This is a genomic window from Algibacter sp. L1A34 (assembly GCF_009796805.1).
Taxonomy (GTDB): domain Bacteria; phylum Bacteroidota; class Bacteroidia; order Flavobacteriales; family Flavobacteriaceae; genus Algibacter.
This window is the reverse complement of record NZ_CP047029.1, coordinates 2,105,515-2,163,185: the sequence shown is the minus strand read 5'-3', so window position 1 is coordinate 2,163,185 and position 57,671 is coordinate 2,105,515. Positions and strand designations below refer to the sequence as shown.

The 57,671-nt window shown below is 31.7% G+C and carries 60 protein-coding genes, 3 tRNA genes and 1 other RNA gene (2 of these 64 only partly in view); 23 read left to right on the top strand and 41 right to left on the bottom strand.

All coding sequences use genetic code 11. The annotated features are described in order from the left end of the window. The 12 genes from GQR97_RS09330 to GQR97_RS09275 form a co-directional block, all read right to left on the bottom strand. A tRNA-Gly gene (locus tag GQR97_RS09330) sits at positions 1 to 16 on the bottom strand; it reaches 57 nt to the left of the window's first position. A 138-nt stretch (positions 17 to 154) separates the two neighbouring features. After that, positions 155 to 236, bottom strand: a tRNA-Tyr gene (locus tag GQR97_RS09325). A 63-nt stretch (positions 237 to 299) separates the two neighbouring features. After that, positions 300 to 373, bottom strand: a tRNA-Thr gene (locus tag GQR97_RS09320). Between the two features lie 262 nt (positions 374 to 635). Then, on the bottom strand, positions 636 to 938 hold the full coding sequence (gene hpf / locus GQR97_RS09315; RefSeq protein WP_158847716.1) for a ribosome hibernation-promoting factor, HPF/YfiA family: 303 nt from the start codon (positions 936 to 938) through the stop codon (positions 636 to 638). A 62-nt stretch (positions 939 to 1,000) separates the two neighbouring features. Next, a complete protein-coding gene (locus GQR97_RS09310; RefSeq protein ID WP_158847714.1) occupies positions 1,001 to 1,891 on the bottom strand; it encodes a tyrosine-type recombinase/integrase in 891 nt (296 codons plus the stop codon). Positions 1,892 to 2,105: 214 nt separating this feature from the next. Then, complete coding sequence (gene rpsU, locus GQR97_RS09305; RefSeq protein WP_158847712.1) at positions 2,106 to 2,300, bottom strand: 30S ribosomal protein S21; 195 nt, start codon at positions 2,298 to 2,300, stop codon at positions 2,106 to 2,108. Positions 2,301 to 2,700: 400 nt separating this feature from the next. Next, positions 2,701 to 3,867: an acyl-CoA dehydrogenase family protein gene (locus GQR97_RS09300; RefSeq protein ID WP_158847710.1), complete on the bottom strand. Its 1,167-nt coding sequence runs from the start codon at positions 3,865 to 3,867 to the stop codon at positions 2,701 to 2,703. Next, positions 3,867 to 4,772, bottom strand: coding sequence for a ComEA family DNA-binding protein (locus tag GQR97_RS09295; RefSeq protein ID WP_158847708.1), 906 nt, complete (start codon positions 4,770 to 4,772; stop codon positions 3,867 to 3,869). Before GQR97_RS09295 ends, GQR97_RS09300 begins: the two co-directional genes overlap by 1 nt. Before the next feature lie 10 nt (positions 4,773 to 4,782). Then, positions 4,783 to 6,393 carry an alanine/glycine:cation symporter family protein gene (locus GQR97_RS09290; protein ID WP_158847706.1) on the bottom strand — a complete coding sequence of 537 codons (1,611 nt, stop codon included), beginning with the start codon at positions 6,391 to 6,393 and terminating at the stop codon, positions 4,783 to 4,785. A gap of 130 nt (positions 6,394 to 6,523) precedes the next feature. Then, positions 6,524 to 7,546 (bottom strand): potassium channel family protein, encoded by a 1,023-nt coding sequence (locus GQR97_RS09285; RefSeq protein ID WP_158847704.1) that lies wholly within the window; start codon positions 7,544 to 7,546, stop codon positions 6,524 to 6,526. Positions 7,547 to 7,549: 3 nt separating this feature from the next. Then, complete coding sequence (locus GQR97_RS09280; protein WP_158847702.1) at positions 7,550 to 7,777, bottom strand: PspC domain-containing protein; 228 nt, start codon at positions 7,775 to 7,777, stop codon at positions 7,550 to 7,552. Between the two features lie 118 nt (positions 7,778 to 7,895). Then, the gene (locus GQR97_RS09275) at positions 7,896 to 9,167 is read right to left on the bottom strand and encodes a DUF2851 family protein (protein ID WP_158847700.1); all 1,272 of its coding nucleotides are present in this window, start codon (positions 9,165 to 9,167) and stop codon (positions 7,896 to 7,898) included. Between the two features lie 138 nt (positions 9,168 to 9,305). Here GQR97_RS09275 and GQR97_RS09270 point away from each other — a divergent pair, with 138 nt between their 5' ends. Further along, the gene (locus tag GQR97_RS09270; RefSeq protein ID WP_158847698.1) at positions 9,306 to 9,704 is read left to right on the top strand and encodes a DUF2721 domain-containing protein; all 399 of its coding nucleotides are present in this window, start codon (positions 9,306 to 9,308) and stop codon (positions 9,702 to 9,704) included. A 165-nt stretch (positions 9,705 to 9,869) separates the two neighbouring features. On the opposite strand, the gene GQR97_RS09265 is transcribed toward GQR97_RS09270, so the two are convergent. Then, positions 9,870 to 11,105 (bottom strand): ABC transporter permease, encoded by a 1,236-nt coding sequence (locus tag GQR97_RS09265; protein ID WP_158847696.1) that lies wholly within the window; start codon positions 11,103 to 11,105, stop codon positions 9,870 to 9,872. A gap of 8 nt (positions 11,106 to 11,113) precedes the next feature. On the opposite strand from GQR97_RS09265, the gene GQR97_RS09260 reads away from it, so the two are divergent. Then, a complete protein-coding gene (locus tag GQR97_RS09260) occupies positions 11,114 to 12,361 on the top strand; it encodes an exo-beta-N-acetylmuramidase NamZ domain-containing protein (RefSeq protein WP_158847694.1) in 1,248 nt (415 codons plus the stop codon). 9 nt (positions 12,362 to 12,370) lie between these two features. Here the strand turns inward: GQR97_RS09260 and GQR97_RS09255 are convergent, their stop codons facing one another. The 3 genes from GQR97_RS09255 to GQR97_RS09245 form a co-directional block, all read right to left on the bottom strand. Beyond that, positions 12,371 to 13,189, bottom strand: a complete 819-nt coding sequence (locus GQR97_RS09255) for a glycerophosphodiester phosphodiesterase family protein (protein ID WP_233267635.1) — start codon at positions 13,187 to 13,189, stop codon at positions 12,371 to 12,373. A gap of 13 nt (positions 13,190 to 13,202) precedes the next feature. Beyond that, a complete protein-coding gene (locus GQR97_RS09250; RefSeq protein ID WP_158847692.1) occupies positions 13,203 to 14,042 on the bottom strand; it encodes a sterol desaturase family protein in 840 nt (279 codons plus the stop codon). Between the two features lie 90 nt (positions 14,043 to 14,132). Then, a complete protein-coding gene (locus GQR97_RS09245; RefSeq protein WP_158847690.1) occupies positions 14,133 to 14,627 on the bottom strand; it encodes a YkgJ family cysteine cluster protein in 495 nt (164 codons plus the stop codon). Positions 14,628 to 14,692: 65 nt separating this feature from the next. Here GQR97_RS09245 and GQR97_RS09240 point away from each other — a divergent pair, with 65 nt between their 5' ends. Continuing rightward, positions 14,693 to 15,394 (top strand): class I SAM-dependent methyltransferase, encoded by a 702-nt coding sequence (locus GQR97_RS09240; RefSeq protein WP_158847688.1) that lies wholly within the window; start codon positions 14,693 to 14,695, stop codon positions 15,392 to 15,394. Between the two features lie 226 nt (positions 15,395 to 15,620). Here GQR97_RS09240 and GQR97_RS09235 read toward each other — a convergent pair whose 3' ends face one another. Both GQR97_RS09235 and GQR97_RS09230 read right to left on the bottom strand, forming a co-directional pair. Continuing rightward, a complete protein-coding gene (locus GQR97_RS09235; protein WP_158847686.1) occupies positions 15,621 to 17,357 on the bottom strand; it encodes a TonB-dependent receptor in 1,737 nt (578 codons plus the stop codon). Between the two features lie 72 nt (positions 17,358 to 17,429). Beyond that, positions 17,430 to 20,468: a tetratricopeptide repeat protein gene (locus tag GQR97_RS09230; RefSeq protein WP_158847684.1), complete on the bottom strand. Its 3,039-nt coding sequence runs from the start codon at positions 20,466 to 20,468 to the stop codon at positions 17,430 to 17,432. A 234-nt stretch (positions 20,469 to 20,702) separates the two neighbouring features. Here GQR97_RS09230 and GQR97_RS09225 point away from each other — a divergent pair, with 234 nt between their 5' ends. From GQR97_RS09225 to GQR97_RS09215, 3 genes are all read left to right on the top strand, one after another. Next, complete coding sequence (locus GQR97_RS09225) at positions 20,703 to 21,386, top strand: cell division ATP-binding protein FtsE (RefSeq protein ID WP_158847682.1); 684 nt, start codon at positions 20,703 to 20,705, stop codon at positions 21,384 to 21,386. Between the two features lie 154 nt (positions 21,387 to 21,540). Next, positions 21,541 to 22,395, top strand: coding sequence for a glycosyltransferase (locus tag GQR97_RS09220; protein ID WP_158847680.1), 855 nt, complete (start codon positions 21,541 to 21,543; stop codon positions 22,393 to 22,395). Beyond that, positions 22,392 to 23,291 carry a glycosyltransferase family 2 protein gene (locus tag GQR97_RS09215; RefSeq protein WP_158847678.1) on the top strand — a complete coding sequence of 300 codons (900 nt, stop codon included), beginning with the start codon at positions 22,392 to 22,394 and terminating at the stop codon, positions 23,289 to 23,291. Before GQR97_RS09220 ends, GQR97_RS09215 begins: the two co-directional genes overlap by 4 nt. Here GQR97_RS09215 and GQR97_RS09210 read toward each other — a convergent pair. The 6 genes from GQR97_RS09210 to typA form a co-directional block, all read right to left on the bottom strand. After that, complete coding sequence (locus GQR97_RS09210) at positions 23,277 to 24,350, bottom strand: glycosyltransferase (protein WP_158847676.1); 1,074 nt, start codon at positions 24,348 to 24,350, stop codon at positions 23,277 to 23,279. The genes GQR97_RS09215 and GQR97_RS09210 overlap by 15 nt on opposite strands. Beyond that, on the bottom strand, positions 24,343 to 25,896 hold the full coding sequence (locus GQR97_RS09205; RefSeq protein ID WP_158847674.1) for a phosphoethanolamine transferase: 1,554 nt from the start codon (positions 25,894 to 25,896) through the stop codon (positions 24,343 to 24,345). Before GQR97_RS09205 ends, GQR97_RS09210 begins: the two co-directional genes overlap by 8 nt. Continuing rightward, positions 25,893 to 27,155, bottom strand: a complete 1,263-nt coding sequence (locus GQR97_RS09200) for an O-antigen translocase (protein WP_158847672.1) — start codon at positions 27,153 to 27,155, stop codon at positions 25,893 to 25,895. Before GQR97_RS09200 ends, GQR97_RS09205 begins: the two co-directional genes overlap by 4 nt. A gap of 30 nt (positions 27,156 to 27,185) precedes the next feature. Beyond that, on the bottom strand, positions 27,186 to 27,437 hold the full coding sequence (locus GQR97_RS09195) for a hypothetical protein (RefSeq protein WP_158847670.1): 252 nt from the start codon (positions 27,435 to 27,437) through the stop codon (positions 27,186 to 27,188). An 11-nt stretch (positions 27,438 to 27,448) separates the two neighbouring features. Continuing rightward, positions 27,449 to 28,765 carry an O-antigen translocase gene (locus GQR97_RS09190; protein WP_158847668.1) on the bottom strand — a complete coding sequence of 439 codons (1,317 nt, stop codon included), beginning with the start codon at positions 28,763 to 28,765 and terminating at the stop codon, positions 27,449 to 27,451. Between the two features lie 399 nt (positions 28,766 to 29,164). After that, positions 29,165 to 30,964 carry a translational GTPase TypA gene (gene typA / locus GQR97_RS09185; protein ID WP_158847666.1) on the bottom strand — a complete coding sequence of 600 codons (1,800 nt, stop codon included), beginning with the start codon at positions 30,962 to 30,964 and terminating at the stop codon, positions 29,165 to 29,167. Between the two features lie 155 nt (positions 30,965 to 31,119). On the opposite strand from typA, the gene GQR97_RS09180 reads away from it, so the two are divergent. The 3 genes from GQR97_RS09180 to GQR97_RS09170 are packed head-to-tail and all read left to right on the top strand — an operon-like array spanning position 31,120 to position 33,207. Then, positions 31,120 to 31,479 (top strand): hypothetical protein, encoded by a 360-nt coding sequence (locus GQR97_RS09180; RefSeq protein ID WP_158847664.1) that lies wholly within the window; start codon positions 31,120 to 31,122, stop codon positions 31,477 to 31,479. 32 nt (positions 31,480 to 31,511) lie between these two features. Next, positions 31,512 to 32,330: a 3-deoxy-8-phosphooctulonate synthase gene (gene kdsA, locus GQR97_RS09175; protein WP_158847662.1), complete on the top strand. Its 819-nt coding sequence runs from the start codon at positions 31,512 to 31,514 to the stop codon at positions 32,328 to 32,330. A gap of 22 nt (positions 32,331 to 32,352) precedes the next feature. After that, complete coding sequence (locus tag GQR97_RS09170) at positions 32,353 to 33,207, top strand: hypothetical protein (protein ID WP_158847660.1); 855 nt, start codon at positions 32,353 to 32,355, stop codon at positions 33,205 to 33,207. 277 nt (positions 33,208 to 33,484) lie between these two features. Here GQR97_RS09170 and GQR97_RS09165 read toward each other — a convergent pair whose 3' ends face one another. Then, positions 33,485 to 33,865: a DUF1801 domain-containing protein gene (locus GQR97_RS09165; protein WP_158847658.1), complete on the bottom strand. Its 381-nt coding sequence runs from the start codon at positions 33,863 to 33,865 to the stop codon at positions 33,485 to 33,487. A gap of 88 nt (positions 33,866 to 33,953) precedes the next feature. Here GQR97_RS09165 and GQR97_RS09160 point away from each other — a divergent pair, with 88 nt between their 5' ends. The 9 genes from GQR97_RS09160 to GQR97_RS09120 all read left to right on the top strand — a co-directional run bounded on the left by GQR97_RS09160 (position 33,954) and on the right by GQR97_RS09120 (position 39,211). Beyond that, on the top strand, positions 33,954 to 34,562 hold the full coding sequence (locus tag GQR97_RS09160) for a hypothetical protein (RefSeq protein WP_158847656.1): 609 nt from the start codon (positions 33,954 to 33,956) through the stop codon (positions 34,560 to 34,562). Next, a complete protein-coding gene (locus GQR97_RS09155; RefSeq protein ID WP_158847654.1) occupies positions 34,559 to 34,894 on the top strand; it encodes a hypothetical protein in 336 nt (111 codons plus the stop codon). Before GQR97_RS09160 ends, GQR97_RS09155 begins: the two co-directional genes overlap by 4 nt. Positions 34,895 to 34,898: 4 nt before the next feature. Continuing rightward, the gene (locus GQR97_RS09150) at positions 34,899 to 35,192 is read left to right on the top strand and encodes a winged helix-turn-helix domain-containing protein (RefSeq protein ID WP_158847652.1); all 294 of its coding nucleotides are present in this window, start codon (positions 34,899 to 34,901) and stop codon (positions 35,190 to 35,192) included. 70 nt (positions 35,193 to 35,262) lie between these two features. Continuing rightward, positions 35,263 to 35,748, top strand: coding sequence for a ubiquinone biosynthesis protein COQ4 (locus GQR97_RS09145; protein WP_233267634.1), 486 nt, complete (start codon positions 35,263 to 35,265; stop codon positions 35,746 to 35,748). A 17-nt stretch (positions 35,749 to 35,765) separates the two neighbouring features. Further along, positions 35,766 to 37,151 carry a DUF4153 domain-containing protein gene (locus GQR97_RS09140; RefSeq protein WP_158847648.1) on the top strand — a complete coding sequence of 462 codons (1,386 nt, stop codon included), beginning with the start codon at positions 35,766 to 35,768 and terminating at the stop codon, positions 37,149 to 37,151. Positions 37,152 to 37,157: 6 nt separating this feature from the next. Then, positions 37,158 to 37,547, top strand: coding sequence for a hypothetical protein (locus GQR97_RS09135; RefSeq protein WP_158847646.1), 390 nt, complete (start codon positions 37,158 to 37,160; stop codon positions 37,545 to 37,547). Then, positions 37,544 to 38,173 (top strand): vancomycin high temperature exclusion protein, encoded by a 630-nt coding sequence (locus GQR97_RS09130; RefSeq protein WP_233267633.1) that lies wholly within the window; start codon positions 37,544 to 37,546, stop codon positions 38,171 to 38,173. Before GQR97_RS09135 ends, GQR97_RS09130 begins: the two co-directional genes overlap by 4 nt. After that, positions 38,170 to 38,556: a DUF2809 domain-containing protein gene (locus GQR97_RS09125; RefSeq protein ID WP_158847644.1), complete on the top strand. Its 387-nt coding sequence runs from the start codon at positions 38,170 to 38,172 to the stop codon at positions 38,554 to 38,556. The genes GQR97_RS09130 and GQR97_RS09125 overlap by 4 nt, the downstream gene beginning before the upstream one ends. Next, positions 38,543 to 39,211, top strand: a complete 669-nt coding sequence (locus GQR97_RS09120) for a DUF1361 domain-containing protein (RefSeq protein WP_158847642.1) — start codon at positions 38,543 to 38,545, stop codon at positions 39,209 to 39,211. The genes GQR97_RS09125 and GQR97_RS09120 overlap by 14 nt, the downstream gene beginning before the upstream one ends. Positions 39,212 to 39,216: 5 nt before the next feature. On the opposite strand, the gene GQR97_RS09115 is transcribed toward GQR97_RS09120, so the two are convergent. Continuing rightward, positions 39,217 to 39,942, bottom strand: coding sequence for an SDR family NAD(P)-dependent oxidoreductase (locus GQR97_RS09115; protein WP_233267632.1), 726 nt, complete (start codon positions 39,940 to 39,942; stop codon positions 39,217 to 39,219). A gap of 86 nt (positions 39,943 to 40,028) precedes the next feature. After that, a complete protein-coding gene (locus GQR97_RS09110) occupies positions 40,029 to 41,231 on the bottom strand; it encodes an NAD(P)-dependent oxidoreductase (RefSeq protein ID WP_158847640.1) in 1,203 nt (400 codons plus the stop codon). 333 nt (positions 41,232 to 41,564) lie between these two features. On the opposite strand from GQR97_RS09110, the gene ssrA reads away from it, so the two are divergent. Next, positions 41,565 to 41,959, top strand: a transfer-messenger RNA (tmRNA) gene (gene ssrA, locus GQR97_RS09105). 31 nt (positions 41,960 to 41,990) lie between these two features. Here ssrA and GQR97_RS09100 read toward each other — a convergent pair. The 4 genes from GQR97_RS09100 to GQR97_RS09085 form a co-directional block, all read right to left on the bottom strand. Further along, positions 41,991 to 42,614 (bottom strand): class I SAM-dependent DNA methyltransferase, encoded by a 624-nt coding sequence (locus GQR97_RS09100; protein ID WP_158847638.1) that lies wholly within the window; start codon positions 42,612 to 42,614, stop codon positions 41,991 to 41,993. A 102-nt stretch (positions 42,615 to 42,716) separates the two neighbouring features. After that, positions 42,717 to 43,088 (bottom strand): hypothetical protein, encoded by a 372-nt coding sequence (locus GQR97_RS09095; protein WP_158847636.1) that lies wholly within the window; start codon positions 43,086 to 43,088, stop codon positions 42,717 to 42,719. 17 nt (positions 43,089 to 43,105) lie between these two features. Beyond that, positions 43,106 to 43,705, bottom strand: coding sequence for a WG repeat-containing protein (locus GQR97_RS09090; RefSeq protein ID WP_158847634.1), 600 nt, complete (start codon positions 43,703 to 43,705; stop codon positions 43,106 to 43,108). A 9-nt stretch (positions 43,706 to 43,714) separates the two neighbouring features. Continuing rightward, positions 43,715 to 44,374, bottom strand: coding sequence for a hypothetical protein (locus tag GQR97_RS09085; RefSeq protein ID WP_158847632.1), 660 nt, complete (start codon positions 44,372 to 44,374; stop codon positions 43,715 to 43,717). Positions 44,375 to 45,202: 828 nt separating this feature from the next. Between GQR97_RS09085 and GQR97_RS09080 the strand changes: the two genes are divergently transcribed. From GQR97_RS09080 to GQR97_RS09065, 4 genes are all read left to right on the top strand, one after another. Further along, positions 45,203 to 46,165 (top strand): endonuclease/exonuclease/phosphatase family protein, encoded by a 963-nt coding sequence (locus GQR97_RS09080; RefSeq protein ID WP_158847630.1) that lies wholly within the window; start codon positions 45,203 to 45,205, stop codon positions 46,163 to 46,165. A 358-nt stretch (positions 46,166 to 46,523) separates the two neighbouring features. After that, positions 46,524 to 47,660 (top strand): endo-1,4-beta-xylanase, encoded by a 1,137-nt coding sequence (locus GQR97_RS09075; protein WP_158847628.1) that lies wholly within the window; start codon positions 46,524 to 46,526, stop codon positions 47,658 to 47,660. 2 nt (positions 47,661 to 47,662) lie between these two features. Further along, the gene (locus GQR97_RS09070) at positions 47,663 to 49,099 is read left to right on the top strand and encodes an MFS transporter (protein ID WP_158847626.1); all 1,437 of its coding nucleotides are present in this window, start codon (positions 47,663 to 47,665) and stop codon (positions 49,097 to 49,099) included. Positions 49,100 to 49,110: 11 nt separating this feature from the next. Further along, complete coding sequence (locus GQR97_RS09065; protein WP_158847624.1) at positions 49,111 to 50,148, top strand: glycoside hydrolase family 43 protein; 1,038 nt, start codon at positions 49,111 to 49,113, stop codon at positions 50,146 to 50,148. Between the two features lie 78 nt (positions 50,149 to 50,226). Here GQR97_RS09065 and GQR97_RS19680 read toward each other — a convergent pair whose 3' ends face one another. From GQR97_RS19680 to GQR97_RS09025, 10 genes are all read right to left on the bottom strand, one after another. Further along, positions 50,227 to 50,490, bottom strand: coding sequence for a hypothetical protein (locus GQR97_RS19680; RefSeq protein ID WP_199269924.1), 264 nt, complete (start codon positions 50,488 to 50,490; stop codon positions 50,227 to 50,229). Further along, on the bottom strand, positions 50,491 to 50,946 hold the full coding sequence (locus GQR97_RS19675) for an SMP-30/gluconolactonase/LRE family protein (RefSeq protein ID WP_199269923.1): 456 nt from the start codon (positions 50,944 to 50,946) through the stop codon (positions 50,491 to 50,493). After that, positions 50,930 to 51,112 carry a hypothetical protein gene (locus GQR97_RS19670; protein WP_199269922.1) on the bottom strand — a complete coding sequence of 61 codons (183 nt, stop codon included), beginning with the start codon at positions 51,110 to 51,112 and terminating at the stop codon, positions 50,930 to 50,932. Before GQR97_RS19670 ends, GQR97_RS19675 begins: the two co-directional genes overlap by 17 nt. 376 nt (positions 51,113 to 51,488) lie before the next feature. Beyond that, a complete protein-coding gene (locus tag GQR97_RS09055) occupies positions 51,489 to 51,785 on the bottom strand; it encodes a hypothetical protein (RefSeq protein WP_158847622.1) in 297 nt (98 codons plus the stop codon). A 231-nt stretch (positions 51,786 to 52,016) separates the two neighbouring features. Next, positions 52,017 to 53,204: an endo-1,4-beta-xylanase gene (locus tag GQR97_RS09050; protein ID WP_233267631.1), complete on the bottom strand. Its 1,188-nt coding sequence runs from the start codon at positions 53,202 to 53,204 to the stop codon at positions 52,017 to 52,019. Between the two features lie 34 nt (positions 53,205 to 53,238). After that, positions 53,239 to 54,195, bottom strand: coding sequence for an SMP-30/gluconolactonase/LRE family protein (locus GQR97_RS09045; RefSeq protein ID WP_158847620.1), 957 nt, complete (start codon positions 54,193 to 54,195; stop codon positions 53,239 to 53,241). Next, positions 54,182 to 55,351, bottom strand: a complete 1,170-nt coding sequence (locus tag GQR97_RS09040; protein ID WP_158847618.1) for a hypothetical protein — start codon at positions 55,349 to 55,351, stop codon at positions 54,182 to 54,184. The genes GQR97_RS09045 and GQR97_RS09040 overlap by 14 nt, the downstream gene beginning before the upstream one ends. 71 nt (positions 55,352 to 55,422) lie before the next feature. After that, complete coding sequence (locus tag GQR97_RS09035) at positions 55,423 to 55,827, bottom strand: hypothetical protein (RefSeq protein ID WP_199269920.1); 405 nt, start codon at positions 55,825 to 55,827, stop codon at positions 55,423 to 55,425. 159 nt (positions 55,828 to 55,986) lie between these two features. Continuing rightward, a complete protein-coding gene (locus GQR97_RS09030) occupies positions 55,987 to 57,396 on the bottom strand; it encodes an alkaline phosphatase (protein ID WP_158847616.1) in 1,410 nt (469 codons plus the stop codon). A gap of 104 nt (positions 57,397 to 57,500) precedes the next feature. Then, positions 57,501 to 57,671, bottom strand: partial view of a ThuA domain-containing protein gene (locus GQR97_RS09025; RefSeq protein WP_158847614.1) — the end only. Its footprint extends 582 nt past the window's final position; only the last 171 of its 753 coding nucleotides appear in the window; its start codon lies off the right edge, out of view — the gene reads right to left on this strand; it ends in the stop codon at positions 57,501 to 57,503.

Genomic DNA, 57,671 nt, shown 5'->3' with positions numbered 1-57,671 from the left:
ACTGAGCTACTCTCGCATTTAATTAAAAACTTTAAATCTTAAAATTTAGAATTCTACAAAAGTAGAGCTCTTTTTCTTAGATTCAAAAATCTTTAAAAGGTATTATCAACATTTCAATAAACTTCTTAGATTAATCGCTTAATCTATAAAATTGTGGGGAGAGCAGGATTCGAACCTGCGAAGACGTAGTCAGCAGATTTACAGTCTGCCCTCGTTGGCCGCTTGAGTATCTCCCCAAAAATTCAATATTTCAATTTAAAACTCTTATTTCTAAACAATTAGAACTCAAATTTTAAAAGAGCCGATGGAGGGACTCGAACCCACGACCTGCTGATTACAAATCAGCTGCTCTAGCCAGCTGAGCTACATCGGCTTTTTTCTTTTTTTAAGCATAAAAAAAGTCCGCTATTTCTAACGGACTGCAAATGTATAGATTTATTTAAATATTCAAAACATTTTTTTAATAAATTTTACATAGAATTTCAAACTATTTTCAAATATCACTAAAAAACGTCTTGGTTTCGCACATATCATCTTCTGCTTTGGCTTACTTACTCTAGTGATAGCAAGGTAAACCATTCATTTTTATGAAAAAATCTCTAAATCAACTTCATTATATAAAAATATACTAAATATTATAAATGTGCTCTTAATTTTTCTTTTCGCTTTTTTAACTGGCGTTCTAAAGATGAAATTGCCATATCTGCCCCTTCCTCAAAACTTTTACATTGCTTTTTTACAACAATACTATCCCCTGGCACACTTACTCGTGCTTCAAATACTTTATTTTCTTTATCGCTGGTGTTTTCTAACTTTAAAAAAACATCCGATTTAATTACCTTGTCATAAAACAAATCTAACTTATCCATTCGTTTTTGAATAAAGTCTATCAACTTTTGATCTGCATTAAAATTTACGGATTGGGTGTTTACTTTCATACTTGTGTTTTTTTGGTTAAACAATTACTTAAGTTGAAATTAAAATTTCAGCTTAGTCTATCTTATTTTTTACTTCTAGGGTGCGCATTAACATGCACCTTTTTTAACTCGGCTATACTATTATGAGTATAAACCTGTGTTGCTGCTAAACTTGAATGACCAAGAAGCTCTTTAACAGCATTTAAGTCTGCACCTTGGTTTAACAAATGTGTTGCAAAAGAATGCCTTAGTATATGCGGGCTCTTTTTAACCTTTGAAGATGCTAAACTAAAATACTCATTAATTATTCTGTAAACAAGTGTTTCATATATTTTAACACCTTTTTGGGTTAAAAACAACTTGTTGGAATCTACAATATACTCCAATTTATTTCTCGCCTTTAAATAGCTTTTACAGGTTTCTATTACGGACGGCAATAAAGGGATTATACGCTCCTTATTTCGTTTACCCAGGACCTTTAATGATTTATTACCAATATCAAAACGAGATAACTCTAACTCTACCAATTCTATTCTTCGTATACCTGTGGAATAAAACAACTCTATAATAAGCTTGTTACGTAAGCTTTCAAAATCGTCACCAAAATTTAAATCGCTTAATACATTTGCGACTTCGGTTTCCGAAAATGGGACTTGTATTTTTTTACTTGTTTTTAAAGCGCGATGTTTTGCTAGCGGATTTAATTTAATATCACCAACTTTTAATAGAAACTTATAATAAGTATTTAATGATGAAATTTTACGGTTTATGCTTCGATTTGAAATACCGCTTTCTACTAGCGAAACAATCCAGTTCCGAATTTGCGCATAGTTTACATTGTTAACAGATTCATCATCAAACTCTACTTTTATAAATTTTGAAAAGGCTTTTAAATCTGAATTATAAGCATTTACGGTTAGTGCCGAATAGTTTTTTTCGAGAAGCAGATAATCGATAAATGATTGAAAGGGCATTTATGGGGATTTGAATTGATTTCTAAATATACAATGTTTTTTAATTGTTTCCCTGAGAAGTATGAAGAAAGCTCACAGATTTTTGCTCAAGTATTAAATACAATAACTTATTTATTGAATATTAGTTTTATCCTATAACAGATAAACTTAAACGGTTATAAACAAAAAAAGTTCCGCGAATTGCGGAACTTTTATTTTATAAACGACAGAAAAATTATACTTCCTCTGCATCTCTTAATCCTTGGATATATTGTGCTTTTTGAACCTGAGTTCTACGTACAACAGAAGGTTTGTTAAATTGTTTGCGTGACTGCAACTGGTTTTTTACCGTTGTTTTCACAAACTTACGTTTGTAACGCTTTAACGCTCTATCTATATTTTCTCCTTCTTTAATTGGTATTATTAACATAGTGTCTTAACCTCCTCTCTTTTAGAATTTTCAGGGTGCAAATATATAATAATTTCTAAATAATAATTAAAAATTAAAATATTTTTTTTTGAATTGTTTTTTAAGGATTAACTGCGACTTATTTTAATTACTATAATTAGCACGATTGACAGCAAAAACGATTGATGCGGCATCCTTTTTTGTACTTCCCAACTCTTGATTTTAAATAATAGACCTTTCGAAAAGGCCTTATTTTAATAAAATATTAAACAAATTCTGTACAAAAAAGATATAGCGGAAAGCGTGGTTGCGCCTATCTCCTTATTTAAAGACAAAGACCAAACTTTCTTTTAAGCTTTCTTTTTATGAAATAAAGAACTGCTTTTTATTAGCGCAATTTGCCCTAATACTAGATAGCGTTTTAAGTTGCTGGCTTGTATTCTTTTTTATCAATTATTATTTTGGCTAGAATTTCTCGCAATATTTCGGAAGTTCCTCCACCAATTGTACCTAGTCGGCTGTCTCGCATAAGTCTTGCCATTGGGTAATCTTCCATATAGCCGTAGCCGCCAAGAAATTGTAGACATTGATAGATAACCTCATCGGCCATTTTTGTCGACCTCAGTTTAGACATTGTAGCTTCTTTTACCACATATTCACCTTTATCTAATCGGTAAGCTATGGCGTAATTAAAGGTTTTACATATTTCCATATCGGTGTATAAATCGGCTATACTGTGTCGTAAAGCTTGAAATTTATCGATAGTTCTACCGAAAGCTTGGCGCTCGCTCATGTATTTTAAAGCATATTCTAAAGCGAATTCTGCACGCGCATGGGCATTTATCCCCATAATTAAACGCTCTGAAGCAAAATGCTGCATAATGTATGCAAAACCACTATTTTCCTTACCCATGAGTTGGCTTGCTGGTATTTCTACATTATCGAAGGCTATCTCCCCTGTATCGGAGGCTTTCCATCCTAATTTATCGAGTTTTGTTGCCGATACGCCAGCAGTTTCTCGATCGATTACAAAAATACTTATTCCTTTATTTCCTAATTCGGGATTCGTTTTTGCTGCTACCACTAAATAATCGCTATAAACACCATTGGTAATAAAGGTTTTTGAACCGTTTATTATATACGAATCTCCTTTTTTAACGGCCGTTGTACGCATACCTGCCACATCGCTTCCACCGAAAGGTTCACTAATACAAAGGCATCCCACTTTTTCACCTGCAATGCTTGGCACTAAATACTTTTGTTTTATAGCCTCATCCCCTTCTGCATTTAAATGCGTCATCGCTAAATATGCGTGCGCCCAAATAGCTGCTGCAAAACCACCAGAATTAATTTTTTGCAGTTCTTCTAGCAGAATTACAGTATAGAATAAATCTAAATCGAGACCGCCATAGGCTTCAGGATATTTAATTCCAAAGAATCCCATATCTCCAAATTTTCTCCAAATAAAACGGTCTATTTCACCAGCTTTTTCCCATTTTTCAATATGTGGTACAACTTCTTTTTGTAAAAAATCTTGAAGACTTGTTCTAAAAAGTTGGTGTTCTTCTGTGAAGTACATGCTATTCATTAGTTTGATTTGTCAATTCGCAAATATAATTCAATTATCTCGATTTTATTTACCGGAAAGTCTTTTACTTTAAGTAATTCGGTAAAGGATTTAAAACCCTCGTGCAATTGGCGTTGCTCAACAATATGGTGTGCCAAATCGTAATCGATATGCTGAATAGTAACCAATTGATCTACGGTTGCAGTGTTTAAATTTATTTTCTGAATGCTACGAGGTGTTTTTACGGTAAAATCGAGTTTTATTTTCTCGATAACTTCTGGTGTTAAACCATAAACATCTAGCAATTGTACATCTGCTATAAAACCTCCTTTAAATTTGTTTCGGAGTTTTATAATACGGTTTGAATATGCTTCGCCAATACCATTTACTTTTTGAAGTTGTTGAACCGTAGCCGTGTTTAAATCTTGCTTTTGCGCAAAAGTTTTCGGTTTTGTTTTATAAGAATTCTTAAAGGATGTTTTAGATGCTTTTGGGTTTGTAACCCATTCTGGAAATTTAAAATATGGAGAAATACTGTTTAACAATGAATCGGATACTTTAGTAACTTCCTGAAATTGTTTGATTGAATTTATCCATTGATCTTGTTTTCTAAAACTGAGAAGTCTATCAATTTCTTCATTACTCATACCTAATGAGGCACCTTTGTAATCCGTAATAAAATTGGGATTGAAAGGGAACACTTTTGGTTTCCGAGCTTTTAATTCTATTAATTTAAGCGAATCGATTTCTTTTGTAAACTTCGTTAATGCTTCATTATTAATTTGAACATCTTCTGATGAATTTTCTAAGACTTTCGGCAATACAAAAAAGTAAACACACTGCAGTAGAATAATAATGGTTAATAATAAAAAAATCCCACGTCGCTGCTCTTTAGAAAACGTGACGTGGGATTTAAATAAATTCATTTATAACTATTTATTTTTTCTTTTTATGACCTATTGCTACTAGATATCTATCTAGTTCGTCTCTAACTTTAGGCATCAATAAAAGAAGCCCAATAATATTAGGGAAAACCATTGCAAAAATCATGGCATCTGAAAATTCAACAACTGAATTAAGACTTGAAGAAGCACCTATTACCACAAAAAATAAAAACAATATTTTATATGTTATATCTGCAACTCTACCTTTTCCAAATAAATATTTCCAGCCTTGTATTCCATAATAAGACCAAGACAACATGGTTGAAAAAGCAAATAATATAACTGCTACCGTTAGTAATATAGAGAAATTAGGAATTGCCGAATCAAAAGCAACAGATGTTAAATCTACACCTCCTAAATGCTCTCCAGTACCATTCATAATAACATTATTACCCGCATCTAGATTCGCATATTCAAACAAGTTACTTTTTATATTTGTAATAACAATAACTAAAGCCGTCATTGTACAAATTATTACAGTATCAACAAAGGGCCCTATAGACGCCACAATACCTTCACTTGCAGGGAATCTAGTTTTTACAGCTGCATGGGCAATAGAAGCAGATCCAACACCAGCTTCGTTTGAGAAAGCTGCTCTTTGAAACCCAACAATCATTACACCAACAAAACCACCTAACAGTGAGTTATTTTCAAATACACCTGCCCAAACCTGACTTACAGCTTCTGGTACGGCCGTTATATTCATAACTATAATTATTAGAGCAGCACCAACGTACATAATTCCCATAAATGGAACTATCTTTTCTGTAACTTGCCCTATTCTTTTAATACCTCCAATAATAACAATAGCTACTAAAACAGCCATTATAACACCAAAAACAAAACCTGAATCTAAATCAAACAACAATTTAAATTGTGCAGCAGCTTGATTGGCTTGAAACATATTTCCACCACCAAAAGAGCCTCCTACAACAAAAACAGCAAATATAAAGGCTAATACTTTACCTAAACCTCCAAGGTTTTTTTCTTTTAGTCCTTTTCTTAAATAATACATTGGACCTCCATAAATCTTTCCATCTTCACCAACTTCTCTGTATTTCACACCTAAAGTAGCCTCGACTAACTTTGTAGACATTCCTAAGAAACCAGCTAAAATCATCCAGAAAGTTGCTCCAGGTCCACCGATAGCAATAGCTACAGCAACACCAGCAATATTACCTAAACCTACCGTAGCAGATAATGCCGCGGTTAAGGCTTGAAAATGGGTTACTTCTCCAACCACACCTTCTGCCTGAGGGCTTTCAAAAACATCTCCTCCTGGAGTAGGATCTCCTGCGGCCTCTTCTACACTATGGTGATCTATATGATCGTATTTTCCGTTGGTAGCACGAATAGCAACTCCTAGTAATCTTATATTAGCAAACTTAAAAGATAAAGTAAAAAATAAAGCCCCTAATAAAAGCACAATAATTACAATTGGCATGTCTTTACCAGCTATAGTAACAGGATAAAAAACCACGTGACTAACTGCAGAAGCGAAAGGTTTAAATTTAGCCTCTATAGCTTCATCCATTGACATCTCTTGTGCAAATGATAAAAAGGGGACTACTAAAGTAAATATTGAAAGAAGGTATTTCTTCATAAGATATTATATTGATTAATTAATTTTTTTCTAAAAAAACAGATCATTTCATTACAAAATGATACTAAAAGGCAGCAAGATGCTAAAAAAAAACGGCATTTTAAAAAAAAACACCACTAAAATCGCATTGTTACTGCTCTATATTATACGCAGAATTTAAAGCTTCAATTTGTTCTGGACGTCCTAAAACTATAATTTTCGAATTTTCGGCTAACTCAAGCTCTGCTTCTGGATTTACTATATATTCTCCGTTCTCATCTTTATAACCAATTACGGTACATCCCGTTTTTCGGCGTAAATCTAAATCACGAATAGTTTTAACCTTATTATTACTATGTAGTTTTTCTACAGCTACTTCTTCTATATTGATATCCGATTTACCAACAATAGATAGGTTATCAATAAACTCCATAAGACCTGGTACAACAACCAAAGAGGCCATGTGATCGCCACCAATTTTATCTGGTAAAATAACATTATTAGCACCTGCGAATTTTAATTTATTATAAGATGACTCTTGCGATGCACGACTTATAATATTAATCTTTGGATTAATTTGCCTAGCCGAAAGCACCACAAATAAATTATCTGCATCATTAGGTAACGCCGATATAAAACAACTAGCTCGATCTACACCTGCCAACACAAGGGTTTCATCTTCATTAGCATTCCCTATAACATAAGGTGCGTTATCCAACTCTAGCCGCTCAATCATTTCTTTGTTCTTTTCTATAATTACAAAAGAACGGTTGTGAGCTGCTAATTTTACGGCCGCTTGTTTCCCATTTCGACCATAACCACAAATAATAATATGGTTACTAAAGCTATCAATTTTCTTCTGCATCTTTTTCTGTTTTAATTCTTCAATATGGTCTTTACTTAAAATATACTCCGTTATAGTAGATAAGGCGTAACCAACGATTACAATACTAGTTAAAATTAAAAAAATGGTGAATATTTTGGAATTATTGTCTAACGGTACCACTTCCCCAAAACCAACTGTTGTAATAGTAATAACAGTCATATATAGGGCATCGATGGCGGTATAATCCGAAATCATCATGTAGCCAAAAACGCCAACTAGCAGAATAAGAACAAGCAAAAATACGGCAGTATAAATTTTAGTTCTAAAAATTCTTATTAATGGATTCATATATTATAGGTCGAAAACCGAAGAGCGTTTTGTGTAAATTAAATCTTTTATACGCATCCAAAAAGCAAGAAACAAATACAGAGCAAAACCAAAACCAACCGTTACAAAGGTGAGGTACATAAATGATGTACGTACTACTTTAGCACGAATACCAAAACGATCGGCAATACGTTGGCATACGTAGTAACCATGCTTCTGAAAAAACAATAAGGGTTTATAGATATTGTTCATGTCTGCAATTTAAGGATTACTTTTTTTGTTTAAAAGTTTATAGGTTGAAATATTTAACGCTTTCTTAATATTAATAACATTGCCCTTTGAAACATTAAAATCCTTAAAAAAACAACAATTATTTAGTTAAAAGTGAATTTCCAACCGCACATTGCAAACATTTATTTTTATCGCAATATTCTGTTTTTAGCTGAATAAGTGATTGCGACTGAAATGCAGATTTCGATACCTTTTTAAGCTGATTAAAAGCATCAACAATACTATTTTTTTCTGAATTAATTTTTGAAGCCATTTTTAAAATTGAAACATCAACATCTTGTCCTTTTTGTTTGGCATAGCAGAATTTTAATGGAAGAATAGTGTTTATTAATAATAAATCTGTGAATGATTTAGTTATCACTTTTACTGAAGCTTTAGATACTTTTTTAAAAGTATAATGTGTTTTCCAAAAATCGGAAGTTGAGACATTGAATAGTTTATAGAAATCCTCTAATTTATCTAACTCAATGACTTTTGAAAATAAATTTTGATGCTCATAATACAAGTTTGCCAATTGTGATAATCGAATAGTTGGGAAATTTGGTGGCCGTAATCTAAAAAACTGTAATGGCAATACTTGATTTTCTTTTAGTTGAAACTTCTGTTTTAGAAACTCATGCTCTTTATATAGACTAATAAAATAAGCGTCTTCCACAGATTCCGACAATAAATTGGCTTGCCCGAACAACAACGCTTCTAAACTTTGTAAATTAGATTGCGTTTTTCTTACTACCGAAAAATCAATTGATTGTGCCAAACTCAAAAACGCATCGCCATTTACTTTCAATCCGAAGTTTTTAGCAAGCATTTTAAAAAGTACTGCTTCCCAATCGTTTTTAGATTCTTGCAAAAGTGCATCAATAGTTTCTGCTTTACGTTCTAAGCGCTCAAAATATAGGCGTTCTAGCCAATTGGTTAGAACAAACTCATCGGTGATTGCAAAATTATTTTCGCAGTTTATCCATGTATTTTGATTGGCAAATAGCTTTTTGTAATTACTTAAAAGTGTAAAATCCACATAATCTCGTAAAACAAGTGTTGGAATTGGTGTGTTATCTTTTCTAAAAATCTCAGTATCGTGCTCCCAAACTACATGCAGAATAACACCATCGTAAGCCGGATCTTGTTCATGATTATGCAAATACCAATCGGATGATTTTATATGAATTTCTACATTACCTGCCCAAAGTTGCTCACCTATTGTAAGTTTTGCATTGAAAAAATCTGGTCCCGAATTAAAATTATGTTGCCCCACAGAACTAACGGTAACCGTCTCGCCTGTTTCTGTTTTTAAGTTTTGAGTTTGAAATTTTTTGAATTTCCAGATATAGTGTAGAAAATCTTCTTGCATTTTTTAAAGATAGAATACCGATTGAAAATTTCCAAATCAAATTCGAAATTGATTGAATTTATAATGAATACAGAGCCCCATTAATTCTAAATTTTAATTTAATTGGTATAACTTTGTAGCTTCATATAAAATCAAATTATGGAACAACTTACGCTCACTACACCGGCACTTTTATTTTCGGCTATTTCATTAATTATGCTAGCCTATACTAATCGCTTTTTAGCTTATGCGGCAACTATTAGAGATCTACATGATAAGTATCGCAAAAAGAAAGATAGTGTACTTATGGCTCAAATTGAAAATATTAAAAAACGCTTATATCTAACCCGAAGCATGCAAATTTTTGGCATCTCTAGCCTTTTACTTTGCGTGGTTACTATGTTTTTAATTTATATTCAACAAAATGCTATTGCCGTTTGGGTTTTTGGTTTGGCTCTTATTTTCTTAATGGCTTCGCTATCTCTTTTAATTATTGAAATTCAAATTTCGGTAAAAGCATTGGAACATCATATTAGTGATATTGAGAATAATGAATGATACTGAAGTTCGTAAATAGTCCAAAACTATTAATTTACTAGAACCTTGGCGGAATATGCGTTAGTGATTGCAGTGAAAAGCCCACAGTAATACCGATGGAATCGGGATTGCGAGGACTTGTAACGAAAAGCACGACCCAACGGGTAACGCCCAAATTTTTATATTTTACTGAAACCGAATGGCTTTTACTGGTGATATTTTTGTAATGATGTATGATGGTATTAAGAGCATGAGCAAACAAAGCACGAGCGTACCAACATTGAGCGCTATAATATAGGTTAAACTTATGTAAACAGGAGCTTCGGAGACGTAATACACACTGGGATCGAGTGGGAATAGTTTAAAATATTTCTGTGCAAATAGCAAGCCTAAACCAAGTAAATTCCCCCAAAACAAACCAAGTAAAATAAGGTAGGATGCGTTGTATAAAAACAGTTTACGTATGCTCCAATTGTTGCTACCGAGGGCTTTTAAAATCCCAATCATTTGTGTGCGTTCTAATATTAAAACGAGTAATGCGGTTATCATGTTGATACCTGCAACGAGAATCATAATACCAATAATACCGTAAATATTTTTGTCGAATATTTTTATCCATTCGAAAATCGAGCTGTACTTATTGCTCACCGTAATAGTATTAAGTGTTGATGGTGTATTTTGATAAATCTCTATTCCTTTTTCATCAAGTTCCGAATAATCGGAAATAAAAACTTCGAAATTCCCTATTTGGTCGTCTTCCCAATTATTTATACGTTGTATGTGGCGTATGTTTCCTATTAAATATTGTTGATCTAATTCTTGAAAACCTGAATTATAAATACCTACTATATTGAATGTGATAATGTTCGGTGCTTTTTCCGTATCATCTTTTGCAAAAACCATTTGGAATTTCTCGCCAACTTTAAACCCTAATCGATCGGCTAAATACTGTGAAATTAAAACTTCTTCACTCCATTTCTTTGTAAAACTCGGCAACGTGCCTTCTACTAGAAATTCTTTAAAGTAGCTCCAATCAAAATCCTCTCCCACACCTTTAAAAACAGCACCTTCAAAATCGGTTTCGGTTCTAATTATACCGAATTTTGTAGCTACAGCTTGTATGTGTTTTATTCCATCGACATCTTTAAATTCGGGATAAAACTCCTGGTTTTTAGAGATTGGCACGATACTTTCTTGTGAGTTGTTACTATCGAAATTACTAATAGTAACATGCCCATTGAACGCCACCACTTTATCACGAATTTTTTGTTGCAAACCAATACCAGTGGCAATGGCAATCATCATGACCACAATACCGATAGCAATAGCGGCAATACCAATTTTTATTATTGGTGCCGATACACTACTTTTATACGCTTTACTGCCAATAATGCGTTTGGCTAAAAAAAACTCGTAATTCAAAATTTATTATGCGATTAAATGTTTTCAAAAATACTGTTTTATTATTTGTTTTAGTAATGATTTCTTGTGCGAATGTCACGAAATCTAAGTCTGAAAACTTAACTGTTTTAGATGATGATGTTCAGAAACAAGTTAAGGAAGATAAAAGCATCGTTGTTGGTGCCAACCAAACGGAACTTTATTTACCAATACTTAAAGGAAAACGTATTGGTATTGTTGCCAACCAAACAAGTGTGATTTTTAAGACTAAAGAGGGGAATACCAACACTCATTTAGTGGATTCTCTGTTAGCTTTAAACATTAATATTAAATCGGTTTTTGCACCCGAACATGGTTTTAGAGGCACTGCAGATGCTGGAGAAGTAATTAAAGACGGCCTAGATATTAAAACAAATTTACCTATTGTTTCCCTTTACGGAAAAAACAAAAAACCATCTATAGAACAATTGAAAGGTTTAGATTTAGTTGTTTTCGATATTCAAGATGTTGGTGCTCGTTTTTACACTTATATTTCGAGTTTACATTATGTTATGGAAGCTTGCGCCGAACAATATATTCCTGTTTTAATTTTAGATAGACCTAACCCTAACGGACATTATTTTGATGGGCCTATTTTGGAAGCTGCGCATAAAAGCTTTGTGGGTATGCACCCAATACCAACAGTTCATGGTATGACGATTGGTGAATATGCTAAAATGATTAATGGTGAAAAGTGGTTAAAAAACGGGATTCAATGTGAATTACAGGTGATTCCTGTAAAAAACTACCATCATAATTTAGAATATAGTTTACCTATAAAACCGAGTCCGAATTTACCAAACGATAAATCGATAAACCTTTATCCAAGTTTATGCTTCTTTGAAGGCACAAACGTGAGCGCTGGGAGAGGAACGGAAACACAATTTCAGATTTTTGGAAGCCCGTTTTTAAATACTGAAACGTTTACTTTTCAATTTAAACCAAAGCCTAACCATGGAGCGAAACATCCCAAATATGAAAATAAATTATGCAATGGTGAAGATTTAACGCAAACTAAAAACTTGAATGCTCTTAACTTAAATTGGTTGATAAAGGCTTATAACAATACTGAAAATAAAGCAAATTTCTTTAATTCATTTTTCACAAAACTAGCAGGAACAGTGAAATTAAAGCAGCAAATTGAAGCAGGTTTGAATACTTCTGAAATTAAAGCAACTTGGGCTGATGGATTGGAAGCATTCGGTAAAACGCGTGCTAAATATTTAATTTACGAGTAAGAGAACAAACTATTCGTTTAGAGTTTTGATGAGTATATCAGGATAATCTGTAATAATGCCATCTATTTTATAACTTATCATTTTACGCATATCCACTACGGTATTTAACGTCCATGGAATAACTTTATAGTTTTCGGCATGCAGGTTTCTTACTACTTCTTCATCTAGTAATTTATAATACGGACTTATTATTTCTGGCAAATAACTCATTTGATTAAGTTTTTCCAAAATAATTTCATCTTCCTCAACTAAAAGAGCAACTATCATTTTAGGCGATTGGATTTTTATTTCTTCCAAAATTTGTAAATCGAAGCTTTGCAAATTTGTTTCATTAAAAGAGTTGTTTTCACTTATTACTTCTAAAACTAAAGCTACAAATTCTTTTGGTTTTGGAGTAAAAACATCATAATATCCAGGTTCCGATTTGATTTCAATGTTAAATTTTATTGCAGGATTTAATCTTTTGGCCTCCTTTATAACTTCATCTAAAGATGGTTTGTAAGTTTTAATTTTTTGTTGTTTTGGAAATCTAGGATATGGTTTTGTACCACAATCAAATTGTTTAATCTCTTCGAACGTCATTCCATATAAATTATACTTCTCAGCATCTTCTTTCGGGATATCGTTTCCTTTAGGATCTAGACAAATTTCTGAGTTCATATAAGGTTCATGAGTAACCACAACAACTTTATCTTTAGAAATTGCAACATCTAACTCTAATGTGTCTACGCCCAAATCAATAGCCTTTGCAAAGGCTTGCAAACTATTTTCTGGTAATAATCCGCGGCAACCACGATGCCCTTGTATATCAATTTTTAAATGTTTCAAAATAAGAAAATTATTAATCCTTGTCGGAAATTATCGTTGGTCTCTCGTATTTCTTAAAAGGTTGTTTTAAGAGTTCTTTTATGTTCCCGTTAGCTTTTTCATCTGGAAAAACATCAACGCCATAAATTAATTTTTCGCGATCAAAATCCATATAAGTCCCTAATAATCTATCCCAAACCGAAAAAATATTTCCGTAGTTTGAATCCGTATAAGGCAACATATAATGATGATGAACTTTATGCATATCTGGAGACACTAAAACATAACTCATTATTTTATCTACACTTTTAGGAAGTTTAATATTGGCATGTGTAAATTGCGTTGCAACTAAGGACATCGATTGATATAACATAACAATCCCAATAGGAGCACCAATAACAAAAACGCCAAGTAATGTGAATATAAACCGAATTACACTTTCTAAAGGATGGTGGCGGTTTGCTGTTGTGGTATCGACTTTATGATCGGAATGATGAACCAAATGCACCATCCATAACATTGGTACTTTATGTTCTACAAAATGCACTAAATACGCTCCAAAAAAGTCCATTAAAAATACACCAAGAATAATATACATCCAAAGTGGCATTTCTGGTAACCAATTTAAAATCCCGAAGTTATTTACCATAACCCAATCGGCAGAATTTAGAAGTAAAAAGGCTAGTGCAAAATTAATAATTACAGTGGTTAGTGTAAAAAATATATTAGGTCCAGAATGTTGCCATTTTTTATAATTGAATTTAAATAAAGGCACTGCACCTTCTAAAATCCAGAAAAAGGCTAAACCTCCTACTAAAATTATACTGCGGTGTAATGATGGTATGGTTTCGAAATAGTTTAGTAAAGTTTGCAATTTAGGGAGTGGTTTTTTGTTTTAAAGATAGTAAAAAAGTTATTATTCTGAGATTTACATAAAATATAGAATAACCTTTACCTGTAAAATTTAAACCTTAATCCGCTTTTTCATTTCTTCTACTATATTAAATGCCGCTGGACAAATAGCCACATTTTTTATGGTTAAATTCGATATTTGCTGAAACTTATTTCTATCGGTGTGTGGAAATTCCCGACAGGCTTTTGGCCGAACGTCATAAATAGAGCAATAATTATCGGCGCCCAAAAAGGTACATGGCACGCTTTGTAAAACATAATCATTTTCATCATCAACACGTAAAAACTGCGAGATAAATTGTTGCGTTTTCATCCGAAAATGTTTTGCAATTCGATCTACATCTTTATCTGTAAATAACGGCCCAGTAGTTTTACAACAATTAGCACACTCCAAACAATCTGTACGTTTAAACTCTTGTTCATGCAAATCTTGCATAACATAATCTAAATTTTTTGGTGGCTTCTTTTTTAGCTTTGCGAAGAATTTTTTATTCTCGTTATGCTTATCTTTGGCCTGTTTTGGAAGATGTTTTAAAATGTCTTGCATACCGCAAAAATAACAATTTTAATTGATGCCTTTTTCACTTTCGTGGAAATGAAAACAGCTTTTTTATGAAAGACCTTTTCGGACAAGCCCTATTAGATTACCAAAACGGACATTATACCGAAGATATTATAACATCTACAAGTATTTCTGATGATGATGTTTTGCCTCTCCCCTATTTATTTCGTGAATTTAAAGAGATGCCTAAACTTGAACAAAAGGCATTAAAATTAGCTCAAGGTTCTGTTTTGGATGTGGGTTGTGGTACAGGAAATCACACATTGTTTTTGCAAGAAAAAGATATTAAAGTTAAAGCTATTGATATATCTAAAGGAGCAATTGAAGTTGCTAAGCTTCGCGGTGTTTTACATGCTGAAACCAAAAATATTTTAGATGAAACTAAAACTTTTGATACAGTTTTACTTTTAATGAATGGTACTGGGATTTTTCAGGAATTATCGCAGGTTTCAAAATATTTAACACATTTAAAATCCTTATTGAATACTAGTGGACAAATTTTAATCGATTCCTCGGATATTAAATACATGTACAAAGATGAAGATGGCGGTTATTGGATGGATACCAATTCTAATTATTATGGTGAACTAGACTATTTTTTATCTTATAAAGGTGAAAAAGAAACGGCGATGAAATGGTTATATCTCGATTTTGATACTTTAAAACTAGCTTGTGAAACTGTTGGCTTAAACTGCGATTTGGTTTTAGATGGTGAGCATTTTGATTATTTAGCACGATTGACATCTATTTAATTTCATTTTAAACCTTACTGGTCTAAAAAACTACGTAAACACTCCTAATTAATTAACAGCCTTAGCAGATTTGCCTATGTTAGGAATTGAACGGCATGTTTGAAATAAAAATGACCAAATAAAACCCATCCCTTTTCCCGATAACACCCAAAAACACAAAACCCTAAAACAAGTTCAGGGTGATGGTTATTAAAATTTCCTTCCTTGCTCGAAAGCAAAAAGGTGTTTATTGAAAATCAAATTTAAAGGTCGCTCCTACTAAAAACTGAATACCTTGTACTGGTGTATTTTGCCAACGTTGATAACTATTGTTAGCAATATTATTAGCTTTTGCAAACACCGAAATCTGTTCGTTTATATGATACCCGGCGTGTGCGTTAGCATCGAAATAACTATCTAAAGTTACCGGCGTAGATGTTGTTGGTATAAAAGTCCCTTCTAGTTCTAAAAGATCTTTACGTTCGCCAGTGTAAAATAAATTAGCACCTGCAAACCAGTTTTCGTTTATTTGATAATCTAAAAACAGAGAGCCTTTTACATCTGGTAAATTCCAAGCTTCGGCTTCGTTATCACTATCGTAACTGAAATATTCAGCTTTTACTCCTAAATTAAAATTACGATTGATATCCACATTTATTTCTCCAGAAACTCCAAAAGTGGTTATATTATCGTAAACAATTCCGAATGAGTTTCCGTAGTCGTATTGACGTTGATCGGAATAATTTCTAACAGCATTGGTGCGGAACAAGGCTTTGTTTTGATCTGAAGCATAACTTCCGCTAACATTATAACTCATAGTACTCGATAACTTCCCTTTTAAACCTACGTAAGCATTGTATTGCTGGTCGGTTGGAGCAATAGATAATGTTGGAGACACGAATGGATTTTCGGTTGCAAAATCGTAATAAGAATTTTGAATTAAATCACCTTGTAAACCTCCATAAGCAATAACAACATCACTAACCAAACGGTAGGTTGCTGTTACATTTGGATAGATATAAAATTTATTTTCACCACTATTACTATCGTTTAAGTAGTAAGCTGAAACGCCTAAATTTAAAGTTAAATCGTCACGAATTAATTGATAACTCGGCATAAGACCTACTTGAAAATTACCGTATTCGACATCCGTTATATTATTAAAATCCTGATCGGATGTACCACCTAAATAATCAATTTTCACGCTGGTTGAAATCTCTTCGCCATTAACTGGCACATCTACTTTTGCTTTTGCAATGAATCTATTTTCACCCGAACCTTGGTTATCTCCAAAACGTCTAAAAAATACACTTCCAGAATTTATATAGGTATCTTCGAAACTGATATCGCCTCCAAAATGAGCACTGTAAAAGGTATGATCTACGTCTATATTATTGGTTTGTGCAGCTAGAACTTCTCCATCTGGAACACCATACCAATTATATTTTTGGTATTGAAAACCGCCATCTACATTCCATGCCATATCTCGCATACGACTAGCATAATTGACATTTATTTTTGAGTCTGAAAACCCATTATCAAATTCAATGCCGTCGATATCTCCAGCAGATGAATGATGACTTACATAACCACCAACACTTTCATTACGGCTAATGGCATGATTTAAATATACCTCGCCCAAAATAGTGGTATAGGTACCAACACCAAGCGTAGCGTAGTTATCGAATAATTTTACGGGTTTTGCTTTTTCTACAACTGCCGCTTTTCCTTTAGATGGCGTAAAAGTCGAAGCTACAGGAAACGAAAATATATTGTATTTAATATCTTTTTTAGTTTCGGTAGTTGCATCATCTAAAGTTGGTGTTTCTTTTACTTTAAAAGCATCGGAAATTGATGGCGCGTAGGGTTTAACAACATCGATAACACCAGTATTTATAGTATCATTCTGTTTGCTTTGTGCATACCCAAATGTTGCGACTAATGTAGTTGCAACAATTAATAGTTTATTGATGTGCTTGCGCATATATATAATTTTTATTTCTTAATTAAATTCTAAAATTTCAACTTTTATATTTTGAAAATAATTTTTATTAAATTAATCTTCAGGTAAAATAGATGAGTTTGTTTTAGCTTCCTCTTTCCTAATTTTACTTAATTCAGTTTTAGCTTCTGCAACAACATCATCAAATTCCTTAAAGTTTTTAATAACACTTTCTAAAATATATGTAGCTTGAAAAGCATCCTTTAAAGCATAGAAATTTTTAGCCATAAGCACTAAACCTTTCGCACTATAATATTTATACCCAGAAAAATCTTTAGCTAGTTTTTGAACAGAAACATTTGACGCTTCATACTTCCCTTCCTTATTTTTGAAGTATGCATTATAATACAAAGCTTCAGCAGCAGTTTCTCCAGTAGCAACTTTTTCTACTTGTGTATATGCTGTTTTTGCTAAATCTTCATTGTTTGTTTTAATAGCTGAACGTGCGATTATAACTTGAGCATCCGCTTTAATTTTATTATCAATTTTAGAGTTTTTCAACACTTTTTCGGCATAAGCAACCGCTTCATTATAATTATCTAATTCGTAATTAGCTTTCATTAAATTAGACTGTGCAAAAATTACGTTTTGCGGAAAGTTGGCTTCATTTTCTAATCTCGATAAAATCGGCATGGCTTGGTTCCAGTTTTTTGAGCTTAAATAAAACTGAGATAACCTTGATAACGCTTCTTCTGTATATTCACTTCGCGATGCCTCAACAACATATTTATAATGTGGTGCAGCATTCTCTAATAAATCTTTTTTAACATAAAGTTGCGCTACATAGAAATGCGATTGCAAAGCATGTAATCCGCGTGGAAACTCATTTAAATATTTATTGAATTGCGTAATTGCACGATCTGTATTATTATCTAAATATTGCTTTTCAGCAGCTTCGTAAGTCGCGTTATCTAAATCTGCATCGGTAACTTCAACATAATCTAGTTGTTTAACCCAAACCGCATATTCGTTTACACGACCTAAATCAATATAAATTAATCTGGCCGTTGCAACTGCTTGAACAGCTTCTGGCGAACCAGCATAATCCTTTGCTACTTTTTTAAATTTCACCAATGCTTGCTCGTTCTGGCTAGCATTATAATACACCAAACCTTGACGCAACAAACTTTTTGGTACAAACGAACTCATTCTATACTCGCTTGCTAAACGATCGTAAACTTGCATAGCTTTATCCGTTTCATTCGCTTTTACATACGAATTCCCCAATTCGAACATAGCATCATCGCGAAGTTTAGAATTTGGATATTGTGAAATAAAACTTCCTAATTCACTTATTTTTTTTGAAGTATTCCCCGCATAACCTATACTGATGGCTTTTTGAAAGAATGCGTAATCGGATTCTATTTCATTTAATTTAATAGCATTTTCGTAAGCATCTATAGCGCTGCTGTACTCACTAGATACAAAATGAACATCTCCCAAGCGTAAATAAGCATCATTCAACCTTACTTTATCATCCTTTTTATTAGAAATGAATTGGTTAAAGTAATTTGTAGCTTGAGAATAATTTTTAAGCTTAAAATAAGTATAAGCCAAATTATAATCTAGATTTTCAAATTCTGGTGTAGATGAAGCCTCTATTTGGTGCTGAAATTGTTTAAAGCCAATTAAAGCATCGTCATAATTTGTTAAATTATAATCGGTTTCGGCTTTCCAAAAGGTTGCTCTAGCTGTAAATCTTTGATCTTGTTGTTCTTTTAACGAACCATCGAAAAGAGCAGCTGCTTCTTTAAATTTATTTTCGTTATACAATTCTAACCCTCTATAAAAAGCTACTTTTTGATATGCTACCTTATTTTCGAAACTACGCTTACCTTCTAATAATTTAAGTGCTTCTTTATAATTTTTTGAAGTAATATAAGAATCAATTAAAAGCGTTTCTACTTCTTCTTTATAACTTGTATTTGGATATTTCTCTAAATAACTAGATAATACTTGTGGAGCAGACTGGTATGAGTTTCCAATTTCGTAACTAATTTTCGCGTAATTTAACCAAGCATCTTCCTGAATTTTTAAATCGAAATCCATTTCCGAAGCATTCTTAAAAGCATTTAAAGCTTCTTGCTTTTTATCTAAACTAATATAACTTTCTCCTAAATGATAATAAGCATTTTGAGCAATAGAATTTTTACCGCCAATAATTTTATTAAATTCTGAAACAGCTTTATCAAAATCGCCTTGTTTGTAATACGCATAACCCAACTGATAATAATCTGTATTACTCCATTTACCTACACGATCTTTTTTTCCCTTCTTTCCTTTGTACTCCTTTAAGTAAGGAATAGCTTCCGCATATTTTTCAAGGTTGAAATAACTTTCTCCTATAATTTTAGAAAGCTCGGAAACTTCATCTGTATCACTTTTACTCAATTGAGTTTTGGCTAATTTGATGGCTTCTTCAAATTTCCCTAATTTAAAATGCAAATCGGCCTGATAATAAGAAAGCTTTTCTTTGTAACGCTCTTGGTCGTTTACTTGCTCGAAATACTCGTTTGCTTTATCATAATCATCGCCTTCATAAGCCATAAAACCAATGTAATATTTAGCTTGTGATCCGTACTCTTTAGAGTTTTCAACTTTAGTTAAATACTTTTTTGCATCTTTAAATTGCTTAGTAGTAAAAGCAGTATAACCATTATTGAAATAAAATTTTTCTTTTTCAGGTTTACCTAAAGCATTAATATCTACTTTTTGATACCATTTTTGGGCATAAGAGTATTTTCCATTAGCGAAATAATAATCGGCTACATCTACAAAAGCGGTATTCCTTTTGGTACTTGTTGGATAATCTTCAACAAAGTTCTCGATAAGCTGATCGGCGTTTTGCTGATTTAATCTTACCGCACAATTGGCGATATAATAGGCACAATCGGACTGTAAGACATCTTCTTTAGCCGTTTTCTCGACGTTACTAAATAATGATTTAGCCGCAAGATATTGCTGATTATTATAAAGTGATAATGCTTTTTGATACTCCACCAAGTTACTGGTATAAACAGCCGATTTTTGTGCCATAACTTGACAACTAAAACCAATGGCAACCAACAGGGAAAAAATATTATTTTTAATCATTAACAATTCTTTTTTTAATTTAAAATCAAAGATAATTGAATATTAAATCTATAACGAAATAATCGTGCCATAATTATAAATAGTGGTGTTAAAAATTTAAAAAATCTGTGTACAATCTGTCTCAAAATTAAAATTAAAGTTGAACCCATAAAACGTGTCACAAAATTTTCTTGCTTAACTTTCAACTTTTCAGTTTTTAATAATACATTTACAGCACTTTAAAAATCTGTTTTTATGTCGAATGCCATTTTAGAATTAAAAAACGCTTCTATTTTTCAAGGTGAAAGTTTAGTGCTTTCTGATGTTAATGTTAAAATAAACAAAGGGGAATTCGTGTATTTAATTGGTAAAACAGGTACCGGAAAAAGTAGTTTTATGAAAACGCTTTACGGCGATTTACCTTTAACTAAAGGAGAAGGGCATATTGTAGATTTCAATTTAAAAACTTTAAAAGAAAAGGAAATTCCGTTTTTACGTCGAAAATTAGGTGTAGTTTTTCAGGATTTCAAATTACTGCCAGATAGAACAATAAACGATAATCTATTATTTGTTCTAAAAGCAACAGGTTGGAAAGTTAAAGTTGAAATGAATACCCGCGTTGATGAAGTTTTAAACAAAGTTGATATGAAAACTAAAGGGTTTAAATATCCGCACGAACTCTCTGGAGGAGAACAGCAGCGCGTTGCTATTGCCCGTGCTTTACTTAATAATCCTGAGCTTATTCTTGCTGATGAACCTACAGGAAATTTAGATCCGCAAACTAGTGTTGAAGTTATGGAAGTACTTCAAGACATTAATAAAAACGGCAACACTATTTTAATGGCAACGCACGATTATGCTTTACTTTTAAAATACCCAAGTAAGACGTTGAAATGTGATGAGAATGCGGTTTATGAGGTGGTGCAGAGGAAAGGATAGTATGTATAATTCCATTAAAAACAGCCTTAAAACGATAATTCCAAAACAATTCCTCTATACGAATGAGTTATATAGGGGTTTAAAGTGATAGAAAATTCCAACTACTTATATCATGGTTCTAAATCGCTAGAACCATACTAATTGTTCAAAAATAATGCTTTCAATTTTAATACCTACATACAATTACGACATAACTCCCTTAGTTAAAGAACTAAGCAAGCAATGTATAATGTGTAATGTTAAATTTGAAATATTAGTTTTTGATGATGGTTCTAAATCAAAATTAAATTCCACAAACCAAAATATAAACGCCATTGATCACTGTACATTTAAAGAATTGCCTATCAATATTGGTCGGAGTGCTACAAGAAATCTATTAGCAAACGAATCAAAATATAATACGTTGCTTTTTATTGATGCTGGAACCTTTCCAAAACATTCTGATTTTATTAAAAAATATTTATCTATTAACGACAAGGTTGTTTTAAGTGGAGGTATGACCCACCTTAAATTACCCCCAAATAAACCATATAAACTAAGATGGTTATTTACTAAAACCCGCGAATATAAAGTCCTGTGTTCTTCAAATTTCATGATAAAAAAAATTGTTTTTTCATCAAATTCATTTGATGAAACATTAAAAGAATATGGATACGAAGATGTCCTGTTCTTTCAAAACTTAAGCAAAAAAAACATAGACACCTTTTTTTTCAACAATCCTGTTATTCATGGAGCAGACGATGATGCTAATACATTTATAAAAAAAACAGAATTCGCTATTAAAAATTTAATCAATCTTCTAGATGATGCTAAAATTGATAAAAACGATCAAAAAATTTATCGCGTTTTCAGTATATTAAAAAAACTAAAATTGGTTTCTTTTACGAATAAATTGCACAACTTGTTAAAACCTCTTTTTTTAAAAAACTTCAATTCTTCTTATGCGTCTATTTTACTTTTCGACCTTTATAAAATTGGTTATTTTTGTTATTTAAAACAGAATAAATGATACCATTCTTTTCCGTTGTAATTCCGCTATATAATAAAGAAAAGTTTATTGATGCAACACTAAAAACTGTATTAGACCAATCATTTAGCGATTTTGAAATTATCATTATAAATGATGGCTCTACCGATAACAGTTTAAATATAGTTGAACAGATTAAAGATAAAAGAATTAGATTATACTCTAATGAAAATATAGGGCTACCTTCTACAAGAAATTATGGTATACATAAAGCAAAATCCGATTTCATGGCCTTTCTTGATGCCGATGATTTATGGAGGGAAGACTATCTAGAAACAATTCATAAATTGATTTTAACTTATAAAGACTTTAGTGCTTTTGCCACGGGCTATAAAACTCTAACTCCAAAATCGACTGCTGATTTGAGTGTTACTAAATTTTCATTAAATCATATAAAACATATCTGCAATTATTTAGACATGTTAAATTCAAATATCTCACCTAGCTCTTTAGTAGTAAACAAAAAAGTTTTTAAAGAAATTGGATATTTCGATGAAAGCGTTAATTATGGTGAAGATGAAGATTTTTACATTAGGCTTTTAAAAAAATATGATTTTGTGATATATGAATCTCCCAAAATATATTACAGAATACTTTTTGAAAACCAAATGACAAGCCCAAACGCAAATTTTAAAAAAGTTATACCAGATTTTAACAAGTATCTGAATAATGAAAATTGTGAAGATTTAAAACCCTATTTAGATTTTATTCATTTCAAGCTTGTAGTTTTATTCAAAATGGAAAAAAACAATAAGCTTGTAACCCTTTATAAAGAAAAAATAGATCCTGCTAATTTATCTAATATTCAAAGTATTAAATATCATTTACCGATTCCTATATTTTATTTATTAAAAAAAATCTATTTAAAAACCTTCTAATAATTGAGTCCATTGATTTATAATTTTTTCTTCAGAAAAAGGGTTTTTCCAACCAATAGCACCTACTTTTAATTTAGAATACAAATCATCATCCAACAGTCTATTTATACTATTAGATAACTCTTTTTGATTTTGATCTTCAACCAATAGACCATTTACTTCGTGATTTATTATTTCTCTTGGGCCGCATTCACAATCAAAGGACACGACAGGAGTGCCTACAGCCAATGCTTCTATTAACACCAACCCAAAACCTTCATGTTTACTCGATAATACCAATGCCTTAGCTTTTTCAATAAAACTTAATACATTTTTATCAAAACCCATTATAACAACTTGTCCTTCTAACTTTAAATTAATAATTAGTTGTTTCAAATTATCATCTTCTGCACCTTTACCAAATATTAAAAGTTTAATATTATTTTGACTTAACTTAGAATTTTTATAGCAATTAATTAAAACATCAAATTGTTTAATTTTTTCTAACCTGCCTACTCCAATAATATAATTACCATAGATTTTGTTTTCTTTTAACTCTGGCAGTTTAGTTTGACTTTCAAGTGTATAGTTATAAATTAAAGTACTTTCTGTTTTTAATTGGTTTTTTAATTGGTTTTTAATTTCAAGGCTTACAGCTACAAATTTTCTATTTTTTACATGCTGAAATTTCATTAATGAAATCGCTAAATGTTTAGAAAAATAATAAGCCAATTCATAACTATGAATACAATAAACGATGTTGAAGTTTTTAAACACATAGCTTGAAAGCAAAAATTCTTTAACAAATTTGTCACGCATTCTATGGTCTATAATAACATTAAAACTATGACGTTTAAAAAAGCTTTTCAACTTAAAAAATGCTTTTACTTTAGTTTCCTTTTCTTTAACTAAGCCAAAGTTATACAGTTTTCCTGCAAAATTATAACTGACATCATTAATCATAGTCAAAATATGCACATCATATCCCGCTTTACTTAAAGACAAGGACATATTGGCTACCATTTTTTCGGCACCACCTGAAGATAAGCTATCTGTAAGTAAACAAATTTTTTTATTCATTATTTTCTAAAAAATAGGTGTCGTAATTTATGCCATTTACAACATTTCTTTTTCGTTCTTTAAAAGACGTGCTGAAAATACTTTTACTAAAATCCATATCCATATGTTTTATACCAAATAAATGTCCGATACTCTCATAAGTATGGTCTGCCATAAATTTTCTGCCTGGTTTATATTCAAAATCTATAGGTAATTCGAAATCCTTTGAAGTCCAAATAATAAAAGGAATTTCAAACATTACTGGTTTTAAATTAGTTTCAGTTCTTCCTAAAAAATTTGTTCCGTTATCATATACATTTTCTCCGTGGTCCGATAGATAAATAAAGGCAGACTTAGCGTTTACTTTCTTCAAATCGCTTAAAATTGACCATACTACATAGTCATTATAAAATACTGCATTATCATATTGGTTAATCACATTTATTTTTTCAGATGTCTCAGAAACACTATTAAATTTATTATATGCCTTTGGGTATCTATTTTTATAGTTGAAGTGTGTTCCTATTAGATGTATAAAAACGACTTTTTTTCCTTTGGTGTTTAAAGTACGTTTTAACTCTGGCAATAATACTTCATCATAACTTGTGGTTTTAACTTCATCCCTATGATTTAAAAACTTAACATAACTTGAGAAAGAGGCTAACTCACTAACTTTATTATCATAAAACCCTATTGGTCTTTGATTTGATAACCAATAGGTTTTATATCCCGATTTATTAAAAACGTCTATTATATTAATCACACTTTTTTCCTTTCCACCATTAAAAGCTGAGGTTAAAACAAGCGGTAAGGCTTTTGTTGTTATCACATCTGTGGAAATAACATCGTTATATATATATAAACTATCTTTTATTGAACTTAAAAGTGGTGTTGTTTCTCTTTCATATCCATAAATTTGCATATGACCTCTAGCTGTAGATTCACCTAACACAATAACTAAAACTTCGTTATTGGAATTAATCATAATTTGATCCTTATCAACAACAGAATCAAACTTCATACTATTTTGATGTTCAAAATAACCGTATGTGCCTCTTACTACATTGTGATAAGCATTGCTCTCAATTAAACCAGTTAGTTTCAAAACAGCAATAATTACTATAACTCCAAATACACCTATAACGGAATGAAACCTGTTTTTTTTCTTAAAATCTATTTTTCTTATCACAAAAAATAAACCTATAAATGAAATAATAAAAATGACAATAGGAATATTAAAGTATGATGATGAGAACTCCTTTAATTCCGAAGGGTTAGATTCTATTAAAAGATACATATATGACGACGTAAAATTTGATGAAACCGCCATATAAGATGTGGTCTCTAAAACAAAATAAAAGACATATATAAAGCATAAAATATCTGTTAAATATTGTGGTTTCAATAACCTGTTATTAAATAACAATATTATTACTAAGAAAAAACACAAATCTTCTATTATATCTTCATGACTAAATAAATCCCATTCCATAAAGCATAATAAAAACATGTACTTACACAATAGTGGAAGGCTTAATATTAAAATACGTTTTAGGTTGTTTTTCATTGAGTTTCTAAATAGTTTTTGTTGTTAAAAAAGATGAACAGCGATACGGATACCAAATAACATATAGTACTAATAACATAGGCATAAAAAACACCTTGTAAATCAAAATAGCGTATAAAACACAAACTTAAAAGGTAAAAAGATATATATAATATCGCATCTGTTATAAAGTAAAACTTAACCATCTTTTTAGCATGAAATTGATAAGCCAATGAAAACGCAATAATTTTGGTAAAATCCGCGACTAACTGTAAATAAAAAAATTGTTCAATCGATTGAAAAGCATCCGTTAAAAAAATTTTTATCAATAAAGATCTAGAAAGTAGTATACACAAAAAACCAACACATGTTAAGGGAATTAAATACTTAAAATATGATTTCATTATGGAATAATACCCACTAATTGTTTTATTAATGGCTAACTGAGGCAAAAGATATAATGTAAATAGGGATGAAAAAAAAACCATATAAAACATAGATATTTTATTCATGGCTTCCCACAAACCAGCAGTATCTATTCCTAATTTTCCAATAATCTCATTTCTAATTAAAAGGTAAGAAATACTAATTAATAATGATGAATAAGAAGCCATTAAAATATAAATTGAAATAGACTTTATAAAAGTCATCGAAACATTTTTTATGTTTTTATAAACAGTAAAAAAAATAATTCTTATTTCTTTAAATAGAAAAGATAATAGAAAACTTATTGCAGGAATTATAACACTTGCCAGTAAAGCACCATGCAAATCGAAATAATATATTAATAAAAACGTAAGAAACGCATTTAAAACATTGGTTATAGAAATTATTTTTGCATATAAATTCAGTTTTTGCTTTCCATTAAGTATGTAAACAACTAAAAAATTTAACGAAGTTAGAGGTAACAAACAACCAAACAGCTTAAAAATTGATGCTAAAGAAGTATCTTTTAATATATATTCACTCAAAATATTAGCAAAAAAAAACAAGACAATACCAATCACAATTGCTATTGCTACACTAAATACAACAACTGAAGAAATTATGGTATTTAATAACTTATCATTCTTCTTATTTTCTGCTATATGCTTAATTACTCCACTTTCAAAACCACTTACGGATACACCTAAAATAGCTTGTATGACATTTTTCAAGTTACCAACAATTGCATAACCAGAAGGACCTAAGTATACCGCACTAACTTTTGATATAATAAATGAAGACAATAGTTTCCCTACAACTAAAATAGCATTGTATGAAAAATATTTTAGAAACATAGTATTAAAAATGTTTTAGGTTAATTGTTCTTAATCTCTATGAGTTTCTGCAACATATTTTATAACCCCATTTTTAACACCTAATGCTGATAAACTTTGCATAGACTGCATAAAGTTTGATAGGTTCCCGGATATCGCCATTCCAGATGGACCAATAAAAATAGCCATGAATTTTGAAACTATAAAACCAGAAATTAATCGTACTAAAACACTAATTGAGTTTATTGAAGCAACCGCTATTAGTTTATTCTCTTTAAAATTATTAAACAGTTGTTTTAGCATCTAAATAAAAATTACTCATTCTTTAAAGAGGTTTCATTAGCATCAATCCTAAATAAAGGCCCCCATAACAATAAAGAGATAATACCAAAATACATAAGATAACTTACAAAATGTGCAAATACCGCACCTTTTACACCATCAAATATATCTATAAAATAAACACTTGTAATATATAACATTACAACAAGAAATAACTCGGTTAAGATATAATGCCAAAACATCTTTTTTGCTAAAAAGTGATAGGCTATCATTACCGCAAGAATCCGAATAAAATCACCAAGTAATTGCCATATAAACAAACCTTCTACAGGTTTAAACTCAGTAGTAAAAACAAGACTTACAATGGAGGACCTCAAAAAATAAACAACCATAAATCCAACAACCAAAATTGGAATTAATGTTTTGTAATAGATTAAAATTTCCTCTTTAAATTTATTTATATTATTAATTTTAGATAATCGAGATAAAATAGACATCCCAACTATAGAGGTTACAAACATTAAATAATATCTAGATATTCTATTCATGGCTTCCCATAAACCAGCTTCTTTATAACCTAAATTATCAATAATATAAGATCGGATACAAAGAGCTATAAGGGGTAAAAGAACAGCAGAAAGCAAAGCCATAATAGAAATTGGCCACATTTTTTTTAAAATATCATAACTTATATTTTTAACTTGAATAGAAGGAGCTAAACTTCTTCTATTAAAAATACCTACAAGCGTAATTAAAAATATTAAAGACTCGGAAATAACTACCGATATTAATGCACCATCAATTTTACTTTGATAAATTAAAACTAATGCAATAGAAACACTTAGAAGCTGGCCTATTATATTTATATGGCACATACTCTTATATTTTCCAAATCCACTCATTATAGAGAAGGAATACATGTTTACGGCATAAAAAGGCAATGCAATTGCGAAAATTTGAATAACATAGGCGTAATTATTGTATTTAGGAAAAATAAAACTATTTATAGTTTCTGCATTTAAATAGCAAAGCATAGATACTAAAATAGTAGTAAGAAACCCTACATAAAATACCGTTGAAAGTGTTTTGCTTAATAATTTAGCATCGTCTTTAAAACGACCCACGTATTTTACAACAGTTTTATAAGAGCCTAATAAGGCTATATTATGAAATGCACTAACAAAATTCTCTAAATTACCAATTAAAGCGAAGCCCACAGGACCAATAACCAAAGCTATAGCCTTAGATGTTAAAATACCCGCAAGAATTTTAACAACCACTAATACCGTTTTTAACGACGTTAATTTTACTAAAACATGCTTATTAATATAATCTATTAATTTCTTCAATTAATATGAGTTTTGTGGTGTTTATATTTCGAAGTATTAATGCTGAGATTATATAGAACTTAATTTATCCTTTTTTATTTCAAACATTACTGCAAAACACTTCAAATATACAAAATCATTTAATTCATCAAGTTAATTCAATAAGTGCTATAAACTATATTGTTTCTAACCTTTAATAAGTAGAGTGAATTAATACAAAAACTAGCCGCATTTATATAATATTGGCTTTAACATCGTAGAGAACATAATGCTAATGCCATAAAACACGAATAGTAAACACCTTTCGGTATTTACTATTCGTTATTTTTTTAAAAATTCCATTAAAAAAAGTATTACGCGACAGTCATAGCGACATACTCGAACCCAATTTGTAATTGAAATTCCTAATAATTTATATTACTATAAAGTTTTGTTTCTTTTACGATCTGCTTCATTTAACCAAATTTTACGTAAACGTAAGTGATGTGGTGTAACTTCAACATACTCATCTTTTTGAATATATTCTAAAGCTTCTTCTAAAGAAAATTTAATTGCTGGTACAATTTTCGCTTTATCATCTGCTCCAGACGAACGTACATTACTTTGCTTTTTAGCTTTAGTAATGTTAATATTCATATCATCCTGACGAGAGTTTTCACCAATTACTTGGCCTTCATAAATATTCTCACCTGGCTCTACGAAAAATTTACCACGATCTTGTAATTTATCAATAGAATAAGGAATTGCTGTTCCGTTTTCCATAGATACTAAAGATCCAGAAACACGACCAGGAATTGCTCCTTTTAATGGTTGGTATTCTTTAAAACGGTGTGCCATAATAGCCTCACCTGCAGTTGCTGTTAATAATTGATTACGTAAACCAATAATACCACGAGAAGGAATTAAGAATTCGCAAATCATACGATCTCCTTTAGCTTCCATGCTTAGCATTTCACCTTTACGTAATGTTACAAACTCTACAGCTCTACCAGAAACAGTTTCAGGAAGGTCAATAGTTAACTCTTCAATTGGCTCACATTTAACACCATCGATTTCTCTAATGATTACTTGTGGTTGTCCAATTTGAAGCTCATAACCTTCACGACGCATAGTTTCAATTAAAACCGATAAGTGTAGTACACCACGACCAAAAACCATGAATTTATCTGCACTACCTGTTTCACCAAGTTTAAGTGCTAAGTTTTTTTCTAATTCTTTTTCTAAACGATCTTTAATATGACGAGATGTTACATACTTTCCGTCTTTTCCGAAGAAAGGAGAATCGTTAATTGTAAACAACATACTCATTGTTGGCTCATCGATAGCGATAGATTTTAATCCTTCAGGATTTTCTATATCAGAAATAGTATCTCCAATTTCAAAACCTTCAACACCAACAATCGCACAAATATCACCAGTTTGAACACTTTCTACTTTTTTACGTCCTAGACCTTCAAAAATAAAAACTTCTTTAATTCTACTTTTAGTAACAGTTCCATCTCTTTTTACTAAAGCGATTTGTTGCCCCTCTACAATGTTTCCTCTTTGTACTCTACCAATTGCAATACGACCAGTAAATGAAGAGAAATCTAAAGATGTAATCAACATTTGACTAGTTCCTTCTGGAAAAACAGGAGTTGGAACATGCTCAACAATCATATCTAATAATGGCTCAATATTATCAGTTTCATTCTTCCAATCGTCGCTCATCCAGTTATTCTTAGCCGAACCGTAAACCGTTGGAAAATCCAATTGCCACTCTTCTGCACCAAGTTCAAACATTAAATCGAAAACTTTTTCATGTACTTCATCTGGAGTACAGTTTTCTTTATCAACTTTATTTATAACCACACATGGTTTTAAACCTAAATCAATAGCTTTTTGTAATACAAAACGAGTTTGAGGCATTGGGCCTTCAAAAGCATCAACTAACAAAACAACACCATCGGCCATGTTTAAAACACGCTCTACTTCACCTCCAAAATCGGCGTGACCTGGTGTATCTATAATGTTAATTTTTGTATCTTTATATACTACAGAAACGTTTTTAGAAGTAATGGTAATACCACGTTCTCTTTCTAAATCGTTATTATCTAGAATTAAATCTCCAGTATTTTCATTTTCACGAAATAAGTGACAGTGGTACATAATCTTATCTACCAATGTTGTTTTCCCGTGATCTACGTGCGCAATAATTGCGACATTTTTAATATTAGCCATAATGTGTGCCTTATTTTAAGCCTGCAAAGGTACATGTTATTTTCTTATATAGTTAAAAATTTGTTATAATTAAAATTAAAGATAATTCTAAAGGCTCTTATTCGTTATATTTATAAGAAATTCTCTCACAAAATACTCATTAAAAACAAATTGCTATGAATTTAATTAATAGAATTACAAAAAGCATCCCTTACCTATATTTTATCGCTATTGCAGCTTATTGGTTTACTACAATTAACCGTACCGAAGGTCTTACAGCGTATCCTATTTTATTATTTGCAATTCCTTTTTTATGGCAAATAATAAAACCGAATAAAAAATTAAATTTCACACTTGGTATTACCTTTGTTTGCCTATCATCATATTTAATTATAGCATATCTATCTAAAATTATCGATTTCAGCAGCTTAACCATCAATTCAAACAGTGTTATGGTAAGCGCCGGATTATTTGTGCTAACGAACTTTATTATGGCTATGTGGATTATAAAAAACAGCCTTAGAAGTAGTTTTTAATTTGATTATCTTTGTCGCCTAAATTCAAGTCGATGAATCTTCAAGATATTCCAAAAATAAAGCACGTCAGTTCAAATAATTTCTTTCTTCTTTGCGGCCCTTGTGCTATAGAAGGCGAAGATATGGCTATGCGTATTGCCGAAAAAGTAATTACTATTACTAATAAATTAGAAATTCCTTATATATTTAAAGGTAGTTTTAAGAAAGCAAACCGTAGCAGAATTGATAGTTTTACAGGCATTGGCGACGAAAAAGCTTTAGAAATATTAGCGAAAGTATCAGAAGCTTTCGATGTACCAACGGTAACCGATATTCATGAAATATCCGATGCTGCACTAGCCGCACAATATGTAGATGTTTTACAAATACCAGCCTTTTTAGTACGCCAAACCGATTTAGTTGTAGCTGCAGCAAAAACAGGTAAAGTAGTAAACCTTAAAAAAGGACAATTTATGAGTCCGGAGGCCATGAAACATGCTGTGCAAAAAGTAAAAGATGCCGGAAGCGATAAAGCTTGGATTACAGATCGCGGTACCATGTTTGGCTACCAAGACATGATTGTAGATTTCCGTGGTATTCCAACCATGAAACAATACGCACCCGTTGTACTCGATGTTACTCACTCACTGCAACAACCCAACCAAACTGCAGGTGTTACTGGCGGACGCCCAGATATGATTGAAACCATTGCCCGCGCAGGTATTGTTAATAATGTTGATGGCCTATTTATTGAAACGCATTTCGACCCTGCTAATGCAAAAAGCGATGGCGCTAATATGTTACACTTAGATAATTTAGAAAATCTTCTTAGTAATCTCGTTAAAATTAGAAAAACAGTACAATCTTTATAAAACGCTTCAAAAAAAAGTAATAATGAAATCAAACCTGCACATCCTTATATTTATTATAAGTATTATTAATTTCAGTGCCTTTGCCCAAGACATAGAATCCGTAAAATATACCGCATCGAACAAAGGTAAATTCTTTGTAAGTTGGGGAGGTAATAGAGAATCTTATAGCAAGTCGGATATTCATTTTGAAGGCGACGATTATAATTTTACAATAAAAGACGCTACAGCACACGATAAACCAAAAGGTTGGCACATCGATTATTTCAATCCAACTCGAATGACTATCCCTCAAACCAATTTCAAACTCGGGTATTTCATTTCAGACAAGTATTCCATTTCTTTAGGTTTAGACCACATGAAATACGTTATGGAACAAGATAGAACCAGAGATTTAAGCGGATACATCGATCTTCCAACCACAGAAGAAGGCTCACAATTTAATGGCATTTACAACAACAAAGCCACCTACCTATCTGAAGATTTTTTAGCTTTCGAACATACAGATGGGTTAAATTATATCCATACAGAAATAGCTAGACACGACGATATTTCATCCTTTTTCAATCTTCCAAACATCGATAAATTTCAAATTAATTTAACCGAAGGCATCGGTGGTGGCGTATTATTCCCAAAAACAAACAGCACATTGTTATTAAAAGAACGAAACGACGAATTTCATGTAGCCGGTTATGGAGTATCAGCCCGAGCAGGAATTAATTTCACTTTTTTCAAGCACTTTTTTATGCAACTCGATTTAAAAGGTGGTTATATAAACATGCCAAATATTCGCACCACATCAAGCTCTAGCGATAGTGCATCTCAACATTTTACTTATTTACAACGCGTTGTTGCCTTTGGAGGAATTTTCAATATTTAAAACGTGTTGGGCGGGTTTTTAAGAAAAATAAAAACCGCGCTATCCGCTGTATCTTTTTGTAAAGTAGTAGCCATATATTAAACTTATTTATATGCCATAAACCCAAAGGTAAAACTGTGGTTTATGGCATTTTATTTTTACAAAAAGGATGCCGCTACTATCGCTCCCGCAATTACCAGCCAAGTATAGCACAAACAGAATACGAAAGCTTGTTTGCAAAATTAATATTAATCAAAAGTCATTTCAAATTTAAATAAATCTTATAACATTAAAAGTCTCAATCAATAAACCAAGCCCTTTTGCTTTCGCTTAACAATTTTGATGCGGCGTGTAGTAATTCAACAAAAACATCATAATCTAAATCTCCCAAAGTTTTTAATTGAATAGAACGTACTTGCTTTCGTTTATTATCATTTTTCAAAACAGAAAACTCTTTTTCTAGCAAAACCCCTTGCACAAAAGCCACATCAACATAATTTTTCCCTTTCAAAATATTAATATAAATCATAGGCTTTTTATGGCAATTATAAAACGGAATTTTATAACTATACCGCTCTTCTACCTCTGGCAAAGTCTTTAAAATAACGCTTCGCACAAACAACATAATCGCTTGGTAAGGTTCTTTCTGACTTATAAAATAATTATCTATCGGATTCACATCAAGTAGTTTATTTTCAAATTTAATAAAAATAAGTAGTCGAAAATTCAGAAATATTTATTTACTTTGCATTTCAAAGTACTTTTATATGGAATCAAAAGATTATTTAAAAGACATATCGGACATTAAAGATTTAATGAATAAATCTACCCGATTTATTTCCTTAAGTGGTTTATCTGGAATTTTAGCAGGAACATATGCACTTATTGGTGCAGCCGCCGCTTATTGGCTTGTTAACCAATACAGTTACGGTACGTTAATTCTAGATGGTAAAATTTTTAGAATCGTTATGTTTATTTTAGCTTTGGTTGCTGGTTTTAGCGCCTTAACGGGCTACATACTTTCAGCAAAAAAAGCTAAAAAAACAGGTGCTAAAATGTGGGACGTCACATCAAAGCGATTAGTTATTAATTTTTTAATTCCGTTAATTGCCGGCGGTTTGTATATCCTAATTATATTAAGCCATGGCAAATACGGACAAACCGGTGGCTTAATGCTTATATTCTATGGATTAGCTTTAGTAAACGCATCAAAATACAGCATTGGAGATATTCGTTATTTAGGTTATATAGAAATAGTTTTAGGTTTAATTGCCACGCTACTTCCTGGATACGGTTTTTGGCTATGGGTATTAGGCTTTGGAATAATGCACATAATATACGGTAGCATTATGCACTTTAAATACGATACAAAATGAACAAAGCAATCATAATTGCAGTAATCACTTCCGTAATTATTTACGGCCTCGGATTGGCATACCTATATTATTCCAATGAAAGTTACGAGCAAGAATTTGCACTTTACGACGTAAATAAAAATGGTATTATAGATAAAGAAGAACTCACTTCAGAATCTCAAAATATTACAGCCCAAGGTGCAAAACGTAAAACCATAAAGCAAGGTGCGGTAGTATTAATTCCTTTTTCCTTATTTATTGGTGCTTTTGCGTTTGCAGTAACGTTTCTTTTTGGTAAAATTAAAACGATTAATGATAACGAAATAATAAAATCTAAAAGCAAACGAATTTAGATCTATGAGCATAATAACCAATATAAATAAAGCATTCGATCATAGAATTAGATTAGGTATTATGTCTATTTTAATGGTGAACGAGTATGCCGATTTTAATATGCTAAAAGAACTTTTAGGCGCCACCGATGGTAACATTGCTAGCCATACCAAAGCTCTAGAAAAAGTGGAATACATAAAAGTTGAAAAACAGTTTATAGGCCGCAAACCGAACACCCGTTACTCTACTACCGGTTTAGGTCGTGCTGAGTTTAAAAAACACATTAATGCACTCGAAAAATTAATTAATAAAAGCTAGACTTTAGTCTCAAGAAAACAACAAAATGTTTTTTTTAACCTTTTACTTTGAAATTCAAAGTACTTTACATATGAAAAATAGAAAAAAATTATTAACCTGGTTATTTAAAAAAGCCCAAAAACTTTATGGAGATCTTTTTTTGACCCGTAAACCATGGGGTATTAAAAAAAACCAACTTTTAAATTACCCCGAAGATTCTTTCGGAAAACATCTCGGTCTCTTTTTAAGCAAATATAATTTTGAACTTATACCTAAAGGTGAACGACATGATGCCTACCATACACTAACAGGCTACAAAACCAATGTGGAAGATGAAATAGCGTTACAATACTTATGTATTGGTAACGGAAAAAGAAGTCTATACGCTATTGGAGCTGCTACAATTGGTAGTATTATACTTCCTGAGTATTACAGATATTATTATAAATCTTTTTGTATTGGTAAACAAGCTAACGCGTTTCATCATTTGAACTACAAAAATTTATTGTTGGTTTCAATTAATGATTTTAGAGAAGCCATTTTTTCAAAAAAACAAGTAAAATCAATCAACTCCTAATAAAAAACAATTTAAAAATGAAAAACCTTCCTTTACTTATTGGCTCACTATTATTCAGCACTTTATTTTACGACCAAAATATAGGCCTAAACTTATCATTATTTAGCTTATTAACCATTCTTGTTCTAGCAAATTATAATCGAAAAGCTTTCAAACAAAAAAGTGTATTGGCATATACTTTCATTTACCTCATTACAGCTACTTCCATTTTTCTATTTCAATCTAGCTTAGCCATTATTGCCAATTGCATAGCATTTTTAACATTAATAGGTCATGTCTCAGAACGCGGCTCTTCGATCTATGTTAATTGGCTAAATGGTATTTATACCACAATTGCTGGTTATTTTCACAAGATTCTAAACAAACCAAAAACCGAGGAAAACACTCAACATAAAAAAGATATAGATTATTTACACTTAGTGAAAATTATAGGTATTCCCTTAATGATTGTGCTTGTCTTTATAGGTTTTTACAGTAACGGAAACCCATTGTTTCATGATTTTATCTCAAAAATAAATTTCGATTTTATAAATTTAAAATGGATACTATTTTCAGCATTAGGTTACTTTTTACTTATCAACATCTCAACACCTATAAAAGTTAATCCGGCAACAGAGAATGATTTAAAAATTGGAAATTTTTTAAAAAACAAAAAAAATATTTCGGAAGAAAACCTAAAAAAAGAAAATCAATTGGCACTTATTCTTATGGTAATGCTCAATACACTAATCATTCTTTTCTTAATTACAGACATTGTTTACTTAGTTGAAATAAAAGATTTGAATGCCGCCGAATTATCGAATCAAGTTCACAGTGGCATATATGCACTTATTGCATCAATTATTATGGCTATTATAATAATTTTATACTTCTTTAGAGGAGACTTAAACTTTTACAAATGTAATCAAACTTTAAAAAATCTTACCTACGTCTGGATCACTCTTAACCTTATACTAGTTTTTAGCATAGTTGTGAAAAACTACCAATACATTTCTTCTTTTGGTTTTACTTATAAGCGTATTGGTGTTTTTGTGTATTTATTACTTACACTCGTAGGACTTTTAACTACCGCTAAAAAAGTTTACAACGTAAAAAATCTTTGGTATTTATTCCGTGTTAACTCTCAAATAGCTTTTGCTATTTTAATCATCTCTTGCGCCTTTAATTGGGATGCTTTAATTACCAAATACAACTTAAACTACGCTGCTACTGCAGATTTCGATTACTTAGTTAATCTATCGAACAATAACTCTTTTATATTAAAAACTTACGGTGATGGCATCTATTCAAAAGGACAATCAAAATATTTAGCTGATAAAAAACTTAAGGAGTACACTTCGTCTCTAAATGAAAGAAACTGGCAAGAATGGAGTTTTGATAATCTAAAAATTAAATCTAAATAAAAGATTATGAAACTGATAAATACCATATTAAAAGCCACTGGCTTGTCTACTTTTATTTTTTGGACTATTATCTTTTCTCAAAACTTTGAGCTAGATATGTTTCCTTTTATATTATTATCATTCATACCTATTTTTATCTGTAACACCATTGTAATTGCATTAACAATCGCTCCTTTTTTTCTGTCAAAAAATAATAAAACCACTGCTAGAGATGTATTTCAAAAATATTTTCCTTATTACGCTATTATATCATTCTCACTATGTAGTTATGGACTAATACAATCCAAATTTGCAATTTGCTTTTTTGTTGCCGCTTTCATTTCATCTCTACAATCTTGGGTATGGCTAATAAAAGATATCGAAAATATTAAACCCCAAATTCAAGACCTATTATGATGTATTTAAAACACTTAATTAAAATCTGTGGCATTGCTTTTATTTACATCATTTGTGTAAACATTTGGGTGAATTATCAAGCAAAAAATACACTTTACGACTCTATTTCCGAAATCCCAAAAAACCGAGTTGGACTCATTTTGGGAGCAAGTAAGTATAATAGTTATGGCAGCATTAATTTATATTATAAACACCGCTTAGAAGCCGCTATAGATCTATATAACTCTGGTAAAATTAAACACATACTGATTAGCGGTGATAACAGTCGGAAAAATTATGATGAACCTACCGATTTTAAAAATGATTTAATTAGTAATGGTGTTCCAAAGAACAAAATTCACTTGGATTATGCAGGCTTTAGAACATTAGACTCCATGGTACGAGCTAAAGAAGTTTTTGGATTAACAGAGTTCACTATTATCTCTCAAAAATTCCACAACGAAAGAGCCATTTATCTGGCCAAAAGTTATGATATACACGCTATTGCTTTTAACGCGAAAGATGTCCCCAATCGGTATAGTTTTAAAACTAGAATTCGCGAATATTTAGCAAGAACAAAAGCTTCTATAGATTTGCTATTTAATGTAGGCCCTAAATTTTTAGGTAAAAAAATAAACATAAAATGATATTAAAATTTAACAAAACATATTTTACTTTTGCATTATTATTACTCGTTATAGAAACACTAATTGCTATATACCTAAAAACAGGTTTTATACGTTACACCTTCGGAGATTTTCTATCGGTAATTTTACTTTACTGCTTTTTTAAAAGCTTCTTAAAAATAAATCATTTTAAATTAGGTGCGACAGTATTAATTATTGCTTTTTTAATAGAATTCGCACAATACTTCAATCTATTAAAATTATTAAATCTAGAAGATCACAAACTACTAACCATCATATTAGGTAGCACGTTTCAAGTAGGCGATTTAGTTGCTTATACCTTTGGTATTATTACCGTTTTAATTATAGAACAATTAAATTCTAAACCTCATGAATTATATTAACAACCGTATATCTTACCGATATAAATCTCTCGCATTATTAAGCGTTTCAATAAGTTCTACTCTAATTTTACTTATGATTAGAATGAAACTCGCGCACTCCGACAACTATCTTTTTTTAGTTTGGAATCTATTCTTAGCAGCCATTCCATATGCCATTACAATTTATTTAGTTAGTGTTCCCAAGCTTAAAAAAATAACGCTGCTTTTGGCATTTGTTGTATGGTTGTTTTTTCTTCCTAATGCGCCTTATATATTAACTGATATGTGGCATTTAAGATATAACCAACCACATATATTTTGGCTAGATATTTTATTAATTTCCGCCTTTGCACTAAACGGCATGATGCTTTTCTATTTTTCTGTTACCGACATGAAAACCATTTTATTGAAATACTTAAATAAAACAAAGACGCGATTTATTTTGACATTTGTGTTTTTTATATCCGCATTTGGCGTGTATTTAGGTCGCTTTTTACGCTATAATTCTTGGGAAATTTTAACTAACCCAAAAGTTTTATTTATTGATATAATAAACATGATCATGCAACCACTAGGAAACAAGCAAGTTTGGCTTTTTACCTTATTATTTGGTGCTTTTTTCATTCTAGGATACTGGGTATTTACCAATATAAATAAAGACACACATCAAGAATAAAAACCCTAATCTTCTCTATTTTTAGCTTGAAGTTTTCTAACAATAGATGTTGCCGCATTACGAGTAATAAACCTTGGAATAACAGCTAAAATTTTATTGAAACGCCCAGGAATAGCATAACTTTTACCCTTTAACATGGCATTATAACCATAAAGCGCAACTTCTTTAGCACACGCCATATTGAATGTAATTTTATTATCGTTGGCATCTTCAGAAACCGTTTCTTGAAACGCCGTTTTTGTGGGCCCAGGGCAAAGTGCTGTCACTGTTACACCTGTACCTTTTAACTCGTTGGCAATAGCTTCAGAAAAAGATAGCATATAACTTTTTGAAGCATAATAAATAGACATTAAAGGCCCTGGCTGAAAAGCTGCTAAAGAAGCCATATTCAATATTTTACCAGAACCACGTTTAACCATACCATCTAAAACCAATTTGGTTAAATGCGTGGTAGTTATTACGTGTACGTTTAACATGGCCAATTCGCGTTCCCAACTAGTTTCGGCAAAAGTGCCGAACAAACCAAAACCCGCGTTATTTATTAACACATCTATAGGTGCATCTCCAATATCGTTAATAATATCTTGAGAAACATTAGGTAAACTTAAGTCTTTAGTTAATGCTATTACCTCAACATCAAACTCGGTTTCTACTTCGGTTTTCACCTCAGTCAATTTAACGAAATCAATGTCGACTAATATTAATTTATAAGCGTCTTTGGCTAATAACAAAGTTAATTCATAACCCAGTCCTGAGGCTGCTCCTGTTACTAATGCTGTTTTAATAATGTAGGTATTTTGTAATTATTGCAAACTTATTAGTTTCCGTCAACATATCCCTGCAAATAGGAGAAATTTTCACTTAGTTTACCGTTTTCGGTCATTTTTGCTCGTTGTAAAACACCATCGGCATCGTTATTAAAAAAAGCTGGAATTACAGCTTTTAAAAACATCTCACCAAAACCTTCACTAGCATCTTGTGGAAGTTCGCATGGTAAATTATCGACTGCCATAACCACAATGGCTTTGTCGTTTTTATAATCGATTTCAGATTCTGTTTTGGGATCGTAACCATAAATAGGGTCCGCAATGGTTGATGCTCTTAATGTTGTAGCTACTGGACCATCGACATCACAACTAATATCGGCAACAACTTTAATGTTAAAGTCGGGAGATTTAACATCTGTTCTTGTATACAGAAATGGTGCCCCATCTCCATGGAAATGACCTGCAATATAATAATCGGTTACTTTTGCAAAACGCATAAAATCCGACTCATAATCTTGTGGGTTATCGAAAAAATCTTGATTATCGATTACCTGTCCATCTTTACGTTTGTTATAATCTAGTACGTCTATTTTACAATATACGGGTTCGCTAAAAGCGCTGTTTAAATAATCGGTTACAGATACACTTTTTATATTCATGGCATCAAGCATTTCTTGAGAGCCATTTGCTACTTTACCGCTACCGCTTAGTAATATTTTTATGTTTGACAGTTCTAATTTATTGAGCTCGCTTATTAAGGCTTGCTGGTTTGGTAATGGTCCAGCTTTGGGTAATTGCCAAGTATTATATTTTAATCCCCATGCTCGAAAACCATTGTATGCTCCTACGATGCCGGCGTAACGACCGAAACCTATTAAGCGAAACCCTTTTTCATTTACTATAGTTTCGTGATCGTAAAGTTCTATGTTTTTATCTAAAACGGCTTTTAATAGTTTGCGGTTATAGGGTTGCTTTTTTATGGTGTGTGAAAAGAAAAAGTATTTTTTATTCGGAATTAATGCATCGATGGGCACTTCTTTTACGCCAAGCATGACATCGCAATCTGACACGTTTTCTGAAACCTCGAATCCTAAATTTTGGTATTCTTTATCAGAAAACACACGAATATCTGAGCTTTCTACTTTAAAAGTAGCCTGCGGAAATTGTTTTTGTGCTTCAGCTAATTTTGATGGAGAGAATACCACACGGCGATCGGGCGGGTTTTTACGTTCTTTTATAACGGCGAATTTCATGGCTTATTGTTTAGGTGTAATTTCGTGAATTTATTGAAATATTTTATCAATTGTCTCAACTATTTTTACTGACTACGATTAACTGACAAATGAAAATGGTATAATTTTTGATATATGTTAACGAATTACCTTTCAGTTTGAAAGTTTTAATTAACTTTGCAAACTATGCGTTAGGGATTGAGGCATTGTTGAAGCTATTTTTTGTTTTTCTCAAAAAAGGCGACTGCCGAAATATTTATATTCATGACTTCTTTAATTTAAAAACAAGAATGCACGAGTAAAGCCCGCCCCTTGTGGTAACGCCAAAATATATTTTACTACTTTATTTAATCTGGGGTCGACTGGTTTTGACAGCGAGATTAACGAAACGGTAAGCACGTCGTGTAATGGCATTGAAACACGTAAAAGGCTAGACCAACTTTTAAACGGCGAGAATAACTACGCTTTAGCTGCTTAATCCGAATTATAGTAGGATTGGCCTAGGTACACAAGGTGTACAAGCTTTATGTCTCCGGAAAGCCTTGATTGACGGCGTTCCATTTTGAGATATCGTAAATGTCAATATAGTTTGAGCAGTGCTTTGATGCTTTTACGAAACTAAAGAAGATAAGTTATGAGTGGGTTGTCTTTAACCAGCTTATAATCGAAAACCCAAGAAAAGAATAAACGTGTAGAAGGCCCTTTGGTTACTTGTTTGGACGAGAGTTCGATTCTCTCCGACTCCACTAAAACCCTGATAATAAATATATTATCAGGGTTTTATTTTTTAAACACAAAAGAAATTAATCTAGGCAATCCATGTTCTGCGTCTTCATCAAACCATTCTTTTAATTCAACCAATTCCAAACCATGCTTTTTGGCATCATCAATATATTCCGAAACATGATGAATATACACTTCTAATTCCTTCGTACCTTGCTCCGTTTCATACCTAGCTTTACTACCCGAATATTGTTTAAAAGGATGTAATTCACTAATAAAAAACAAGCCATTCTTTTTTAATTTTGAATATGCTTGATTAAAAATATGATCTAAGTTTTCTATATGCTCTAGCGTTAAACTACAAGTTATAAGGTCGGCAAAATTATTGTCGATTTCCCAGTTTTGAGTTAAGTCTGCTTTTTTGAAAGTAACCTTATCGTCTACTATTTTTTCCTTTGCTTTATTAAGCATTTCTCCCGAAAAATCCAAACCAATTATTTGCTGTGCATGCGCTAATAACCATTCCGTATTTTTCCCTGTGCCACAACATAATTCTAGTACATTACTAAACTTATATTTACTTAAAGTCTCAATAGTGCACGTTTTATCTAAATCTCTTGTGCGGTTTTCGTTTGTGTCGTATTGATTTGCCCAAATATTATAGGCTTGCTCTATGCTCATTCCGTGTGCTGTATTTATGTTTTAAAAATTAACGTCGTTGTTTGTATCAATAATTTAGGAAATAAAAACCAAAACGCCCCAGTAACTGCAGTTTACACAATATTAATAAAATCCATTAAGCGTAAAAGTCCACATAAAAATAAGCATTCCTACTAAAGCCAATACATGAAACCAAAACCCGATATAATTTATCACTTTTACAAAGGTTTTATTATAGAACCCTGTAATCGAATAAATAGCGCATATTAAAATACAGACTTCCAAGCCTAGCAAAATTAACTCTCTAAATTCGAAGTGATGCTCTTTAATATTCACGATATCGACACCCCAAAAAACAAGCAACGCGATCACAAAAATCGCGTTTACATAAGAAATAGATAATACGGTCTTTTTTATTTTATACCCAATCGAAATCACTGCTAAATGGCAAATCAAGATAATAACTAGTGCAACAATTATAGTCGTGTCATTCATAATTATCAATTAGGGTTTTATTCTACCCGCTTTCCTTTTTTATCAATCAAAAACCATTCCTCACTTTCAATAGCTCTGTGTTCATCTAAATCAAAAAATTCTTTGGCATTGTAAGTTACTTCCGCTTTTCCGTTTTCAAACCATTTCACATAATCATATTTGCAGGCAATTACAACCTGTCCAAATACGTTAGCATATCCCATTTTACCATTTCGAAGCACTCGCGTTAACCCACCTTTAATCGGTTCCGGTCCATTATCAAACATAACAAGATCGAATAGAATATGCTCGTTTCTGTCTATGGCTATCTGGCGTCCATACGTACTATCATTGGGATGCTCCATAACATTGGCATAGAATTCTAATGTATCCGAGCCGTAGTATGCATATTTCCCAAACGGAATTACAGTATCATTACTTTCATTTACAAAAGCAACGTTAACTCCATATTGCAGATATGCCTCGTTTGTAACCGCTTTCAGTTTTTTCTTCGGAATAGTATCTGCCAAAGCCCTGTCAAAATACCGATAGTTTGTTAAACCCTTATCAACATATTCCCTACACGACAACGCTATAAAGGAACTAAAAACCAATAGGATTATTTGTTTTATTTTCATTCTAATATATTATTTACGCCTATAATCCTTAAACACCGTATTATGGTCGCCTATTTGCATACTTAAACCTTCAAAAATAGAATAAACTTTCGCTTTGTTGCTTTTCTCGAAGAAAATAAAATAATACCCATCGTCATAAAGTTGCACCATACCCATTTCTGTGCCGTGTAGCGCAAGTAAACTGTTTACTTCCTTAAACACGTGTTTACCAATTGTGGCTGTTTTAGAAAATTCTGTAAATAATTTATCCTGAATTTCCGGATACAACTCACCCAAACACGGTTTTACATTGTAAACAAAATCTTCTGTTCTAAATTTATAATCCGATGACGGTAAAAAACAATCTCCAACCCCAACATTTATAAACGCCATAACATCACGATACATTTGCATATGCCGATCTTCTTCCGATCGCGTTATAGGTTTATCTACATAGCCTCCTTTTTCATAGGCTTTAACTGAGCCTTCTTTCGTAGGAAGTTTTAATGTTTTTATGGAATCTATTAAAGCTATTTTGTTCACATTATTGAGCGTAATATCAATAAGCCCAATAAAGGCTTGCTGAGCCGCCAAATCTTCTTTTGAAAACGGATGCTTTTGTTGAGAACAGCAACTGAAAACAAGTACAGCTAAAATTATGAGGTTGTGTTGGGTTTTTAAGAAATGCATTTTTGTTTGGGTGAAATTTGAACTAGGATTAACTTTAGACAACTCTAACCCTATTGAGGCTTTTCAGAATTTATAAAATTTGATTTTAATTTTTTCTGAAATTTCATCGTTTATCATTGATCCCTTAAAATGATCTTTTTTAAACAGCTCATAATTATCTGTCCAAAAATATTTTTTCCGCTTTTTGTTTTACTTAATTTCAAAATTCTACTTTCAGCTAATTCAAGTTTAGTTTCAGAATCAAAAGGGTTATAATCAAAACAGAAAGATACTTTCCGACGACTCATCGTTGCATTAATACCTGAAATACTTGGTTTTTTTATTCCTCCAGAATAAATAACTTTATCTTCATAAGGTATTTCGAAGATGTAATTTATTAAATTGTTCTATACAGAATTTTCAAAGTCCTCTGCTTTAGGCTCTGTCATAAAACTAACTATATTGCTGCAAGTGCAAATGTCAAAAAACAACTATTAATTTAAGCCATAAACTCCAACCCATAAATAACTATTTTCTTACTTTTATCTAATATAACCTTGGTTATTATTTTTTATTAAATATTCTTTAGGGAAGAATGGCAATAAACTAGCTTAAGGTTTATTACAGGTTAAATATAGATATATTTCGCAAACCTCTTAGCGTAAACGGCTACATATTTTATTTTTAAAACATTTTGGAGTTTCCGTAAAGTGTTATTAAAAACTTAATAATGATATTTTAAAATAAATAGCACCAATAAATGCTAGGAAACAAAAACACACAGCACTAAATTCAATAATTTCAGTATCAAAATTTAAAATTAAAGCAATTTTTAGCTATATTTAGAGTATGATTTCCGCTACAGATATACCGCCATCCGAAGTGCAAGACAATTTAAATTTACTAAAAGTAGATTTGAACGCTAAAATCCCTTCAAAAAAATTAGATAAAAACCTTTTAATTGCCACTTGGAATATACGTGCTTTTGGTAATTTAACTCGAAAATGGGATTCTGATGATACCGACTCTCCTAAACGTGATTTACACTCTGTTTTATGCATTGCCGAAATTATTAGCAGGTTTGATGTGGTTGCCGTACAAGAGGTGAAAGATAATATTAGAGCTTTGAGGGATACCTTAAAAGTTTTAGGTACTAATTGGTCTTTTATATTAACCGATGTTAATAAAGGTAAAGTGGGCAATGGGGAACGCATGGCTTATCTTTTTGATAAAAGACGTGTACAATTATCGGGATTAGCAGGAGAATTGGTTGTACCAGAGGAGTGGGAAGATGATATTAAGGACCACGCCTTATCGAATCAATTTGTGAGATCCCCTTATGCTGTAAGTTTTCAATCAAACAATCATACCTTTATATTAGTAACCTTACATATTTTATATGGTAGCAGCCCAAGTAGCAGAATAGATGAATTAAAAGGTATTGCCAAATGGCTTTCTAGTTGGGCAAATAGCATCAATGCTTATCATCAAGATTTTATTGTTTTGGGAGATTTTAATATAGATGAACGTGGTGATCTTTTAGACCAAACATTTCTTTCCGAAGGATTGTATGTGCCACCTCAACTTCAAAATGAAGGTGTAACGAGATCCATTTTCAACACCACAAAATACTACGATCAAATTGCTTGGTTTAATAGTGAAAATAAAGGCCCTAAACTTTCTATGGAATTTTTAAATGGTGGTAATTACGACTTTGTTCCTTTTGCTTTAAAAAATCGTGAGCTAACAAAAAACAGTTTGTCTTGGCTTATATCCGACCATTATCCATTATGGGCAGAATTTAAAGTTTAATAATCTTTACAGAACTCCAATAGTTATAAATTAAAAATCCTGATATCCGTTTTCTCAAAAAAACAGATAGACTGAGAATGTCTTACCTTTTGTTTTTCTAAAAACAAATAACAGTTTCTAGCTCGTATATTAACTTCTACAAAGCTTGCTATTATTTCTCAAACACATGTGTTCTAATATAGAGAAAAATGATGCGCACCAAACAAACGAGGTATATCCTAGGGTTTTAATCAAATATCGCAACAATTGTTGCAAGATTAGTCCATTTTGTTTTACCAAAATATCTTCATTAAAAGTACTTTTATTAACATCAAAGTAAGAGTAAAATCGCTCTTGTTTATCTTTTTAAAATTACATTATGATTAATAAAACAAAACAATATCTTATCTTATTTGTACTTCTATTAACTTTATTTAATTGTAAAAACGACCCAATAAAAGAGAATTCGGTTTCGTTAAAGCAAGCTTTTCAAAACGACTTTTTTATTGGTGCGGCAATTAATAAAGACCAGATAGAAGGCACGGACACTCTAGCTGTTAATTTACTAAAAAAGGAGTTTAATGCCTTAACTCCCGAAAACGAAATGAAATGGGAACAAATTCATCCTAAAAAAGATTCCTTTTATTTTGATGTAGCAGATAAATATGTGGCTCTAGGCGAAAAAATGAATGCTCATATTGTTGGTCACACCCTTGTTTGGCATAGCCAATTAGCGCCATGGATGCAAGAAATTGAAGATAGTACGGTAATGGCAAACCAGGTTAAGCACCATATTAATACTATTGTCACTAAATATAAAGGTAGAATTAATTCTTGGGATGTTGTTAATGAAGCTTTAAATGAAGATGGAACCTTAAGACAATCTATATTTTATAATGTTTTAGGCGAAAATTATATTGAGCAAGCCTTTAAAGCTGCCTCTATTGCAGATCCTGAAGCTGAATTAATTTATAACGACTATAATATGTGGAAACCAGCAAAACGAGCTGGTGCAATAAAACTAGTAAAACAAATACAAGCAAAAGGGACAACAATAGATGGTATTGGTATGCAGGCGCATTGGAGTTTAAATGGTCCTTCTCTCGAAGATATTGAAAATAGCATTATTGAATATTCTAAACTTGGTGTTAAAGTTATGATTACAGAATTAGATGTAACAGCATTACCAAACCCTTGGGATTTAGAAGGCGCTGAGGTGAGTCAAAATTACGACGAGCTTGTAGGTGATAAAACAATGGATCCATACCAAAAAGCACTGCCAGATTCTATACAAGTAAAATTAGCAAACCGATATGAAGCTATTTTTAAATTGTTTTTAAAACATAAAGATAAAATTGGTAGAGTTACTTTTTGGGGTGTTACAGATAAACAATCTTGGCTAAATAATTGGCCTATAAAAGGGCGTACAAACTACCCACTTTTATTCGATAGGGATTTTTCAACAAAAAAAGCATACGACAGTGTTATAGCTCTTAAACAAAATAACGACGAATAATTATGGATTCTAACACGCAAAAACTATCAATTAAAGAAAAAATTGGATACAGTCTGGGAGATCTTGCGGCTAACCTTGTTTTTCAAACATTAATGACTTATTTGGCCTATTTCTATACAGATATTTATGGGCTTCAACCAAATGATGCTTCCATAATTATATTAACAGTTGGCCTAATTGCTGCCTTTGTTTTCAACCCAATAATGGGAGCTATTGCCGATAGAACCAACACAAGATGGGGCAAATTTAGACCTTGGATTTTATGGACCGCCGTTCCTCTTGGAGTTGTTGCTCTATTAGCATTTAGTACTCCCGATTTTGATTACAAAGGGAAAGTTATTTATGCCGTAGTAACTTACACATTACTGCTTTTGTTATATGCAGCAAACAACTTACCATATTCTGCATTAAGCGGTGTTATAACAGGTGATATGGGTGAACGAAACAGTATTTCATCTTATCGATTTATTGCTGTTATGGTCGCACAATTCTTTGTGCAAGTATTTATGCTACCAATTATAGAAACTGCAGGTGGTGGAGATAAAGCTGTTGGTATTGAGGTTGTAATGACTTGGTTGGCAATTATTGGCACCGTAATGTTATTAATTACATTTTTTACTACCAAAGAACGTATTGTTCCTAAACCTGAACAAAAATCGAGCGTTAAAGAAGATTTGGCAGATTTAATAAAAAACAAACCTTGGGTAATAATGCTTGTACTAACCACATTGGTTTTTATAACTTTAGCAATTAAAGGAGGTTCTTATGTTTATTATTTTGAAAACTATGTTGATGAAACTGCACTAACACAATTTTTACAACCTATTTTAAACTTTTTATCTGATATTGGCATCAATTTCTTTGGAGAAAATCCTGTTTCTGCTGGTTTTGGATTGTTTAATGCCGGTGGAATTAGTTTCATGATTATTGGAATAATGTTCTCTAAAAACTTAGCCGATAAATACGGTAAAAGAGATGTGTTTGGTACTTTTTTATTCTTATCTACGCTGTTCATTATATTATTTTATTTCATTCCTTCAACATCAATTGGGTTAATTTTTCTAGCACAAATTTTTCATGGATTTCTATATGGAATAACAATTCCCCTTTTATGGGCAATGATTGCCGATGTGGCCGACTTTTCTGAATGGAAAACAAACCACCGCGCCACAGCTATTATATTTTCTGCAATGATGATAGGTTTAAAAGGAGGCTTAAGTATTGGTAGTGCTCTTTTAACAGCAATATTAGGAAGCTACGGTTACAATGCTGATTTAGCAATACAATCTGAAACTACTATTATGGGCAGTAAAATGTTGGTAAGTATTTACCCTGCTATTCCCTTTTTATTAGGTACTGGACTCTTATTTTTCTATGAAATAAATAAAAAATTAGAAGTGCAAATTGAAAATGATTTAAAAGAAAGAAGAAATAATTAAAATTTTATACAATGCCAGAAGAAAATATAAAACATATAGACTTTGAAGATTTAAATAAAAAAGCAATATCTCAACCCATAGTATCTAATATTTATACAGCAGATCCATCGGCTCATGTTTTTAATGGAAAAATATACATTTACCCATCTCACGATATTGATGCCGGAGAGGCTTTCGATGATTTAGGAAGTCATTTTGCGATGGAAGATTACCATGTTATTTCTATGGATTCTATAAATAGTAAAGCCGTAGATAACGGTGTGGCTTTGCATGTTGATAATGTGGCTTGGGCCGAAAAACAAATGTGGGCTCCAGATGCACATGAAAAAGATGGAACGTACTATTTATTTTTTCCAGCAAAAGCTTACGATGGAATTTTTAGAATTGGTGTAGCAACTAGCTCATCCCCAACCGGACCATTTAAGGCTCAACCTAAAGCCATTAAAGAAAGTTTCTCTATAGACCCTGCCGTTTTTAAAGATGACGATGGTAGTTACTACATGTATTTTGGTGGTTTGTGGGGCGGACAATTACAACGCTGGAGATCGGGATCATTTAATGCTAATGAACCAGATAGTCCTACTGCATTTATCCCAAAAGATAATGAACCTGCTTTGCTACCTATTGTAGCTAAAATGAGTAATGATTTATTAGAGTTTGACGAAACTCCAAAACAATTAGAAATTTTAGATGAAAAAGGTAGTTTACTATTAGCAGGCGATATTGAAAGACGCTTTTTTGAAGCTTCCTGGATGCACAAATACAATGGCAAATACTACTTCTCCTACTCTACTGGAGACTCTCATTTTATTTGTTATGCCATTGGAGACAGCCCTTACGGACCATTTACTTATAAAGGCAAAATACTTGAACCTGTAGTGGGTTGGACTTCGCATCATTCTATTTGTGAAGTTGAAGGAAAGTGGTATTTATTTTATCATGATTCTTCCCTTTCTAAAGGAGTTACACATTTAAGATCTGTTAAAATTGCAGAAATCACATATAAAGAAGATGGAACTATTGTTCCTATTAAACCCTATATAGAATAATTAGTTTAGTTTTAGTCAAAAAAGGAGTCATTAACAAGTTGTTAATGCTCCTTTTTTTATAAATGAAAAAATAATTAACTACTTTTTAATATCAACGGCATATATTATACCTGCCATCATATCAGGAACTAATAATCTATTATTATTTTCTTCCAAATAAAAATCAGCTGCAGATTTTAAACCTTCAACTAACACGGTAGACTCTTCAGTTTCTCTATTAATTTTCCACACTTTACCCTGAGACCAACTACTTATATAATAATTACCTTCACTATCTTGCTCAACAGCATCACCACCTCTAAATTCACCTTTTAATGGTGTTAATTTACCATCTCTTATCACTTAAAAATTTCCTAAGAAAAAAGAACTAACCATTATATTATCATCATTATCAACACCTACTCCATTTGGGTTTAACATTAGTGGGGAAGTATCTTGAACAACAATGACTTCACCTTCTAAATTAACATGATAAATACGTCCCAATTGTGGGACTAACTTAGCTTCATCACTTTCTAAAGGCCAAAGATTATTATTTTTATCGCGCATATAATTTGTTGCTCCCATATCTGCAACATAGAATCCCGTTCCATCACCATCCACTGCAACATCATTTAAATACAATACTTCTTTGAGGAAATCCTCTTTTTTAACGAATACACTTTTATTTCCATCCTTATCTACTTTCCAAACACAATTAATATCTGAAAAATATAAATGCTCCTTTATAAAAACTATTCCTTTGGGTTCATTAAAACCTTTTGAAAATACTTTAACACCCTTAGTTGATATTTTCAACTAATTCACCATCTCCATTTTCTTTACCATTCATTACAGTAACATAATAATTCCCATTAAATCCTTTTGTTATGCTTTCTGGTTTTACACCTACTTTAACTGGGAATTTAATATCAGACTCAACATTACATGCTACTAATAAAAATAATAGAAAGAAAATTGACAAAAATTCTAGACTCCTTTTTAGTTTTCTTAAGATTTGAATAACTACTTTTTTCATATTCATTTGAATAAAATTTAACAAAATTATTATAATAATTAATTCGGATAGACCACTTCAAAACTTTCATTTGGTATAAAGCCATCATTTCACGCTACAGATGATAAAACAACAATAGGTTCGAGCTTATTAGAGGATGATGAAAAACCACTAAAAATAATAAACAAAATAGTCCTAAAAAAAATTCATAATTAATTATTCTGTTTTATTAACTGCCCAGTATATCCCAAAAAATATGGTCTATAAAGTTTTTATCTTTATAAGATTCAGGTTTATGACTTAAAACAGTGCAAAATGATCTTGCTCCTTCATATTCTTGATACTACGAAATAAGATATTTCTCTCCCATACCTTTTAACGGAATAGCATTATAATAAGCAGTAAAATCAGACTGACCTGCTTCAGCAATCCAAATATTACCGTCTTTGTTTAAAATTGCTTCTATCAGAGTTGTAACATTTTTAACAGCTGGTAAAAAATTATTGTATGTATCTGTCCAGTTATCTTCAAAAGCAAGTTGGAGCAAAGTATTAGGCGGAACATATGATCCATCCAGAATTCCATAAGTTCCAGCAACCACATGATAGTTTATATCATTAAAATTTGAGTCTGACAACATGGTCGACATTACAGCGACCGTCGGTAGATCATCTTACAATCAAATTGGACAAGCAATAAATCTTTTTCGCTGTTAAAACTTTTTTCTTGCTCATCACCGTCAGAAATTGCACGGCTGGCAAGTAAAAGACATAAAAACAAAGGTTAGTAAAACAAATAAGAGTATTCTTGATTTCATTTTTGAATGTATTTATTGAATAATCTTTAGAATAATATTAGGTTCATTAAAAAACTATTTTTCTTTGGTGGTCTCCAAAACAGCTTGTCTGGCTAATTTTGGTTGCAACCCCCTATCGTATAAAAGTGGATAGTTCGTTCTGTTAGGTATTGGATAGTCATTCTTCCATGACATACCATCGTGAATTCCCCAAAATGTTACTCTATCAATTTTATCTTTATTTTTGATGAAAATCTCAAACAAGTCTTTATACCTATTTGCCAATTCAATTTCTATAGATTTTGGTAATCCATTTTTATAGGGATCTAAAAAAGTTTCAAACTCTTCCAATTGAAATTGAGGTTCCATCATACTCGTTCCAATAATTTGTCCTTCTTTGGTAAGAGGCAGCACATCAATATCCAACTCGGTAATCATAACTTTTACGCCTAAAGCAGCATAAGCATCAATAGCTTGTTGAATGTATTCTTTTTTAGGAAAATTTAAACCCCAATGTGCCTGAATACCAATACCATCTATACGAATACCTTCTTTTTGAAGCATTTTTACCATTCGTACAATTCCTTCTCTTTTTTCTGGTCTCCAAGCATTAAAATCATTATAATACAATTCTGTATCAGGAGCATATTCACTAGCATATTTAAACGCTAGTTTAACCATTTCATCACCATCACCAATACTATTTACCCAAGTTGTTGGTCTGTAAGAACCATCATTATCTATAACTTCATTTACCACGTCCCAAGCATGTACTTTTCCTGCATATCTTCCTGCAACGGCTTCAATATGGTTGCGCAATCGCTCTTTTTGTTCTTTAGGAGTATTAGGTTCTCCCTTTTCGTTGGTAAAAAACCAAGAAGGTGTTTGATTATGCCAAATTAGAGTATGTCCAAGAATAAACATGTTATTATCCTGTCCGAAAGCAACAAAGTCATCTGCTGCTTTGAAATCGTAAACTCCTGGAGTTGGATTTACCGATTCTGCTTTCATACAATTTTCTGCAGTAATGGTATTAAATTCTTTTTTTACAATTTGGGTTAAAACATTCTCTTTTCCAGAAACAATATCATCGTTTATTGCACTACCTAATAAAAAGTAATTTTCAAACGCAAGTTTTAATGAAGTATCTTTATGAACATCTAGTATACTAGGTGTTTCATTAGTGCTATTATTAATATTATTATCATTACAGGCATTAAATAAAAACATCGTAATTCCTATTAATAAAATTGTAGACTTCATTTTTTTCATAATAATTATTTTTAAATATTTCACATTAATTAACTCCTGTAACGTTCATTTTTAAAGTATAAATGGAATCCATGGCTGTTATAAAAAGAATGTTTTTATTTAAACCTCCAAAAGTTACATTGGCTGTCCATCCTTCAGGTACATCAATATGTTTGATTTTTTTACCTTCTGAATTAAAAACAGTGACACCTTTTCCGGTTAAGTAAATATTACCTAAATTATCTATGGTCATACCATCAGATCCCATATCTACAAATAACTTTCTATTAGTTAAATTTCCATTTTCGTCAATAGTAAAAACATACGTTCTTTCTCCAACTTGGTCTGCAACATAAAGTGTTTTCCCATCAGGAGTTCCTATTATACCATTAGGCTGTACGTAGTTATCATTTGATACAATTCGTGGTATATTTGTATTTGATGCTAAATAATAAACTCTTTTTTCATTTTGCTGAGGCTCTTTATGTTCCCACCAAGGACGCTGATAATATGGATCTGTAAAATAAACACCGCCTTTAGCATCTACCCATAAATCATTAGGCCCGTTAAGTTTTTTACCATCATAGTTATCTACAAGTACGGTTATCTCTTTATTTGGGTTGATAAGCCATAATTCGTTTTTTTCATCTGCAGCTGATAATAGGTTGCCATCATTATCAAAATAAAGTCCGTTTGAACGACCAGAAGGTTTCATGTATTCAGATACTAAATTGGTTTTTGCATTCCATTTTAAAATCCTATCATTCGGTTGGTCGGTAAAATAAACATTACCTTCTTTATCGGCTGCCGGCCCTTCTGTAAATTCGTAATCATCTGAAATTAAGACTAATTCTGCACCTTTCTCTATAATTTGATTACTCTGTTTTTTTTGAGCATTACATGAAGTACATAATACAAAAACCAAAATGATGTTTATAAAAGCTAAAAAGGTTTTTAATAATTTTTCTTTTACTTTCATTTTAATAAATTTACTCTCTTTCATAGTTTAAGAATTCATTAATTTCAAACTCACCATCTAAAACACTTGCTTTAAAAACATATTTACCTGCTTTGGGAATAAAAATACGTGGTGTTGTAGTATTGGGATTATTATTTTCGAACTCACAATCGGCAGGGCCTTCTACCTGCTCCCATACTATTTCCGGGCTAATGGCATCTTTATCCTCGTCAGTAATCACAGCCGTAATTGCAAGACTGTTATCAGTTTTTGAGTACGTATAATCTATAGTAATAGTCGGAGGTGTATTTATTGCAGAAACTAAAGCATTGGTGTCATTAGCAAAGCGTTGCTCATCCTCGATGCCTGCTGCCCAAAGTGCAATACGTTGTGCAAACACCCTATTATCCGAATGACTTAAACGGGTACCAGCCCCAGCATTCCAAAATAAATTACGATCAAAAACACCGATTACTCTACCTTTACCTATTTCAGCTATTGCTAAAGCGACATCGGTATTTTCATTAAATTCACCATCATTTGAATTTACAACTAACCTACCGCCTAATCCGCCTTCTTGCGCTTTAGCTAAAATTACTGCTGGTTTCGAAACACGAACAAAACTTACTCCTTCTCCCCTAAAAGCAACGCCTTTATGTTTATTGTTTTTATTAATAAAATGATCTTGTATATACTCATTCACCAAATAGTTTCCAGCACCATTGTCAGTTAAAAAATACATGCCGAATTGCTCCATTAAAACATTGTCAGAAATTCGCCCCACTTCATTATCCACACCTACAATGCTATACTCTCCACCAAACCCACTATCCGACCAAGTAATGACTCCGCCACCTTTTTCCACCCAACGCTTTAAGGCTTTAGCTTCTGCTTCAATAAAAACGCGCTGATTTGAGCCTAAAATTAAAACATCAATCGCCTTTAGAAATTCGGCATTAATTACAATGTCTTGATCGTAAACTTCGCTTACAGTAAACCCAACAGCTTCCAATGCTTTTTTGAAACCACTCATCCCTAAATCACCTTCATCATTCAAACGCATTTGGTGAAATGGTTTTTTACTTCCGGATGGTATTGTACCATCAGCAGCAACATCTCCATATACATAAACAATGTTTTGCGCATCTACAGCAAGAAAACAAATTAAACTTATAGCTAATAATATTATTTTACGTTTCATATATTTATTTTTAGTGATACATTATTAATGTTTTATTTTATTCGCATTAAAAAAAGATTATTCAGATAATGCTAGTAAGTAACCTTCGACTTATTCTTTAACTTTTTTTCGATAATAGGGTATAAATCATAGGTTGGATACATCTCTGATTTAAAAGCTTTCCATGCTGTTCTTTCAATTGCCAGATTTACAGCAGCTAATTTTGAAGCAGGAAGTTCCAATACAACCATTTGTCCAATTCCCATAACTACAAACCAATTAACTACAGAAACACCTTCTGGCGGGAAATTTTCATAAAACCCTTGATCGGTTCTTATCTTTTCAATCTCATTTAAATTCATACTTTGATCATGTTTAAGAAAAATTGTTAACAACAACTTGTCATCACCTTTTTCAGAACCTGTTTTTACATTAGCTGATTGTGAATAGCCAATGATATGGAATAAGAATAATGCGATAAATAATGAGTATTTCATATTTTATAAATTTTAGATTTATTGTGTTTTTATTAATTAATGCTACTTGTTATGTTAGCAGGTAAAAAGTATCGTGGAACTTCGACAATGGAATATTATTCCTTTTTTAACCTATTAATTGAGAATATTTTTAAAAGAATTTCATCTAAAATGATTCATTTATATCCCCATAAGTTTTTCTATTTTTTTTGGCAAATCGGTATTGTCGAAATATTCTGAGAACTCTTCTTGTCCCTTTCCTATAACTCTAACAGGAACCGGTGTTCCAGAATGATCGCCAGAGCCCCAACTTATTCCTGCCTTTTTATTCAAAATAAAGGCTGCTGTTTCTCCAACGGATTTTACTGCGGTTTTACTTAAATAATCAGCATCCGCGTTTACTTTCTTATTTCCTTTAAACTGTTTGCTGTAGGCTGATTTTAATAAGGCTAATTCTTTATCATCTAAAGACAAACCGATATCATTGTTTCCTAAGCTAAAATCTGCCTGTACCAAATCTAAAATAGTATTGAAAGAAACTTTTGGATCCGTATTTTTAAGTTCTGTCATTTTTCTTTTAAACTCTTGAACTGAAATTATTTGGTATTTCAATAATTCAGGATGTGTGGCATAATTTATCCCTGTAGATAAGGCACCTGTTTCATGGTCTGCAGTAACAATAATTAAAGTTTCATCTGGTCGTTGCTTATAAAATTCATAGGCTTCTTTAATAGCATCATTAAAAGCGAGTACTTCATGAACCATGGACACACCATCGTTTCCATGGCATGCCCAATCAATTTTACCGCCTTCTACCATCATAAAAAAACCTTTATCATTATCAATAACTTCAATTCCTTTTTTTGTAAAATCGGCAAGAGAAAGCGTGCCTTCTTTTTTATCAATGGCCCAGTAAAATTCTCCTGAAGGATACATTTCAGGATTTATGGCAATTATTTTTTCATCGCCATTTTTTAATTTATTAAATTCCTTATGAGAATCTGCAATGGTATAGCCCTTCTTTTTAGCATTTTTAAAGGAATCTGGTTGATCTCCTTTTTTTCCTTTAGGATGATGGAAGCCTCCACCTCCAAAATAATCGATATTATAATTGGGTAGCTCCATACTAATTTCGTAATACATATTACGAGAATCTTGATGTGCATAAAAGGACGCTGGAGTAGCGTGATCTATCATTACACTAGATAATATACCTACTTTAAAACCAGCATTTTTCGCTTTCTGAGATATGTTTTCATACGCTATTTTTTTGTCGGGAGATTTTCCTATAATACCATTATTCGTTTTAAACCCTGTTGACATTGCTGTTGCTGCTGCACAAGATGTAGTAACATAAGAACTAGCTGAATAGTTAGTCATATTCGAGTTCACCGGAAAACTACTCATTAATAGTTTGTCAGCTTTAATCTCGTTAGGTTTTGCATTTAAATACATTTCGGTCGCATAAACTTGATTTGCTCCCATACCATCTCCAATAAACAGAAATACATATTTTACATTTTGTTTAGTTTGACTATATCCAATAGCACAAAAAAAGGCCATTGAAATTATCATAATATTTTTTATCATATCTTATTTATTTTAAAATATTTTTGATAAAACTAAATAGGCATATTATCAAAAACATGTTGCATTGATTAATGTAAATAGGTTCTAAAAAGTTTATGAATAATTTATTTATTAACTGTCCAGTATATTGCTCCAAAAATGTGATCCAAAAAGTTTTTGTCTTTAAACGATTCTGGTTTATGACCTAAAGCCGTGTAAAACGATCTTCCGCCTTCATATTCTTGATACCAAGAAATAGGATGTTCTGCTCCCATGCCTTTTAACGGAATGTCATC

Coding starts and splice junctions, on each gene's coding strand:
- hpf (WP_158847716.1), bottom strand. CDS start 938: ATGAAAGTAAACACCCAATCCGTAAATTTTAATGCAGATCAAAAGTTG.
- GQR97_RS09310 (WP_158847714.1), bottom strand. CDS start 1,891: ATGCCCTTTCAATCATTTATCGATTATCTGCTTCTCGAAAAAAACTAT.
- rpsU (WP_158847712.1), bottom strand. CDS start 2,300: ATGTTAATAATACCAATTAAAGAAGGAGAAAATATAGATAGAGCGTTA.
- GQR97_RS09300 (WP_158847710.1), bottom strand. CDS start 3,867: ATGAATAGCATGTACTTCACAGAAGAACACCAACTTTTTAGAACAAGT.
- GQR97_RS09295 (WP_158847708.1), bottom strand. CDS start 4,772: ATGAATTTATTTAAATCCCACGTCACGTTTTCTAAAGAGCAGCGACGT.
- GQR97_RS09290 (WP_158847706.1), bottom strand. CDS start 6,393: ATGAAGAAATACCTTCTTTCAATATTTACTTTAGTAGTCCCCTTTTTA.
- GQR97_RS09285 (WP_158847704.1), bottom strand. CDS start 7,546: ATGAATCCATTAATAAGAATTTTTAGAACTAAAATTTATACTGCCGTA.
- GQR97_RS09280 (WP_158847702.1), bottom strand. CDS start 7,777: ATGAACAATATCTATAAACCCTTATTGTTTTTTCAGAAGCATGGTTAC.
- GQR97_RS09275 (WP_158847700.1), bottom strand. CDS start 9,167: ATGCAAGAAGATTTTCTACACTATATCTGGAAATTCAAAAAATTTCAA.
- GQR97_RS09270 (WP_158847698.1), top strand. CDS start 9,306: ATGGAACAACTTACGCTCACTACACCGGCACTTTTATTTTCGGCTATT.
- GQR97_RS09260 (WP_158847694.1), top strand. CDS start 11,114: ATGCGATTAAATGTTTTCAAAAATACTGTTTTATTATTTGTTTTAGTA.
- GQR97_RS09245 (WP_158847690.1), bottom strand. CDS start 14,627: ATGCAAGACATTTTAAAACATCTTCCAAAACAGGCCAAAGATAAGCAT.
- GQR97_RS09240 (WP_158847688.1), top strand. CDS start 14,693: ATGAAAGACCTTTTCGGACAAGCCCTATTAGATTACCAAAACGGACAT.
- GQR97_RS09235 (WP_158847686.1), bottom strand. CDS start 17,357: ATGCGCAAGCACATCAATAAACTATTAATTGTTGCAACTACATTAGTC.
- GQR97_RS09230 (WP_158847684.1), bottom strand. CDS start 20,468: ATGATTAAAAATAATATTTTTTCCCTGTTGGTTGCCATTGGTTTTAGT.
- GQR97_RS09225 (WP_158847682.1), top strand. CDS start 20,703: ATGTCGAATGCCATTTTAGAATTAAAAAACGCTTCTATTTTTCAAGGT.
- GQR97_RS09220 (WP_158847680.1), top strand. CDS start 21,541: ATGCTTTCAATTTTAATACCTACATACAATTACGACATAACTCCCTTA.
- GQR97_RS09215 (WP_158847678.1), top strand. CDS start 22,392: ATGATACCATTCTTTTCCGTTGTAATTCCGCTATATAATAAAGAAAAG.
- GQR97_RS09210 (WP_158847676.1), bottom strand. CDS start 24,350: ATGAATAAAAAAATTTGTTTACTTACAGATAGCTTATCTTCAGGTGGT.
- GQR97_RS09205 (WP_158847674.1), bottom strand. CDS start 25,896: ATGAAAAACAACCTAAAACGTATTTTAATATTAAGCCTTCCACTATTG.
- GQR97_RS09200 (WP_158847672.1), bottom strand. CDS start 27,155: ATGTTTCTAAAATATTTTTCATACAATGCTATTTTAGTTGTAGGGAAA.
- GQR97_RS09195 (WP_158847670.1), bottom strand. CDS start 27,437: ATGCTAAAACAACTGTTTAATAATTTTAAAGAGAATAAACTAATAGCG.
- typA (WP_158847666.1), bottom strand. CDS start 30,964: ATGGCTAATATTAAAAATGTCGCAATTATTGCGCACGTAGATCACGGG.
- GQR97_RS09180 (WP_158847664.1), top strand. CDS start 31,120: ATGAATTTAATTAATAGAATTACAAAAAGCATCCCTTACCTATATTTT.
- kdsA (WP_158847662.1), top strand. CDS start 31,512: ATGAATCTTCAAGATATTCCAAAAATAAAGCACGTCAGTTCAAATAAT.
- GQR97_RS09170 (WP_158847660.1), top strand. CDS start 32,353: ATGAAATCAAACCTGCACATCCTTATATTTATTATAAGTATTATTAAT.
- GQR97_RS09160 (WP_158847656.1), top strand. CDS start 33,954: ATGGAATCAAAAGATTATTTAAAAGACATATCGGACATTAAAGATTTA.
- GQR97_RS09155 (WP_158847654.1), top strand. CDS start 34,559: ATGAACAAAGCAATCATAATTGCAGTAATCACTTCCGTAATTATTTAC.
- GQR97_RS09150 (WP_158847652.1), top strand. CDS start 34,899: ATGAGCATAATAACCAATATAAATAAAGCATTCGATCATAGAATTAGA.
- GQR97_RS09145 (WP_233267634.1), top strand. CDS start 35,263: ATGAAAAATAGAAAAAAATTATTAACCTGGTTATTTAAAAAAGCCCAA.
- GQR97_RS09140 (WP_158847648.1), top strand. CDS start 35,766: ATGAAAAACCTTCCTTTACTTATTGGCTCACTATTATTCAGCACTTTA.
- GQR97_RS09135 (WP_158847646.1), top strand. CDS start 37,158: ATGAAACTGATAAATACCATATTAAAAGCCACTGGCTTGTCTACTTTT.
- GQR97_RS09130 (WP_233267633.1), top strand. CDS start 37,544: ATGATGTATTTAAAACACTTAATTAAAATCTGTGGCATTGCTTTTATT.
- GQR97_RS09125 (WP_158847644.1), top strand. CDS start 38,170: ATGATATTAAAATTTAACAAAACATATTTTACTTTTGCATTATTATTA.
- GQR97_RS09120 (WP_158847642.1), top strand. CDS start 38,543: ATGAATTATATTAACAACCGTATATCTTACCGATATAAATCTCTCGCA.
- GQR97_RS09110 (WP_158847640.1), bottom strand. CDS start 41,231: ATGAAATTCGCCGTTATAAAAGAACGTAAAAACCCGCCCGATCGCCGT.
- GQR97_RS09100 (WP_158847638.1), bottom strand. CDS start 42,614: ATGAGCATAGAGCAAGCCTATAATATTTGGGCAAATCAATACGACACA.
- GQR97_RS09095 (WP_158847636.1), bottom strand. CDS start 43,088: ATGAATGACACGACTATAATTGTTGCACTAGTTATTATCTTGATTTGC.
- GQR97_RS09090 (WP_158847634.1), bottom strand. CDS start 43,705: ATGAAAATAAAACAAATAATCCTATTGGTTTTTAGTTCCTTTATAGCG.
- GQR97_RS09085 (WP_158847632.1), bottom strand. CDS start 44,374: ATGCATTTCTTAAAAACCCAACACAACCTCATAATTTTAGCTGTACTT.
- GQR97_RS09080 (WP_158847630.1), top strand. CDS start 45,203: ATGATTTCCGCTACAGATATACCGCCATCCGAAGTGCAAGACAATTTA.
- GQR97_RS09075 (WP_158847628.1), top strand. CDS start 46,524: ATGATTAATAAAACAAAACAATATCTTATCTTATTTGTACTTCTATTA.
- GQR97_RS09070 (WP_158847626.1), top strand. CDS start 47,663: ATGGATTCTAACACGCAAAAACTATCAATTAAAGAAAAAATTGGATAC.
- GQR97_RS09065 (WP_158847624.1), top strand. CDS start 49,111: ATGCCAGAAGAAAATATAAAACATATAGACTTTGAAGATTTAAATAAA.
- GQR97_RS09055 (WP_158847622.1), bottom strand. CDS start 51,785: ATGTTGTCAGACTCAAATTTTAATGATATAAACTATCATGTGGTTGCT.
- GQR97_RS09050 (WP_233267631.1), bottom strand. CDS start 53,204: ATGAAGTCTACAATTTTATTAATAGGAATTACGATGTTTTTATTTAAT.
- GQR97_RS09045 (WP_158847620.1), bottom strand. CDS start 54,195: ATGAAAGAGAGTAAATTTATTAAAATGAAAGTAAAAGAAAAATTATTA.
- GQR97_RS09040 (WP_158847618.1), bottom strand. CDS start 55,351: ATGAAACGTAAAATAATATTATTAGCTATAAGTTTAATTTGTTTTCTT.
- GQR97_RS09035 (WP_199269920.1), bottom strand. CDS start 55,827: ATGAAATACTCATTATTTATCGCATTATTCTTATTCCATATCATTGGC.
- GQR97_RS09030 (WP_158847616.1), bottom strand. CDS start 57,396: ATGATAAAAAATATTATGATAATTTCAATGGCCTTTTTTTGTGCTATT.